At 61.5% G+C, this 57,671-nt stretch carries 46 protein-coding genes, 1 other RNA gene and 1 riboswitch (1 of these 48 only partly in view); of the genes, 18 read left to right on the top strand and 29 right to left on the bottom strand.

Annotated features, from left to right (window positions below; genetic code table 11):
• From hisN to ACNQOP_RS11010, 4 genes are all read left to right on the top strand, one after another.
• On the top strand, positions 1 to 382 hold the 3' end of the coding sequence (gene hisN, locus ACNQOP_RS11025) for a histidinol-phosphatase (protein WP_211711505.1). The gene continues 431 nt to the left of window position 1, outside the view; only the last 382 of its 813 coding nucleotides appear in the window; its start codon lies off the left edge, out of view; the stop codon is at positions 380 to 382.
• A gap of 183 nt (positions 383 to 565) precedes the next feature.
• A riboswitch (SAM riboswitch) is annotated at positions 566 to 679 on the top strand.
• 33 nt (positions 680 to 712) lie between these two features.
• Positions 713 to 2,119 carry an aminotransferase class V-fold PLP-dependent enzyme gene (locus tag ACNQOP_RS11020; protein WP_257369175.1) on the top strand — a complete coding sequence of 469 codons (1,407 nt, stop codon included), beginning with the start codon at positions 713 to 715 and terminating at the stop codon, positions 2,117 to 2,119.
• A 120-nt stretch (positions 2,120 to 2,239) separates the two neighbouring features.
• Positions 2,240 to 3,028, top strand: a complete 789-nt coding sequence (locus ACNQOP_RS11015; RefSeq protein ID WP_416404567.1) for a class I SAM-dependent methyltransferase — start codon at positions 2,240 to 2,242, stop codon at positions 3,026 to 3,028.
• A 9-nt stretch (positions 3,029 to 3,037) separates the two neighbouring features.
• Complete coding sequence (locus tag ACNQOP_RS11010; RefSeq protein WP_257369176.1) at positions 3,038 to 3,751, top strand: metal-dependent transcriptional regulator; 714 nt, start codon at positions 3,038 to 3,040, stop codon at positions 3,749 to 3,751.
• A 17-nt stretch (positions 3,752 to 3,768) separates the two neighbouring features.
• On the opposite strand, the gene ACNQOP_RS11005 is transcribed toward ACNQOP_RS11010, so the two are convergent.
• Positions 3,769 to 5,217: an MFS transporter gene (locus ACNQOP_RS11005; protein WP_416404468.1), complete on the bottom strand. Its 1,449-nt coding sequence runs from the start codon at positions 5,215 to 5,217 to the stop codon at positions 3,769 to 3,771.
• A gap of 37 nt (positions 5,218 to 5,254) precedes the next feature.
• Here ACNQOP_RS11005 and ACNQOP_RS11000 point away from each other — a divergent pair, with 37 nt between their 5' ends.
• Positions 5,255 to 5,629, top strand: a complete 375-nt coding sequence (locus ACNQOP_RS11000; protein ID WP_416404467.1) for a hypothetical protein — start codon at positions 5,255 to 5,257, stop codon at positions 5,627 to 5,629.
• Between the two features lie 4 nt (positions 5,630 to 5,633).
• Here ACNQOP_RS11000 and ACNQOP_RS10995 read toward each other — a convergent pair whose 3' ends face one another.
• The 14 genes from ACNQOP_RS10995 to ACNQOP_RS10930 form a co-directional block, all read right to left on the bottom strand.
• Positions 5,634 to 6,620 (bottom strand): S1C family serine protease, encoded by a 987-nt coding sequence (locus ACNQOP_RS10995; RefSeq protein ID WP_416404466.1) that lies wholly within the window; start codon positions 6,618 to 6,620, stop codon positions 5,634 to 5,636.
• A gap of 188 nt (positions 6,621 to 6,808) precedes the next feature.
• Positions 6,809 to 7,177, bottom strand: a transfer-messenger RNA (tmRNA) gene (gene ssrA / locus ACNQOP_RS10990).
• A gap of 100 nt (positions 7,178 to 7,277) precedes the next feature.
• Positions 7,278 to 7,748, bottom strand: a complete 471-nt coding sequence (gene smpB / locus ACNQOP_RS10985; RefSeq protein ID WP_235520576.1) for an SsrA-binding protein SmpB — start codon at positions 7,746 to 7,748, stop codon at positions 7,278 to 7,280.
• A 65-nt stretch (positions 7,749 to 7,813) separates the two neighbouring features.
• Positions 7,814 to 9,229 (bottom strand): M23 family metallopeptidase, encoded by a 1,416-nt coding sequence (locus ACNQOP_RS10980; RefSeq protein WP_235520577.1) that lies wholly within the window; start codon positions 9,227 to 9,229, stop codon positions 7,814 to 7,816.
• A 55-nt stretch (positions 9,230 to 9,284) separates the two neighbouring features.
• Complete coding sequence (gene ftsX, locus ACNQOP_RS10975; RefSeq protein WP_211711497.1) at positions 9,285 to 10,199, bottom strand: permease-like cell division protein FtsX; 915 nt, start codon at positions 10,197 to 10,199, stop codon at positions 9,285 to 9,287.
• On the bottom strand, positions 10,196 to 10,960 hold the full coding sequence (gene ftsE, locus ACNQOP_RS10970; RefSeq protein ID WP_026540084.1) for a cell division ATP-binding protein FtsE: 765 nt from the start codon (positions 10,958 to 10,960) through the stop codon (positions 10,196 to 10,198). Before ftsE ends, ftsX begins: the two co-directional genes overlap by 4 nt.
• A 208-nt stretch (positions 10,961 to 11,168) precedes the next feature.
• Positions 11,169 to 12,287 carry a peptide chain release factor 2 gene (prfB, locus tag ACNQOP_RS10965; protein ID WP_257369179.1) on the bottom strand — a complete coding sequence of 373 codons (1,119 nt, stop codon included), beginning with the start codon at positions 12,285 to 12,287 and terminating at the stop codon, positions 11,169 to 11,171.
• 65 nt (positions 12,288 to 12,352) lie between these two features.
• Entirely contained in the window at positions 12,353 to 12,763 is a 411-nt protein-coding gene (locus ACNQOP_RS10960; protein ID WP_257369181.1) for a pilus assembly protein TadG-related protein, read from the bottom strand.
• Positions 12,764 to 12,804: 41 nt separating this feature from the next.
• The gene (locus tag ACNQOP_RS10955) at positions 12,805 to 13,341 is read right to left on the bottom strand and encodes a hypothetical protein (RefSeq protein ID WP_416404465.1); all 537 of its coding nucleotides are present in this window, start codon (positions 13,339 to 13,341) and stop codon (positions 12,805 to 12,807) included.
• Positions 13,322 to 13,726, bottom strand: a complete 405-nt coding sequence (locus ACNQOP_RS10950) for a TadE/TadG family type IV pilus assembly protein (RefSeq protein ID WP_257369183.1) — start codon at positions 13,724 to 13,726, stop codon at positions 13,322 to 13,324. The genes ACNQOP_RS10955 and ACNQOP_RS10950 overlap by 20 nt, the downstream gene beginning before the upstream one ends.
• Positions 13,727 to 13,751: 25 nt before the next feature.
• Positions 13,752 to 13,991 (bottom strand): hypothetical protein, encoded by a 240-nt coding sequence (locus tag ACNQOP_RS10945; protein WP_257369184.1) that lies wholly within the window; start codon positions 13,989 to 13,991, stop codon positions 13,752 to 13,754.
• Positions 13,992 to 14,070: 79 nt separating this feature from the next.
• On the bottom strand, positions 14,071 to 15,012 hold the full coding sequence (locus ACNQOP_RS10940; protein ID WP_416404464.1) for a type II secretion system F family protein: 942 nt from the start codon (positions 15,010 to 15,012) through the stop codon (positions 14,071 to 14,073).
• On the bottom strand, positions 15,009 to 15,860 hold the full coding sequence (locus tag ACNQOP_RS10935) for a type II secretion system F family protein (RefSeq protein WP_416404463.1): 852 nt from the start codon (positions 15,858 to 15,860) through the stop codon (positions 15,009 to 15,011). Before ACNQOP_RS10935 ends, ACNQOP_RS10940 begins: the two co-directional genes overlap by 4 nt.
• Positions 15,860 to 17,083, bottom strand: a complete 1,224-nt coding sequence (locus tag ACNQOP_RS10930) for a CpaF family protein (RefSeq protein ID WP_416404566.1) — start codon at positions 17,081 to 17,083, stop codon at positions 15,860 to 15,862. Before ACNQOP_RS10930 ends, ACNQOP_RS10935 begins: the two co-directional genes overlap by 1 nt.
• A 283-nt stretch (positions 17,084 to 17,366) precedes the next feature.
• On the opposite strand from ACNQOP_RS10930, the gene ACNQOP_RS10925 reads away from it, so the two are divergent.
• The 8 genes from ACNQOP_RS10925 (at position 17,367) to ACNQOP_RS10890 (ending at position 30,696) form a co-directional block, all read left to right on the top strand.
• Positions 17,367 to 20,105, top strand: a complete 2,739-nt coding sequence (locus ACNQOP_RS10925) for a GH25 family lysozyme (RefSeq protein WP_416404462.1) — start codon at positions 17,367 to 17,369, stop codon at positions 20,103 to 20,105.
• Between the two features lie 236 nt (positions 20,106 to 20,341).
• Positions 20,342 to 21,688 carry a hypothetical protein gene (locus ACNQOP_RS10920; RefSeq protein ID WP_257369188.1) on the top strand — a complete coding sequence of 449 codons (1,347 nt, stop codon included), beginning with the start codon at positions 20,342 to 20,344 and terminating at the stop codon, positions 21,686 to 21,688.
• 128 nt (positions 21,689 to 21,816) lie between these two features.
• A complete protein-coding gene (locus ACNQOP_RS10915; RefSeq protein ID WP_257369189.1) occupies positions 21,817 to 22,617 on the top strand; it encodes a hypothetical protein in 801 nt (266 codons plus the stop codon).
• Between the two features lie 84 nt (positions 22,618 to 22,701).
• Positions 22,702 to 23,229 (top strand): hypothetical protein, encoded by a 528-nt coding sequence (locus tag ACNQOP_RS10910; protein ID WP_416404461.1) that lies wholly within the window; start codon positions 22,702 to 22,704, stop codon positions 23,227 to 23,229.
• The gene (locus ACNQOP_RS10905; RefSeq protein ID WP_257369295.1) at positions 23,229 to 26,321 is read left to right on the top strand and encodes a chitobiase/beta-hexosaminidase C-terminal domain-containing protein; all 3,093 of its coding nucleotides are present in this window, start codon (positions 23,229 to 23,231) and stop codon (positions 26,319 to 26,321) included. Before ACNQOP_RS10910 ends, ACNQOP_RS10905 begins: the two co-directional genes overlap by 1 nt.
• A 237-nt stretch (positions 26,322 to 26,558) precedes the next feature.
• A complete protein-coding gene (locus ACNQOP_RS10900) occupies positions 26,559 to 27,314 on the top strand; it encodes a glycosyltransferase (protein ID WP_257369190.1) in 756 nt (251 codons plus the stop codon).
• The gene (locus ACNQOP_RS10895; protein ID WP_257369191.1) at positions 27,311 to 28,342 is read left to right on the top strand and encodes a flippase-like domain-containing protein; all 1,032 of its coding nucleotides are present in this window, start codon (positions 27,311 to 27,313) and stop codon (positions 28,340 to 28,342) included. Before ACNQOP_RS10900 ends, ACNQOP_RS10895 begins: the two co-directional genes overlap by 4 nt.
• A 110-nt stretch (positions 28,343 to 28,452) precedes the next feature.
• Positions 28,453 to 30,696: a hypothetical protein gene (locus ACNQOP_RS10890; protein ID WP_416404460.1), complete on the top strand. Its 2,244-nt coding sequence runs from the start codon at positions 28,453 to 28,455 to the stop codon at positions 30,694 to 30,696.
• A gap of 194 nt (positions 30,697 to 30,890) precedes the next feature.
• On the opposite strand, the gene ACNQOP_RS10885 is transcribed toward ACNQOP_RS10890, so the two are convergent.
• The 7 genes from ACNQOP_RS10885 to ACNQOP_RS10855 all read right to left on the bottom strand — a co-directional run bounded on the left by ACNQOP_RS10885 (position 30,891) and on the right by ACNQOP_RS10855 (position 38,544).
• Positions 30,891 to 31,619 (bottom strand): ABC transporter ATP-binding protein, encoded by a 729-nt coding sequence (locus tag ACNQOP_RS10885; RefSeq protein WP_257369193.1) that lies wholly within the window; start codon positions 31,617 to 31,619, stop codon positions 30,891 to 30,893.
• Positions 31,620 to 32,477 carry an ABC transporter permease gene (locus ACNQOP_RS10880; protein ID WP_235520592.1) on the bottom strand — a complete coding sequence of 286 codons (858 nt, stop codon included), beginning with the start codon at positions 32,475 to 32,477 and terminating at the stop codon, positions 31,620 to 31,622.
• 2 nt (positions 32,478 to 32,479) lie between these two features.
• Positions 32,480 to 34,486: a glycosyltransferase gene (locus tag ACNQOP_RS10875; protein WP_235520593.1), complete on the bottom strand. Its 2,007-nt coding sequence runs from the start codon at positions 34,484 to 34,486 to the stop codon at positions 32,480 to 32,482.
• Positions 34,483 to 35,667: a UDP-galactopyranose mutase gene (gene glf, locus ACNQOP_RS10870; RefSeq protein ID WP_235520594.1), complete on the bottom strand. Its 1,185-nt coding sequence runs from the start codon at positions 35,665 to 35,667 to the stop codon at positions 34,483 to 34,485. The genes ACNQOP_RS10875 and glf overlap by 4 nt, the downstream gene beginning before the upstream one ends.
• 185 nt (positions 35,668 to 35,852) lie before the next feature.
• The gene (locus ACNQOP_RS10865) at positions 35,853 to 36,839 is read right to left on the bottom strand and encodes a Gfo/Idh/MocA family oxidoreductase (RefSeq protein ID WP_235520595.1); all 987 of its coding nucleotides are present in this window, start codon (positions 36,837 to 36,839) and stop codon (positions 35,853 to 35,855) included.
• Positions 36,839 to 37,930 carry a DegT/DnrJ/EryC1/StrS family aminotransferase gene (locus tag ACNQOP_RS10860; protein WP_235520596.1) on the bottom strand — a complete coding sequence of 364 codons (1,092 nt, stop codon included), beginning with the start codon at positions 37,928 to 37,930 and terminating at the stop codon, positions 36,839 to 36,841. The genes ACNQOP_RS10865 and ACNQOP_RS10860 overlap by 1 nt, the downstream gene beginning before the upstream one ends.
• Positions 37,927 to 38,544: an acyltransferase gene (locus ACNQOP_RS10855; RefSeq protein ID WP_211714185.1), complete on the bottom strand. Its 618-nt coding sequence runs from the start codon at positions 38,542 to 38,544 to the stop codon at positions 37,927 to 37,929. The genes ACNQOP_RS10860 and ACNQOP_RS10855 overlap by 4 nt, the downstream gene beginning before the upstream one ends.
• A gap of 169 nt (positions 38,545 to 38,713) precedes the next feature.
• Between ACNQOP_RS10855 and ACNQOP_RS10850 the strand changes: the two genes are divergently transcribed.
• Complete coding sequence (locus tag ACNQOP_RS10850; RefSeq protein WP_416404459.1) at positions 38,714 to 42,847, top strand: FtsK/SpoIIIE domain-containing protein; 4,134 nt, start codon at positions 38,714 to 38,716, stop codon at positions 42,845 to 42,847.
• A 25-nt stretch (positions 42,848 to 42,872) separates the two neighbouring features.
• On the opposite strand, the gene ACNQOP_RS10845 is transcribed toward ACNQOP_RS10850, so the two are convergent.
• Positions 42,873 to 43,373, bottom strand: coding sequence for a hypothetical protein (locus tag ACNQOP_RS10845; RefSeq protein ID WP_349470304.1), 501 nt, complete (start codon positions 43,371 to 43,373; stop codon positions 42,873 to 42,875).
• 240 nt (positions 43,374 to 43,613) lie between these two features.
• Between ACNQOP_RS10845 and ACNQOP_RS10840 the strand changes: the two genes are divergently transcribed.
• Positions 43,614 to 43,862 carry a WhiB family transcriptional regulator gene (locus tag ACNQOP_RS10840; protein WP_003804966.1) on the top strand — a complete coding sequence of 83 codons (249 nt, stop codon included), beginning with the start codon at positions 43,614 to 43,616 and terminating at the stop codon, positions 43,860 to 43,862.
• A 169-nt stretch (positions 43,863 to 44,031) separates the two neighbouring features.
• On the opposite strand, the gene ACNQOP_RS10835 is transcribed toward ACNQOP_RS10840, so the two are convergent.
• The 4 genes from ACNQOP_RS10835 to ACNQOP_RS10820 are packed head-to-tail and all read right to left on the bottom strand — an operon-like array spanning position 44,032 to position 52,399.
• Positions 44,032 to 45,501, bottom strand: coding sequence for a sensor histidine kinase (locus tag ACNQOP_RS10835; RefSeq protein WP_235520600.1), 1,470 nt, complete (start codon positions 45,499 to 45,501; stop codon positions 44,032 to 44,034).
• A 32-nt stretch (positions 45,502 to 45,533) separates the two neighbouring features.
• Positions 45,534 to 50,390 (bottom strand): NAD-glutamate dehydrogenase, encoded by a 4,857-nt coding sequence (locus ACNQOP_RS10830; RefSeq protein WP_416404458.1) that lies wholly within the window; start codon positions 50,388 to 50,390, stop codon positions 45,534 to 45,536.
• 57 nt (positions 50,391 to 50,447) lie between these two features.
• Complete coding sequence (locus ACNQOP_RS10825) at positions 50,448 to 51,758, bottom strand: AAA family ATPase (RefSeq protein ID WP_349470302.1); 1,311 nt, start codon at positions 51,756 to 51,758, stop codon at positions 50,448 to 50,450.
• Positions 51,755 to 52,399: an SAF domain-containing protein gene (locus ACNQOP_RS10820; protein ID WP_416404457.1), complete on the bottom strand. Its 645-nt coding sequence runs from the start codon at positions 52,397 to 52,399 to the stop codon at positions 51,755 to 51,757. The genes ACNQOP_RS10825 and ACNQOP_RS10820 overlap by 4 nt, the downstream gene beginning before the upstream one ends.
• A 152-nt stretch (positions 52,400 to 52,551) precedes the next feature.
• Between ACNQOP_RS10820 and ACNQOP_RS10815 the strand changes: the two genes are divergently transcribed.
• Positions 52,552 to 52,773 carry a helix-turn-helix domain-containing protein gene (locus ACNQOP_RS10815; RefSeq protein WP_235520604.1) on the top strand — a complete coding sequence of 74 codons (222 nt, stop codon included), beginning with the start codon at positions 52,552 to 52,554 and terminating at the stop codon, positions 52,771 to 52,773.
• Here the strand turns inward: ACNQOP_RS10815 and ACNQOP_RS10810 are convergent.
• A complete protein-coding gene (locus ACNQOP_RS10810) occupies positions 52,770 to 53,342 on the bottom strand; it encodes a hypothetical protein (RefSeq protein ID WP_235520605.1) in 573 nt (190 codons plus the stop codon). The two genes, ACNQOP_RS10815 and ACNQOP_RS10810, sit on opposite strands and share 4 nt — an antisense overlap.
• Positions 53,343 to 53,481: 139 nt before the next feature.
• Here ACNQOP_RS10810 and ACNQOP_RS10805 point away from each other — a divergent pair, with 139 nt between their 5' ends.
• Complete coding sequence (locus ACNQOP_RS10805; protein ID WP_349470300.1) at positions 53,482 to 54,255, top strand: LysM peptidoglycan-binding domain-containing protein; 774 nt, start codon at positions 53,482 to 53,484, stop codon at positions 54,253 to 54,255.
• A 153-nt stretch (positions 54,256 to 54,408) separates the two neighbouring features.
• Complete coding sequence (locus ACNQOP_RS10800; RefSeq protein ID WP_416404456.1) at positions 54,409 to 54,831, top strand: Rv3235 family protein; 423 nt, start codon at positions 54,409 to 54,411, stop codon at positions 54,829 to 54,831.
• Between the two features lie 93 nt (positions 54,832 to 54,924).
• On the opposite strand, the gene secA is transcribed toward ACNQOP_RS10800, so the two are convergent.
• Positions 54,925 to 57,666: a preprotein translocase subunit SecA gene (gene secA / locus ACNQOP_RS10795; RefSeq protein WP_257369203.1), complete on the bottom strand. Its 2,742-nt coding sequence runs from the start codon at positions 57,664 to 57,666 to the stop codon at positions 54,925 to 54,927.
• Between the last annotated feature and the right edge of the window lie 5 nt (positions 57,667 to 57,671).

The following is a 57,671-nucleotide window of genomic DNA, read 5'->3' as shown; positions in this document are numbered from 1 at the left end:
CTCCGCCACACGCCTGAAGGTTTCCAACGTCTCCCGGTTGGCGGACGCGTCGATGTCGTACTCGAGCCTTTCCGGCTGGAAGGAACGCGGCAACCTCGACGAATTCATGGGACTCACAGAGGACATCTGGCGTACTCGCGCCTACGGGGATTTCTGGTCCTATTGCCTGGTCGCCGAAGGCGCCGTGGATATCGCCTGCGAACCTGAGCTGAATCTCTACGACATGGCTGCCTTGGTGCCCATCGTCACGGAAGCCGGCGGACGCTTCACGTCACTGGAGGGCGAAGACGGACCGTTCGGCGGTAACGCGTTGGCCACCAACTCGATATTGCATTCGGAGGTCCTCAAGCGCCTCAACCCTGGGCTGGACGACCTCCTCTAGCTCCGGTTGCGGAACGGCCCGCATCGAACCATCACGAAATTTTCGACGGCGGATGACCCCTTTTGGGGCCGTCCGCCGTTTTATCTTCGCCCAATGACGACTTTTTCGTTCCACGTAACAATGCGCTTAACAATGTCCACCGGCTTTGGAGTGGCTGATGGGTATGCCCTAACCTTTTTTACAGGTCACGAGTGCCAGCGCTAAACCCCGGTTTGCTGGCCGGCAACCCTCCATTCGCGGTGGGGTGCCCCGGGTGACGACCCGGCCGGTCCGGAACGGATACGGCAAGCGCGGATCCCCCATGCGGGGGTCCCTCTTAAGTGAGGTCCCATGAGCACCGTTACGTTCAACGCCAACACCATTCCGTCGTTTGCTGAGGCAAGCGCAGTGCCGGTTGCTGCTGCACGTCCGCTGGCCGCTGTCACGGGCGCGGAGTTGCAGGCGCCCCTGATCCAAGGCGGCCATGTCCGTTATGCCAACCTCGACTACGGCGCATCGGCACCTGCCCTGACCATCGTCTCGGCGCACCTCAACGAGGTTTTGCCTTACTACGCCAGCGTTCACCGCGGTGCGGGTTTTGCTTCGCAGATCAGCACCTCTGTCTACGAAAATTCCCGGAACATCGTGCGTGAATTCGTGGGCGGCCGGGCTGATGACTCCGTGATTTTCACCCGCAACACCACTGACTCCCTGAACTTGCTGGCCGGATGCCTCCCCGTGGTTGATGGCCAGGTCGCTGGCGAGGTCCTGTACCTGGACATCGAACACCACGCCAACCTGCTGCCTTGGCAGGGTGTGCCCCACCGAAGCGTCGTTGCAGCACCAACCCTGGCCGCAACGTTGGATAAACTCCGCGATGAACTCGCCCAAGGCGGCGTGAGCCTGCTGGCGGTCACAGGCGCTTCGAACGTCACCGGTGAAATCCTCCCCATCGCCGAACTGGCTTCCCTTGCCCACGGGTTCGGCGCACGGATCGTGGTGGACGCCGCCCAACTTGCACCCCACCGCCGCATCAACATCGCAGAAGCGGACATCGACTACCTGGTCTTCTCCGGCCACAAGCTCTACGCTCCGTTCGGCGCTGGAGTGGTGGTGGGGCGCCCTGACTGGCTCGACGCCGGCGTCCCCCACCTGGCTGGCGGCGGAGCCGTCCGTGAAGCCCGGTTGGATTCGGTCAGCTGGGCTACCGGCCCGGCCCGCCATGAGGGCGGTTCTCCCAACGTTCTGGGAGCGGCAACCCTGGCCCGCGCCACCCAGGTGTTGGCCGGCCTGGATGAGCAGGAATGGCATGACCATGAAGCGGCCATACGTTCCTATCTTGTTGAAGGCCTGGAAGCGATTGAGGGCGTCTCTGTCCACAAGATCTTCAGCGATTCCGTAGACACCATTGGTGTGGTCAACTTCTCCGTGGAAGGCTTCGACGCCGGTTTGGTCGCCGCCTACCTCGCGGCGGAACACGGTGTCGGCCTTCGGGATGGCCGGTTCTGCGCCCACCCGCTGCTCAAGCGCCTGGGACTGCCGTCAGGTTCGCTGCGGGCAAGCTTCGGCGTTGGCTCCCGGTTGGAGGACGCCACCAGGTTGCTGGCAGGCATCGAGGAACTCAAGCGCAACGGACTTGGCTGGGACTACGTAGTGGACGAAGGCCGCTGGGTACCCGCGAACGACCACCGCAGCTACCCTGAATGGGCACCCAATACTCCGGGCACGGCAGGCGCAGCGCCCTGCACTGTGGACTAGGAATCCGCGCACCAAAGGGTTCCACGGCTGCGGTAAATTCGTAGGGTACCTTTTGGCAACCCTGTGAAGGAGCTCCGCGTGTCCACGCCGTCCCCCGGAGCCGCGAGTCATCCGGCGGTCATTCCCGGACCAGCAGGACCACGCGGTCCCAAGCTCCACGCCACCCGCAGGCACGAACTGGGCCAAAGCTTCCAGGACGGCGGGGAACATTATGACCGCGTGCGCCCCGGATACCCCATGGACTCCCTGGAATGGATCCTGCCCCAAGGGGCCCGGACAGCGGCCGACATCGGGGCGGGCACCGGCAAGTTCACGTCGCTTCTCCTCCAGCGGGACTTGGAGGTTGCCGCCGTCGATCCTTCACCGGACATGCTGGAACAACTGCGCAAAAGCTATCCGCAGGTCAACGCACTGGTGGGAACAGCCGAGGCAACAGGGCTGACGGACTCAGCATTCGACGTCGTCAGCGTTGCGCAGGCATGGCACTGGTGCGACCCCCTCCCCGCCAGCACGGAGATCGCCAGGATCCTCAGGCCCGGAGGAACGATGGGCTTGGTGTGGAACCAGCTGGACACGTCCATTCCCTGGGTCCACAGGCTGTCCCGGATCATGCACGCAGGAGATGTCCACAAGCCGGGATTCCGGCCAGTTATCGGTCCGGAGTTCCATGGCCTGGAACGCCACCTGACCACATGGGAGGATCCCCTGACTCCGGAGGACATCATGGAGTTGGCGAAGTCGCGCAGTTACTACCTCCGTGCCGGCGAGGCCACCCGGGCGAAAGTCATGGATAACCTCCAGTGGTACCTCCACGAACATCTTGGACATGCGGCAGGCGAAACAGTCCCCGTGCCCTACGTGACGCAAACGTGGCGTGCACTCAAGGTCCAGGGTGCGCCGCCACGGTAGGCTTGATGTGTGAAGACCAGTACGCCCTCCTCCTCGATCGAGGACTACGTCAAGGTCATCTACTCCTATACGGAGTGGCAGGACAAGCCGATCACGTCCTCCCAGCTCGCCCAAAGGCTGGGCGTGGCCAACTCCTCCGTCTCGGAAATGGTCCGCAAGCTCAAAGACCAGGGCTTGGTTGACCACCAGCCCTACAGCGCCATTCGACTGACCGCTGAAGGCATGCGGCTGGCCTTGTCCATGGTGCGTCGGCACCGGCTCATCGAAACCTACCTTGTGGAGGAACTGGGCTACAGCTGGGACGAGGTCCACGACGAAGCCGAGATGCTTGAGCATGCGGTGTCCGACACCTTCATCGAACGCATGTCAGCAAAGCTTGGGCACCCCGTCCGTGATCCGCACGGCGATCCCATTCCGTCGGCAGATGGAATGGTGGACTTGCCGCACGCGTACCAAATGATCGAACTGGACCAAGGCCATGCCGGGAAGATTACCCGCATCAGCGACGAAAACCCCGATCTCCTCCGTTACCTGGCTGCCCAGGACATCGCGCTGGACGCGCCTGTTGAAGTTATGGGGCGCAAGCCGTTCGGTGGGGCACTCGTTGTGAGGATCGGCAGCGGACCGGATCGCCGTGAGTTTGACCTGGCCGATGAAGTCGCATCGGCCCTGTGGGTCCAAAGCGCAGGAGTCCACCCCGGGTGCGTGCTCCCGGGGCGCTGAAGCAGCCGCACGTCCGGCTAGCTGCGCTGGCTGGCGGGACCGCCGTCGTCGGACGCCGTATCAGTAACGCTTCCGGCAGAGGCAGCCGCTTCGCGCGGCGGGTTCCGGATCCCGACGGCGGACGCCAGGCCCCCGATGACGAAAAGGGCCGCGGTGACCAGCAAGGCATTATCCAGGCCCTGCCGCGCGAACACCGGTCCAACGATCACCCCGGCGAAGGCAATGGTAATCAAGCCGGCAATGCGAGCCACTGCGTTATTGACCGCCGAGCCTATACCGGCCTCCTCCGTGGGCACTGCACCCAGTATCGCCGCCGTTAGGGGAGCCACCAGAGTAGCCAAACCCACGCCAAAGACAATCTGGCCGGGAAGCACCTGCGTCCAATAGTTGAGGGGCTCCTGGACCGTCAATGACATCAGGAAGCCCACGCCGCACAACAACGGACCTGCCGTCATGAACCAACGAGGGCCATACTTGCCGGCAAGGCCGCCAAAGTACGACGCACACAGCATCAGGATGACGGTACCCGGAAGCAGTGCAATGCCGGCCAATGTCGCACCCATACCGCCCACCTGCTGAAGGTAGATGCCCAGGACGAAGAACCCCAGCGAAATCCCGCCGTAAATAGCCAAGGTAGCCACGTTGCCCCACGCAAAATTGCGGATAGCGAAGAGCCGCAGCGGCAGCATCGGCTGGGCAGTCCGCGCTTCGTGGACAAGGAAGAGTGCCAAAGCTACCGCCCCAACCACCAGCGGTGCCCACACCAGCGGGCTCTCCCAGCCCATCCTGCCCTGCTCGATGAAGGCATATACGGGACCACCCAGGCCGACCATCGCCAGGAACGCACCGAGATAGTCGATCTTCTTGCTCTTGTCCCGTGCGGCGTCACTTGCTCGCAAGCCCGACAGCATAGGCCAGATCAGGGCTGCAGGGACAACGTTGATGAAGAAAATGACCCGCCAGGAAAGCAAATCCACAGAGACACCGCCTATAAGCGGCGCCACAATGGCAGCCGCGCTGGTCCACCCGGACCACTGGCCAATGGCTTTGGACTGGGCAGGGCCGGAGAACGAGGTAACGATCATGGCCAACGAACTCGGGACCAGGAGCGCACCGGCAATTCCCTGCAGGGCACGTGAGACTACAAGGACTTCGCCGGTCCAGGCAAGCCCGCACATCACCGAGGTCACCGCGAACCCGGCCAGGCCCCATTCCAGGATCCTGGCCCTGCCAAAATGGTCGGACAATGAGCCGGCCACCAGGATGAGGGCACCCAACGTCAGCAAGTACGCATCCACCACCCACTGCTGGATGACCAGGCCACCGCCCAGTTCCCGCCCAATGGCCGGAAGTGCGAGATTCACCACAAAACCGTCAAGGATCGCAATGAACGAAGCCACGATTGCCACCACCAGCACGCGTTTTTGGAGCGGGGTGCTCGGTTCCACAACGGCTGCGTCAGTCATGAGCACAGCCTACGCCGAAGGAGTCCCGTATCGTTGAATGGTGATTAGCAGACGTGACGCCGCCCTGGCCCTGGATATTCCGATGGAAATGGCCCAACGCCACGGCATTCCGTCCCGCCTTAGCGAGGCCGAGCTTCGCGACATGCAGGACAATCCCCCGGTCTGGCTCGTGCAGTCCCGTGCCAACCGCACCGGAAAGCGCCCCGTCTGGGTCCACCTCACATGCGCTGTGTGCAGCTACTCTGAGGCTGTCCGGCCCAAGAAATGGTGGCCGGACTTCTCGTTCGTCTATTGCGGCACGCACCGGAACTCCGAGCTGCCCAAGCTGTTCCTCGGCGAAGTCCGCAGCGAATACGAAGGCGTTGGCAGCCGCTTCGTCGGCGTGGTGGACGTTCCGGAGAACCAGGCCTAACCGGCTAACCCGCCTGCTGGCTCATCTCCGAAGGTACTGCGAGAAGCTGGAAGGTCCGGCCCTCCCGCAGCACGGTCAGCGGGAACGGTTCGCCGATCGCCTCCTCAAAGAGCAGCTTCTGGAGGCTTTCCGCGCTGGACACCGCCCTCCCCTGGGCACGCAGCACCAGATCACCTGGCTGGAGTCCGGACCGCTCAGCAGGTGAGCCCGCGATCACCTCGACGACGCGTAAGCCTTCCTTCTGGCCTGTCCGCACCACGGCACTGGCGTCAAGGGGTATCGGGGTGCTGACCAGGCCCAGGTAGGCTCGACGCACCCGGCCATCCCGCAGCAACGAGGCAATGATCCTCTGCGTCGTCCTGTTGATGGGAACAGCCAACCCCAGCCCAAGTCCGGCGACAGCAGTGTTGATGCCGACGATGCGGCCCCTCGTATCAGCCAAAGCCCCACCGGAATTTCCTGGATTCAGCGCAGCATCGGTCTGGATGACATCTTCAATCACCCGCCGGTGTTCTCCTGCCCGGACAGGGATGGAGCGACCCAGGCCACTGACCACGCCGGCAGTCACGGACCCGGCCAGGCCGAGGGGGTTCCCCACGGCGATGACCAACTGCCCTACACGCAAAGAGTCCGCGTTACCCAGCAGCGCCGGAGGCGGCGTGGATCTCAACCCACGGACCACAGCAAGATCTGACAGAGGATCGGCACCCACCAACTCCACGTCGGTGTGCTTACCGTCCGCGAAAACGGCCCGGCCGGACTGAATGCCCGCCACGACGTGGGCGTTCGTCAGCAGGTACCCGTCGGCCGTAAACACGACGGCGGATCCGCTTCCCACACGCACTTGGCCACGGCGCCCTGTGCTTGTCATTTCAATGGCAGCAACATGTGGTGTTACGGACTCCGCCACCCTGATGACGAGCTGCGAATATGCGTCCAGGGCCTCGTCTTCGTCCGGGTGTTGTTGTTCAAACTCAGGCTCGGTACTCATCACTTGCCTCCTGCCAAACGTCGGACCGCGATCCGCACGCCCCGTCCGGCTTCGCGCTTACCCAGTACAACGACCGGCGTCCGGGGGCTAGTCCGGTTTACGGTACGCCGTGGGTGAACGAGGCTTACGGGCAGGTAGTTTTCGGCACGAAGAAAGCCCCCGGATCGCGAGGATCCGAGGGCTTTCCGGGGTGGAGATGGGGGGAATTGAACCCCCGTCCGATGTCGTGTTGTCAGGGCTTCTCCGGGCGCAGTTTGCGTCGGATTTTCTCGGCCCCAGCCGTCCTGCAAACAGGCGGCTGATCCGGGCCCAGTCATCTAAGAGTCCCGTTTACCTCAATGACGAAGGCAAACAGCAGTGGCTATCTAAATGACGCCAGGAACCGGGGCGATAGCAACCCCGGGCTGACGGACTGTCTTACTGCTTAGGCAGCGAGAGCGAAGTCAGTGCGCTTAGATTCGGCACTTATTGGTTTGCAGACAGCGTTTACGAGATAATTCTGCATCCTCGGCCCGCTTCACCTGTCGCGACTAACATCGTCGAAACCGATCATCCCCGTATTTTGTTACCAAACCGTCGGACTGTGGAAGCTCCGCCGGACTACTTAGCATAGCGCATTAATCGGAAGTTTCATTCCCGGACACGCGCCTTGGCCGGCTAACGTCGGTTGCGTTCACGCAGTTCACGCAGGGACTCACGCTTATCCTGCTGCTCGCGGAGGGTCTGCCGCTTGTCGTAATCCTTCTTACCTCGGGCAAGGGCGATCTCGACCTTGGCCCGCCCGTCCAGGAAATACAGCTGAAGCGGAACGACGGTGAAGCCGGACTCGCGGATCTTTTGCGAAATCTTGTCCAGTTCCTCGCGATGCAACAAGAGCTTACGACGCCGGCGCGCGGCATGGTTGGTCCAACTCCCCTGGTTGTACTCAGGGATGTGGATACCCTCCATCCACAGCTCGTCGTTGTAGAAGGTGCAGAAGCCATCCACCATGGACGCATGGCCCTCGCGGAGGGACTTCACCTCGGTTCCCATGAGGGCAATGCCTGCCTCATAGGTATCAAGAATGAGGTAGTTGTGCCGGGCCTTCCGATTGGTGGCCACTACCTTACGGCCACTTTCCTTGGGCACGGTAGAACTCCTTGTTAGATGCGGATTTCAACTAGTGTACGCCAGCCCCGGCGGGCCCCCGCACCTTAGAGAAGGGTCATGGGGTCCACTGCCGAGCCGTTGAGCCAGGTTTCGAAGTGCGCATGGCAACCAGTGGAGTTACCTGTGCTGCCCGAGTAGGCAATGAGCTGCCCTGCCGAGACCTGCTGACCATTGGCAACCACAATGCTGCTGTTGTGATAGTAGATGGTGGTCAGCGAGTTGCCTTGGACAACGCCGTGGGAAATCTTGACCCGCCAGCCACCTCCGTCTGCTGAGTTCCAGCCGGAGTTGAACACCTGGCCCGCGGCGGCCGCGTAGACGGGGGTACCGCAAGCCGCACCGAAGTCGATGCCGGTGTGCATGTAACCACCCGTGCCGTAGAAGTCGATAGTGCCCGGCGGCGTTGCACGCCAACCGAACCCCGATGTGATGGGCACAGCGCTGGCGAACGGGTGCCGCAAACCGAATGCCGAAGGTGATCCCGCAGCGGGCGGAACATAAGGCTGCTCCGGGGGCGCCGGCCTACCCTGTGCTGCCGCAGCCGCGGCTGCAGCAGCAGCGGCTTCCGCAGCGATACGCCGTTGCTCCGCTTCCCACGCTTCCCGCAATTTGCGGTCCCGCTCCACAATCTCAGCTGCAACGCTGTCCTGTTCGGACTTCACCCGAGCGAGGTTGGCTTCGATCCCGGGTTTGGCCGCTTGCAATTGTCCGTTCAAGCGGGTGGTGTCTTCGATCAGCTTGTCGACTTCGGCTTTCTTGCTCGCAGCCTCATCCCGGGCCGCTTTCTCCCGCTCCAGCGCGGCGTCAGCCTTGGCCTTCAGGTCCTGGATTTCTTCCTCGACCGCAACCAGCCGCGCCTGTGAGTTCACGTTCGTGGCGTTTTGCTGCGTCAATTTGGTCATCGCTGCGTTTTGGCTTCGCATCGCCTGGTCAGCCAAATCCATGGACTCGGTCAGGCTTCCTGTTTCGCTGGAGCCGAACAAGAGGGCGATGTTGGTAGGCACGCCACCCGATTTGTACGCCTGGGACGCAATCTGCCCGATCAGCTTTTTGGTGTCAGTGATCTTTTGCTTATCACTTTCCAGCTGCTCGGTAATCTTCGCTTTGTTCTGCTGGGCAAGCTCCACCCGGGCAGCCAACGCTTCGACTTCCTTGACTGCGCCGGCAACCCGGCCCTGAGCTTCAAGCAGCGCCTGCTGGGCTCCCGGAAGACGGCCTTGGTAGATCACCAGGTCACCGGCGGCCTTCGCGATATTCGCATCCACGAATTCCAGGGAGGCCTGCACCCTGGCCGACTCTGCTTCCAGGGCGGCCTGCTGGTCATCCAGGTTGTCTGCCTGCGCGGTTGGGGCACCTGAAAGGAGGCTGACAGCCAGACCCACGGCAAGGGCAGCACCCAGAATCCGAACGTGGCCGGACGCAAGGCGCCGACGCAGGGAGGTCGGGTCCAACGTGGTCATCAGGAGTCCTTTTCGCTTGTCAGCACGGTTGTTCGGTGAAACGGGAGGGTCACGGCTAAACCTTCAGGTAGCGCCGCAAGGTCAATAGTGACGATATACCAGCGAGCCCCGCACCCAGCGCAATGAGGACCGGAGCGATCACCAGGACCTGCGCTGACGAGATGAACGGCGTATTAAGGAACTGCCTGGACAGGTCGCCATTGAGCCAGAAATGAGCCATCAGCCACAGGGTGACCGAAGCCAACAAAGCTCCAACGACGGCGGCTATGACGCCTTCGAGGATGAACGGCAGTTGGATGACCATCTTGGAGGCGCCCACGAGCCGCATAATGCCGGTTTCGCGACGCCGGCTGAAGGCTGAAAGGCGGATGGTTGTCGTAATCAGCAGCACCGCACAGAAAATCATCACCGCAGCAACGCCAATAGCAGCCACGGAGGCGCCGTTCATCCACGAGAAGATGCGTTCAAGGACCTGTCTTTGGTCACTCACGGTCTCGACGCCCGGCTGGGAGGAGAACGTTTCGCTGATGATCTGGTACTTCTCGGGGTTCTTCATGTTGATGCGGAACGAGGCCGGCAGCTGATCCTCGGACACGGAGTCCACGATCGGTGAGTTGGAGAACTGTTCCTTGAAGTGCGTGTAGGCCTCGGCCTGGGATTCGAACTGGAAGTCGTTGATGTACTGCTTAACGGCAGGGGACTCCAGCATCGCCTTCAGGTTGTCCTGCTGCTCCTGCGTGGCCGGACCGGATGCGCAGCCAACCGCCGTCGAACCGTCGTTGCAGAGGAAGACCGCCACCTGGACTTTGTCGTACCAGTAGCCCTTCATCTGGTTGATCTGCATCTGCAGCATCCCCGCAGCGCCGACGAACGTCAGGGAAACAAAAGTCACCAATACTACGGAAATAACCATCGACAGGTTGCGGCGCAAGCCACTGCCGATTTCCCCGAGGATAAACAGGAGCCTCACAGCTGTGCCCCCTGAGCCCGGTCGAGTTCCTCGCCGCTGGCATCGCGCAGACGGCGCGACTCCCCCACCACAGGAATCATCGATGTGTACAGGGCCTTGGCTTCGTCGCGGATGACCTTACCGTTCTTAAGTTCCACCACGCGCCGGCGCATCTCGTTGACGATGTCGTCGTCGTGGGTGGCCATGACCACCGTGGTGCCGTTCTGGTTGATTTTGTCCAGGACTCCCATGATTCCCATCGAAGTGATGGGGTCCAGGTTTCCGGTCGGCTCGTCTGCCAGCAGGATGCCGGGGCGATTGACGACGGCGCGGGCGATCGCCACGCGCTGCTGCTCACCACCGGAGAGCTCATGCGGCATTCGCCGTTCCTTGCCTTCCAGACCCACTGTTTTCAGGACCTCGGGCACTGTCTCGCGGATAATAGAGCGGCTCTTGCCGATGACCTGCATCGCGAAGGCCACATTGGCAAAGACGTTTTTCTGGGGCAGAAGGCGGAAATCCTGGAAGACCACGCCAATTCCGCGCCTGAGCTTGGGGACCCGCCAGCTTGAAATGTTGGCGACGTTCTGGCCCGCGACGTAAACGGACCCGGAGGACGCTTTGTCTTCCTTCAGGATCAGCCGCAGGAACGTGGACTTGCCTGAGCCCGAGGCACCGACGAGGAACGTGAATTCGCCGCGGTTGATCTCAAGGCTGACAGAGTCGAGCGCCGGTCGGGCATTCTGCTCGTAGACCTTGGTGACATTCTCAAATCTGATCATGGCCCTTTAGAACCCCGCCGGACATGACGTAGTCGCCCAGTCCAACAGCCGGAGCGCGGGCTTTCGATGGGGGAAGTGAGAGCACCGGCCACTCGACTATACGCACGGGTAGGGAGCTAAACCGGACCTTTAAGGGGCGTGTCGCCGAATCCGGACCGACTCCTCACAGCCTTTGACAGCCTGCGGGATCTGCTGACTGCTGTACGGCCTAGCTGGCAGCGGCGTTGCGGTTGCCCGTGCGCCAACGGATGCCAGCGTCAATGAAGTCGTCAATATCGCCGTCCAGCACTGCCGATGTGTTGCCCACTTCATGTTCCGTGCGCAGGTCCTTGACCATCTGGTACGGATTGAGCACATAGGAACGCATCTGGTCGCCCCACGACGCTTTGACGTCACCGGCCAGTGCTTTCTTCTCCGCGTCTTCTTGTTCTTTCTTGACCAACAAGAGGCGGGACTGAAGGACCCGCATGGCCGCCGCGCGGTTTTGGAGCTGTGATTTTTCGTTCTGCATGGAGACGACAATTCCAGTGGGAATGTGCGTCAACCGTACTGCGGAGTCGGTGGTGTTGACCGACTGGCCACCCGGTCCCGAGGACCGGAAGACGTCCACCCTGATTTCGTTGTCGGGAATCTCGATCGAGTCCGTCTGTTCAATCAGGGGGATGACCTCCACGGCCGCAAAGGAGGTCTGCCGCCGGCCCTGGTTATCGAAGGGGCTGATGCGGACCAGGCGGTGGGTGCCCGCCTCCACGCTCAGTGTGCCGAACGCATATGGCGCCTTGACCTCGAAAGTGGCGGACTTCAAACCCGCTTCTTCCGCATAGGAGGTGTCCATGACAGTGGTCGGATAACCATGGCGTTCGGCCCAGCGCAAGTACATCCTCATCAGCATCTCGGCGAAATCGGCGGCATCAACGCCCCCTGCCCCCGCCCTGATCGTGACAACTGCTTCCCGCTCGTCGTACTCACCCGAGAGCAGGGTAACGACTTCGAGTTCCTCCAGTGCCTTGCGGATGGAGGCCAATTCCTTCGCGGCTTCGGCCATGGAAGCTTCGTCGCCTTCGTCCTGGCCCAACTCCACCAGCACCTCGAGGTCATCGATGCGGGAAGCAAGCTTCGACAGTCGCTCAACTTCCGACTGCCGATGCGACAGCCGGGACGTGATCACCTGGGCTGCTGCGGGGTCGTCCCAAAGGTCCGGCGCACCGGCTTGCTCGCTCAGTTCAGCGATCTCAGCTTTGAGGGCATCAACATCCGTGACGTTCTCGATGGAGCCGTAAGTTGCGCGAAGGGCGCGGATTTCTGCGGGAAAATCAATGTCAGCCATGGTTATCCCAGCGTACGCTATTCATCGGACTCCCCCGTCGGGGCCGGACACTTTGGCCCGTATCATTACTGCGTTAGCCTCGACCGTGCAGTGGATTTGGCCTCAACAGCGATACCGTCGGGAAGCAGGAAACTGATCACTGGCGGATGGGCGATGGACGCCAGGACCACAACAGCGGTATCCCCCGGGCCACGCCCTGTTTCAGCTTGCACGGTCAAATGGTCATGGCTATCGAAAGCATGGCTTTTGTCCAAGTACGAGCCTGCCGCCGCAAGCACCCTGCTGTCCGCCAACGTGGTCGATGGCGAGCTTCCCCCGCCTATCTCCCCCGCAACGTACGCATCCGCGGCAGCGAGCGCTGCTCCGTCAGCCAGGGAGAGCAGCTTCTTGTGTTCCAGGTACACAGCGGATGCGGCCATCACCGCTGTTGCCAGCAGGAGGGACAACGCCACAAACCCGATGATAAGAACTGTCATTTGGCCGTCCTCCGAGGCTGTCCTGCTGCATCTGCAACCCGTCATCTGTATCGCCCCACAACCTGTGTTGCTGTCGCACTCACCCTGCTTGCCGTCAGTTGGCCGGCGTCCGCAAACGGCATCATGGGCAAGGGAACATCCAAGTGCACAACGACGGAAACCGTGGCACCCGCCGATGAGCAGTCTGATCTGTCGCACGAGACCTCAAAGCTGGCTTGCTCGGGAGTGTAGCCATAATCCTTCAGTGCAACGAGGACAGTTTGCTCAGCCGCCCGTTGGGCGCCCGCCGGGTTTGATTGGGCAACGTAGACCTTCGCGGCTTGGTCCGCCGCCCCCACCACGGCGAAGGAACCGCCCTGCAGTTGGCCGACAGTCACGACGAAATAGACCACCGGGACCATTAAAAGCAAGGCCAGGAAGATGAACTCGACCGCAGCGCTTCCTTCCTGCGCCCCGCTGGGAATCGCATGAGGTACGCGGCCCGCCCCGACTTCTGTCCGCACGCCCAGGGCGTCACCGAGCCTTTGCCGCATAGCCGTCCACAGCAGACTCCTTAGGTCAGCCTGGGAGAACCGCATGTCCTTTCACCTCCATCAGTCCGACGGGCCCGATCAAACCCAGCATCGGAAAAGGCGCCCTGACAGTCACCTCCATGGTGCGAAGGCCGTCGGTCGTAGCCTCGGCCGCAGTAACCTCACGTGGGAAGTCGGCACTCAGGGCAGAGCCGATCAGCTCAGAAGCACGCTCTTTGGCGTCGGTCGGTGTCCTGTCCGCCAATGATCCGTAGCGTGCACCGGAGGCCGCAGCATCGATGAGCGTATTCCGGACATGCAAGACCAAGGTGAACTGGATGATTGACAGGAACAACAGGGTCAGCAATGTCCCGACCAGAACGAAATCGACGACCGCTGACCCCTGCTCGTCGGGAGCTGCCGAGGCCGCCGATCGACGCCAATGACCCAAGGTACGGACCCTTCCGCGCCGGGGCCTACTTGGCAACCTGATGGATTGCCTGGTTAAAGAGGTCCTTTAGGGCCGGCGCAGCGAGGGCCAACAGCCCCGCAACCAGGACGGCTGACATCAGTGTGATCATGACCCAACCCGGTACGTCCCCCCGTTCATGGTCGTCCGTGGCCGGCATTGTCTCCCCCAGTCCGGCCGTGAACCAAGAGCCGCAACCAAGTACCAGGACCCAGGCTGCAATTGTGCTTTGAGCTTTTTTCTTCATGATTTCCCCACTATGTGTCGAGCTGGTGTTGAAGCAGCTTGTTGGTGAACAGGATGATGAGATGGACCTGGCCAGCCTCCTAGAGGCTGATTTCCAGGGCTGCAATGGCTGGGAAGGCGGCAAAAACCACCGTGAGTGGAAGTACACCGAAAACGAGCGGCACCATCATGGCGATCTCTTTCCGGCCGGCTGATTCCATCAGCTCGCGTTTGGCGGCGTCACGGACGTCGGCAGCCTGCGCCCTGAGTACGCCGGCCAGTGGAGTGCCGCGTTCCACAGCAACCACCAGCCCGTCGAAGAACCTGACGAGGGGTGGCAGCTCCGCCCTGGAGGAAAAGCCTCGCAGGGCCTCTGGCAGCGGCTTTCCGGAGCGGGCATCTGCGATGACCCTGGCGAATTCGGCGGAAAGCTCGCCGCTGGAGCTGTGGGTCACCCTGTCCATGGCGCCCATCGCGCTCTCCCCTGCAGCAACGGCCAAGGCCATGAGCTCGGCAAGGCCTGGAAATTCGGACAGCATCCTGGACTCGCGCTGCTTGATGTGTTGGCCAAGAACGTAGTCACGCAGCAGATAACCCGCCAATGCACTTCCGATGACCGCGACCACCAGTAGTGCCGGGCTGAACTGTCCAGTCGCTGCCCGGACAGCAACCACCAGAACAGCAAGCACGAAGCCAGCGCCGGCCCACAGCAATTGCTCGGCCCTGTAATCAAGAGTCGACTTCTGCGAACCCGCCCGCGCCAACCGCTTGGCCAGGGCGGTCGAACCGACATTGAACCGGGAAAGTTGCCGCACTGCGTCACGAATCACTGGACGGAGTATCCGTTCCAGGGGTCCGAATGGCGTCAGGTTCTGCGTGGGAGGGCGCAGAAGGCGCGATTCGAGGTTCCTGGACTTCAGCTGCGGTTCGATTCGTTCGGCCAGAGTGATGCCGCGCAGGAAAGGCAGGCGAACCATCGTCAGCCACACCCCTGCCCCAAGCAGGAGTCCACACAGGACCGCGAGCGCTGTTGTTGAACTCATGCAAGGATCCGTTCGTCCTCAGGCAACGCGCCTATCCGAAGCATGACCGCGTAGCAGATGACGGAGACCAGGAGGCCTCCCAGCAGCACCATGGCGCCAAGGGGTGAGCTGTAGGCCCGCATCGCCTCCGGCCGGCTTGCCATCACCACCAGGATGATCCACGGGGCCGCGACGGCGAGGCGGGCGGCGTTAATCGTCCAGGATTGCCGGGCCTCAAGCTCGCTGCGTGTCCGGGCACTATCCCGCAGGAACTCAGCGAGGGTGCCAAGCATCCGGCCAAGGTCGGATCCGCCCACCTCCCGGGTCATCCGAAGTGCTTCGATAATCCGGTCTGCCACTGGATCAGCCAGTCGCTCCTTCAGCCTGTTCAAGGCAGCATCGAATTGTCCACCGGACCTGTAATCGGCCCCGAAGTCGAGGAAGAGTGCACGCAGTTCATCCGGCCCGTTGTGACCCAGCTGAATCAGTGCCTCCGGCAAGGCAAGGCCTGCCCGGATGGCGGAGCGCAAATGATCCACCACGTCCGGCCAAAGGACGCGGAGCGCCGCGCGGCGCTTCTTCGCCCTCCAGCGAACCACGCCGAAGGGCACCCAGGAACCGAAAATTGCGAAGCACACAGCAATGGGTAGCGAGGCCGTCAGCACAAAGAAGACGAGAAGGGCGAGAAGGCCACATCCAGCGCAGGTCGCAAGGAGCCCGCCAGCCGTTACCTTTTCTATCCCCGCCGATACCAGCAAGAGGTCCAGTCGCCGCGATTTGGCCTTCTTCTTTTCGGCGGGCTGCTCCCATGCTGACCACCACACCAGAAATACGCCAAGGCCACAGAGAATCCCGAGAAGCGGTGCCATCAGTTCAACTCCAGGAGGGCTGCTACATCGAAACCTGCCCGGGCAAACTTCTCAACCGCGGGCATGGAGTTGGCTCTGGGCTGCAACTGGCCGCCAACCATGCCAAAGACGTGAGATGACTCGATGATCCCGTTCTCCACGCGGCGCCCCAGGGAGAGCACCTCGGTCACCTGCCTGCGCCCGGTGGAGTGGCGACCGCAGTGCACCACAAGGTCTATGCATGAAGCGACCGTGGGTAGGACGAAGGCACTGGAAATGTTGGCCCCTGCCAGCAGTGGCAGGGTACAGATCTTCGTTACGGCGTCATGAGCGGAGTTGGCGTGCACGGTACACATACCGGGAAGGCCCGAATTGAGTGCGATCAGCATGTCCAGGCTTTCGGCTTCACGGACTTCTCCCACGATCAGCCGGTCGGGCCGCATTCGCAGGGCTTCCTTCACCAGCCGACGCAGCGGGATTTCGCCCTCGCCCTCCAGGTTGGGCTGCCTGCACTGCAGGCCCACGACATCGCGGAGCGGCAGTTGAAGCTCGAAGATTTCTTCTACCGTTATTACCCTTTCGCGGGAACCGACGTTCGCCGCCAGGCAGTTCAGCATGGTGGTCTTTCCCGCTTGGGTGGCCCCGGACACCAAGATGTTGAGGCCACTGGCCACGGCCGCGCCCAGGAATCTGGCTGCTTGGGGTGTCAGACTTCCCAGCTCGACGAGGTGCTCCAGGCGGCTTGCCCTGGCAATAAATTTCCGGATATTCACAGCCCAGTGCTTCCGGGTGATATCGGGGATGGCTACGTGCAGCCTTGAGCCGTCCGGCAGCGCAGCATCCACGAACGGCGATGACAGGTCCAGCCGCCGGCCCGAGCTCTTAAGCATCCTTTCGACGAGGTCCCAGACCTGCTGCTCGGTGAGGCTCAGGGCAGTCAGTTCAGATTCCCCGTTCCGGGCCACATAGATTTCATGGGGAGCATTGATCCAGATCTCCTCGATGGAGGGGTCATCCAGGAGTGGCTGCAAGGGACCGAAACCGGCGACGGCATCAAAGACGTGGCGGCGCGCCGCCTCGAGGTGTCCCAAAGGTGGAAGGGGCCCGAGGAGCGCCCGCTCGTCATAGTCGCTGACCGCGGCCTCCACAAGTCGCCGCACATCCGCCGTTTGCTCCAAGGGATCCAAACCCCTGCGGCGGATGAGTTCGCGGACCTCGCCCTCGACTATTTTTACAGCGTCCACATCTCCCCCAATGGTCACGAATTGGTCAATCGAGAGGCGCATCTCGAGTGACTCACGCTAGGCGAGCGCCAGGAGCCCCTCAAGTCACTCGGAGGCACATGTGGATAAGTACGAATCAGGAGTCACTGCAGTAACCTCAACCCCACTAGTCACTCCAGTTCCAGAATGTTAGGGTAAGGCCGTTAGGAGCTGGCCTTTGGTCCCATGCGCAGGCGCCCGCCCCGGAGCTTGTCCGCAAGCCACACCATGCGCCGCTGAGCCGCGGCACAGGGCCGGAATGCAAATGAAAAAACCATCCCTCAACGCGCCCCGACGGTTGACGTGGACCAACGCAGGCCTTGCCCTTGCCACCGCCCTCGTGGCGGGCAGTTGCCTCGGAGCTCCTGCGCAAGCCGTGGCAACGGCACCCCAGCCGGCTCCGTCTGCCACGACGCAACCGACACCAACGCAGCAGGGCCCACGTCCCGCTCCGACGGGCACAGGCACTGTCGGGCCCCAGAAGGATGCCCAACCGTATGTCCCTCCGACCGCACCCGCGGAACCCAAGCCGGGAACCGCCGTCGGACCTTCCAGCCCGCCGACACAGTCGCCCGGCCAACCGTCGAACGAGGCGGCGCAGGCACCGGATCCAAAGTCGCTGCCAGGCAGCGGGCAAGACGCGGCGGCAAAGAACGCGGCGATGAGATCAGCTATCCCGGCCGGTGGAGCCGAAATGGGACAGCGGTCTCCGCGGGTCACTGCCGCGGCCCAAGGAAAGGGCTCCCCGGCACCTGCCGACGCCCAAACGCTGGAGCAGGCCCCGGTCCAGCCCTTGGGGGCCGATCCCGGACACTGGCGGCCCAGCATCGGGATTGCGGGCCAGGACGTCAGCGCCCATCAGGGCAACGTCGACTGGCAGAGCCAATGGAACCAGGGCTCGAGGTGGGCATACGTCAAAGCAACTGAAGGCAATTACTACCTCAACGAAAACTACGCCCAGCAATACGACGGCTCACGAAACGCAGGCATGGTGCGCGGGGCCTACCATTTTGCCATCCCCAACTGGTCCTCAGGCGCTGACCAGGCCAGGTATTTTGTGGCCAATGGCGGTGGCTGGACAGCGGACGGATACACGCTTCCCCCCGTCCTCGACATTGAGTACAACCCCTACGCCGGACGGACCATCAACGGCTTTTACTTCGGGGACACGTGCTACAGCATGTCCAAGGCGCAACTTGGCCAGTGGGCGGCAGACTTCGGCAACACCGTCAAGGCACTGACGGGTCGGTTCCCTGTCATCTACAGCACCACGGACTGGTGGAACACGTGCGTGGGGAACTCCACTTTCGGCAGCTATCCCTTGTGGATCGCTTCCTACTGGAACAACCCCACCAACACGCCCGGAACCTTGCCCGTAAGCTGGGGCAACTACTCCATGTGGCAATACAGCAGCACCGGACCGTTCGAGGGTGACTCCAACATCTTCAACGGCAGCTATGACCAGCTGCGGACTTTCGCCCGGGGTGCGGACACCCCCTCCGCCCCCTCCATCAGGTCGGGGGCAGACGTCCTGGCGACCAGCTCATCCGGTCGGCTGGACAACTTCCCGGCAGATGGCCAAGGCAGCATCACGGGTCCGGTCGCCATTGGCTCCGGGTGGGGCAATGCCAAGGCCATCTATGTGGTCGACTGGAACCAGGACGGGGTCCAGGACATCCTCTCCCAATGGCCCGACGGCAGCCTTCAGGTGTACCCGGGAGCCCCCCGCGGCGGCTTCCTTGCCCCCATTCAAGTTGGGTCAGGCTGGCAGGAAATGTCTCTTACAGTTGGTTGGTGGAACTCCAAAGACGCCTACCCGGGGGTCATCGGGCTGGACGGGGACGGCAATCTCTTCCGCTACCAAAACGCCTCCGGTCGGGGCTTGGGCGGAGGCGTCCTCATTGGGACGGGCTTCGGCGGTCACCAGATCAACCAACTCGACTTCGACGACGACGGCAGCCAGGACATCGTTTCCAGGACGTCCGACGGAACCATGCGGCTCTACCGGTCGAACGGGCTCGGATCGTTTGTTCCCGAAGCAAGCAGTGTGATCGGCAACGGCTGGTCAGCCATGACCTCGGTCAGCTCCTCATCCGGGTTCAACGGGTCCGGTTCGCAGGGCCTGCAGGCACGCGCCGCAAACGGTGACTTGTTCTACTACCCCGCGGAATCGGGATCGTGGGGCAACCGCTTCCTGACCGGCCTCGGTTGGAATGATGCCGCGCTGATCAGTGGAGCCCCGGTAGACGTGGCTTCAACACTCGGCGTCGACGCTGCCGACGTCCTGGCCGTACGGACGGACGGCAACCTCTACCGCTACGCTGCAACAGGATCCACGTCGCTTCTCGGCGCGGAACGCATCGGCACGCAGTGGACTGGGCTGAAGGCCGGTTTCCTCACCGATTGGAATGGGGATGGTGCCCTGGACATCCTCGCGCAGTGGTCCGACGGCCGCCTGAATGTCTATCCAGGCCTGAAGGGCAGTGGCTTTGGGTCCCCGATCAGCCTCGGGACGGGTTGGAAGGACTGGACGTTGACAGTCGGTTCATGGAAGAAGTCCGATGCCCTGCCAGGCATCACAGGCTACGACCCTTCGGGCCGCATGTTCTACATCAGCAACCCCAACGGCAACGGACTGGGCCCCCGCGTGCAGATTGGCACGGGTTGGGGAGGCCTTGAGATCCTGCAAATGGACTTCGATAAGGATTCGAACGCCGATCTTCTGGCCAAGGGCAGCAACGGTGACCTGAGGCTCTACCGGTCCAACGGAAGCGGTTCCTTTATCCAGGAGTCGCCGAGTGTCATCGGGGTCGGCTGGGACGCCATCTCCAGTTTTGGAGCCGTTAAGGGATTCGCGGGAACCGGCACCTCGGGAATCATCGCCCGGACCACCACCGGCGATCTCCGCTACTACCCCGTGGGCCAGAACCGGGCATGGGGCCAGCCCAGTACCGTGGGCACCGGCTGGAATGGCTTGACCATTTTTAGGCCGGCTTCCAGATAGAACCATGGCATGAAGGGCCGCACGCTTCTGAATGGAGTGTGCCGGCCCTTTTTGTTTAACCAAATACCCGAAGAGAAAACGATAAATATTTGGTGCATCTGACACGCCGGATTCCGCGCAACGCGTGATCTAATGAAGGTGGTCTCACGTATTGGCTGTTAAGCGCTACCGGGAAACGGGCTTTGTTTGGGGGCAAACGAAGGTCACCATTGCGCACAATCAAGGAGTGATCTTTCATGGCGTTTACCGTTTCGACGGCCCAAGTGAGCATTTCGCCATCGCTTGACGTCAATCCGTATATGGCCGGGTACGGAACGCTCGACGGCGGCCGTGAGGCCACCAGCAGCGACCCCTACGAATCATTGTGGGCCCGGGCCATCGTCCTGTGGGAGAACGGCTCCCCCAACCTGATCATGAGCGTCGACATCCTGGCGCTGCCCAGGTCCATCCATCAAAGGGCCCGCCAACGCATCCTGGCCCTGGCAGACTGGTCCAACAGCGACATCCTGATCCAGTCCACGCACACCCACAACGGCCCAGTGGTGATCGATACGCTCCACCCATTCATGTGTTACGGCTTATCGGACCTTTCGATGGTCGAGACCTACAGCCAGCAACTCGAAGATGATCTGGTGGAGGCAGCCCAGACTGCCCTGAATGCCGCGCAGACGTCAGTGACGCTCGACTACAAGGTCACTACGGCGAGCATCGCGTACAACCGCGCAGGTCTTTCCTATCTTGAGAACACTGTGCCCGTCATTGTGATGCGCAAGGGAAACGGCGTGCCCCGTGCGGTCATCTTCAACTACGCGTGCCATCCTGTCGCAGCGGGCATGCGGACGCTGTTCGACGGCGATTTTCCTGCGGGGGCGTGCAACTACATCGAAAACAACAACCCGGGGTGTTTCGCATTGTTCCTCCAAGGTGCGGCCGGAGATCAAAACCCCATGGGCGTGCCCAGCTGGGAACTGCGGGATGAATACGCCACAACACTCGGCTCAGCGGTTTCGACGGCGATGCAGAGCGCCGGTCGCACAATCGGCAGCCCCCTGCAAACCAGTTACAAGGAAATCCAAATTCCCTTGGACATCACTCCGACCGCAGGAAACATGGCAGCCGTTCGGGCGGCGTACGCCTCACGGCTGCCGAACCTCGACGGAAACCCTGCATGGTACGGACGTCATGCCCAAGTCATGATCGGCCGGATCGACAGTGGCAGCTACGCGACATCCGTGGCCTGCCCGTTCCAGGTGTGGAAGTTTGGCGGCAGCCCCCAATTGAGGATCGGGATCGTCGGGGGTGAGCTCGTCAGCGGTTACGCTGCGTACTTCCGTGGAAGGTACGGCGGAGCGAACGGCGTGATCGTCGGTGGCTACGGAAATGAGTCGTGCTACTACCTGCCCAGTGCGCAGTTCCTCCCGCCCTACTCGGCCGGGGGCAGCTACGAGGGGGGCTGGGATCCCGATTACCCGGGCATCGCAGGTGGGGCCATGACGGTGTACGGGCACATTGCACATTTCAAGGGCGGCACCACCGGCGTTGAGGCCACCATCATCAACACCCTGGACGGCATGTTGGCCTAAAGCCTTGCCCGGGCCCTGCTCCCTTGATCAGGGACCCGGGTTGATTCGTAGTGGTATCGATACTCAGATCGCCCACATATCCGTTGACCAGCGTCTTTTGCCGGGCAACCATGGAGTTGGAGGTCACCATGAGAGCGTTGTACCCACTGGCGGCAGCTTTGCTGCTCCTCGTTTCCGGTTGCTCCACGGCCGCTCCTCCACAGCCCACGGCCAGTTCGACGCCATCAGCAACATCCTCGCCAACACCAACGCCCTCCGGCACGGAAGCGGGCCCCACCACGGACCCGGGCAGCGGCCAAGGAGCGGGCAGCGGCCAAGGAGCGGGCGCACCCGATGACTCCGGCCGATTCTCCTACCTCTGTTCAAGCCTCGACGGCGTACCCGACGTGACGCTGTCCAGCCTCGCCGAAGTCTGGTCTTCCACGGGATATCTTCGGCTGGCTTCCTGCCAGGCACGGTACGAAGGACCGGACCCGTATGAACCGACGGAAGACGAAGCAAGAATCATCTCCATAGCCCAGCCCGGAGTGAACCCCTCCGATGGCCTGGACGCCTACCTTGCCGCTTTGGGGCTGTGCACCCGTGTCAGCGATGATGCCGCGTCCGAACTCTTTGGCCAGAGCCCGCGACCCCTGCTGCGGGCGGCCAGCGAACTGTGCCCTCGCGGTCCGCAGGGAAAGATCATTGCACTCTGGGCGTCAGGGGCAAGGGCAGCCGACGGCACCTACCCGGTGTCGGCTGATGGATTGACGCCGGGCAGGTTCCATCTGCGCAAAGCCCCTCCCGAGGGATGTGCCTGGTCCGTTGCCGGGGTGGACGGCAAAGTGAAGTCGACGGGCGGCGCAGCAGAAGGACAGTCCGGAATCACGCTGGCAGAAAAAGACGTCCTGACTAGTGACAAATGCGGAATTTGGGAGAAGATAGAGTAATGCAGCCGGCAACGGCTGGGGCGAAAATCCAACTGCATGCGGAGCTGGGGAGCATCCGAATGAAGTGGGGATCCCTCGGTGGACATGCCAAGACGCGCTATCGTCCAGCTTGGCCTAGTCGGTCTCGTTCTTACGGGCTGCTCGGTCAAGGTCGTTGAAAATGTTGAGCCATTCAAGCTCGGCGTAACTAATGTCGGCGATGCCGTCAAACCACGCGTTGAAAGACCCGAACCCGTAAAGCGCTATCAATTCGAGTGCCGTTGGCCAAACGGACTTCCGCTGATCATTCTGTCCAGCCTCGAAGAAGTATGGGCAAACACCCAATACAAGAAATTCTCGGATGTCGTGGTGACATTCGTCGGCCCTCAGCCGTGGGTCCTGACCGCAGAAGAAAATGCAGCGGTCAATGTTGCCGTCGCGGCCGGCGCCACGGGGTCGCGCAACGACATCCTCCTGGCAATCATCAAGGCATGCACCCGAAGCAACCCGCCAACCATCAGTACAGCACTTTTTGGCTTGGGCGGCGTACCGATCGTCAAGGGCGCCCTGACCCTGGCACCCATGGCGCCGCAATCGGCAGTCCTGACAAAGTGGCTGAAGGAAGTGGCGTGATGATCAGGCAGATGAAGAACGACGGCGGACTGGGGCGTCGGGCGCACAGGGTCACCACTTTCTGGGCTGCTTCGATCCTGGCCGTAGCCGGAATGACCGCAGTGGTTTCCAGCACTCCCGCCCACGCGGACCAGCAACGGCAGGTCATTGGGACCGGGCTGACCAAGTCCGCGGGGTCCGTACTGGACCCCCTCGGCCACGTCTGGGTGTCGGACAGCGTTGCCGGCTTCTGCCGGATGTCTGAGCCCTCCAACGGCCAGCCGGGCACGATTGATAAGAGCACATGCTTGGGCGGGAGCTCGCAAGGCGGCAGCAAAGGCCCAGTGTTGCCCGGAGTCGCAGTCGTCCTGGATCCGACCCCTTCCTCAGTCGGAAGCGGCGACGAGACCGCGTTCATCCCGGACGCCGCGGCCGGGAGTTCGCGCCTGGTCAGGGCGGTTTGGGATCCGCCGTCGGACCTTTTCGAGTACAGCAGTACCCTGTCCATCCTTGATGGCGATGTTCGCCCAAACGCTGTCAGCGATGGCCCCGACGGCAACATCTACCTGTCATTTGCGAACGCACGATCGATCATCAAGATCGTCGATCCCACCATCATGCACCCCAGCATCGAGACCATCGCATCGGTGACCACAAAGTCCCTGGGCCTGGTAGCCGCGGGACGGGACAGCAACGGCCACGTCAGCGTCTATGTCCTGGAAACCACCGGGATGAAGGCCTTCTCAGCCCCCGATGATGGGGATATGACGAACTATGTGCCCGCGGCTTCCTACAACGTGGGAATTGCGTCGTCCATCCATTACGACTACGACGCCAACGTTATCTATGCCGGTACCGGAACGGCGGCCACGGCTGCTGACGCCGGAAAGGACAAGGTATCGAAACTTGACCTGACAACCGGCGTCGTCGACAACTCGTGGGCCTTGGGCTTCAGCAAAATCGGCGGACTCGGGATGCGGGGCGGCCAGCTCCTGGTCATGGATGACCCCGGTCAGTTGAACGCGGCACCGGCCACCGGCCAGGGACGCGTCAGTATTCTTGGCGGCGTAACAGCAAAGATCACGTCCGGGCCTACCCAGGCGAATGGGACACAAGCGCCCAACCCTGACTTCACGAATGACACCACACCAACATTCGGAGTGAGTTCCGATCCCGCCGGCAGCGCCTTGGAATGCTCCATGGGCGGCGCGTGGACGGACTGCACCAGCGGTACGTACACGGCGGCAACCCTGACCAACGGATCCCAGACCTTCTCTGTCCGGCCCGCCCCCGGAGGAGTTCCGGTGTCACGGACCTTCAAGGTGGACACGGTCGCCCCGGCGCCTCCGGTCTTCACGGCGCCAAACAGCGGGCAAGTGGTCAACGGCAAGCCTGTGCTGGGCGCAACCTTCGAAACTGGCACAACCCTGGCCTGCTCGGTCGATTCAACTGCGGATAGTGCCTTCAAGACCTGCGTACCCGGAGACACCTTCAGCCTGACAACCGAGGGTGCTCACACCTTGCGGATCCGCAGCACAGACCCGGCAGGTAACGTCAGCCCTGCTACATCGATAAATGTCACAGCGGACCTGACGGCACCACAAGTGGCCATCACCGCTCCGGCAAGTGGAGCCACCGTAGGAGCCGGGTACCAATTCATGTTCTCGTCGAACTCCACGGACGTCGCAGGATTCCGCTGCCGTTTGGGCACCAACGCCTTCACGGAGTGCACTTCACCCAAGGTCTACGCTGATATCGCCAACGGTGCCAACCGGTTCGAGGTAGAAGCCAGGGATGCTGCAGGCAATACGACAGTCGCCGGCGTCAACTTCACTGTCTTCATTGCTGATACCACTCCACCCACGGTTTCAGCCGATCCCGCGGCCGGAACATATGGTCCGGGCACCAAGATAACGTTGACGGCCAACGAAGCCGGCGCCAAGATCTACTACACGGAAAACGGCACCACGCCGACAACAGCCAGCACCCTATATGCAGGTCCGATTGCGATGGGTACCAAGACGGTCAGTTTCATCGCCGTTGACGCATCCAACAATGCCTCGGCACCTCAGTCCCGAGCCTACGTACTGGACAGCACTGCTCCTGTTGTCACTCCCAGTCCGCTGGGTGGAAACATTTCGCTCGGACAGAAGATCACGTTGACCACGGAAACCGGGGCCAAGATCTACTACTCGACGGACAATTCCACCCCGACCCTGACAAGCCCGAGCGGTATCACGACTGTGACCCTGACTCCAACCGCAACCACAACAGTGAAGTACTTCGCAGTTGACGCGGCAGGCAACCAATCTGCCGTAGCGTCGCAGACCTACACAGTGCCCGCAGCACCGGCGAACACGTGGAAGGACTTCAACGCGGACAGCAAGAATGACGTCCTTGCCCGGGACAGCGCCGGCACGCTGTGGCTGTACCCCGGAAACGGAACTGGTGGCTGGCTGACCAGGGTCAACACCGGCACAGGCTGGAACAACTACAACCTGCTGGTCCCAACCCGGGACTTCAGCGGAGACGGCCGCAGCGATGTCCTGGCCCGTGACTCCGCAGGCCAGCTCTGGCTCTTCAAAGGCAATGGCCTGGGTGGCTGGCAGCCTGCAGTTGCGGTTGGCTCCGGGTGGACCGGCATGACGTCGATCGTGGCACCTGGCGACTTCAGCGGCGACGGAAAAGCCGATGTCCTCGCCAGGGATGCATCAGGCATTCTGTGGCTCTACAAGGGCGATGGCCTGGGTCAGTTCAGCTCCGGCCGGACCCAAGTGGGTTCAGGGTGGAACACCATGAACGCGATCTTCAGCACTGGAGATTTCAACGGAGACGGGAAGACAGACATACTGGCCCGCGACACTGGGGGCGCCCTGTGGCTATACCCGGGCAACGGCTCCGCTGGCTGGGGTACCCGCTCGCAAATCGGCAGCGGTTGGGGTGGCATGACTGCACTCCTTGGCCCCGGCGACTTCAACGGCAACGGCAAGGCCGATGTCATGGCCCGCGATGCCAGCGGCAACCTTTGGCTCTATCCCGGGAACGGCAGTGGAGGCTGGCTGGCTTGGAGCCAGATAGGCACAGGATGGCAGGGTTTCACTTCCCTCCCATAAAGCCGAAACAGGGGTAGCTTGCCCTTTGGAAGGGTGCACCGGAGAATATCCGGTGCACCCTTTTGGTTTGCGCAGTGGCTGTCCCGGTGTCCTCAATGCGCCAAAAGTGGCCTCCGGTCCACAGAAGGCATACTGCGATGAACTAGACTGAGGGTTTGCAAGGACCTCGTGACGCCAGCGTTGCGGGCTGTGGCTGGCGTATAAGAATCTCGTCGGCACGAACTACCGAGGAGAGTCTTGACTTTCGACCAGGCAGGCCAACCGGACCTCTCCGTTGTGATCCCGGTCTACAACGGAGAACGGATATTGGCGGCAACAATGGCCCGTCTCACCGGCTATTTGACCAGTGGCACCTCCGAGATCATCATCGTGGAAAACGGATCCACGGACAAAACACTTGAGGTTGCACGTCAGCACGCTGTTGACACTCCCCACGTCACCTTCCACGTACTCCAAAGCCAGAAGGGGATGGGCAACGCCCTCAGGACCGGCATCGAAGCCAGTTCGGGCCGCCGGGTGCTTCTCACTGCGGACGACCTCCCTTTCGGAACCGACGACCTCGACGAAGACAAGAAGCTGGACCCGAAGCCCCATATCGTCATCGGTTCCAAGGCGCACAAAGACTCCAACATCCAGCGCAGTCCTCTGCGGGGACTCACCACTTTCGGTTTCAAGACCCTGCGCCAGGTCATCCTTGCGTCCAGGGTTGGCGATTCACAGGGAACGTTGATTGTCGACGGCGACTGGTTGCGGAGCATGGTCGACCGCTTCGACGATCCGGGCTTCCTTTTCAGCACGCAGGTTGTCTACGCAGCGGAGAAACAGGGTTTCACAATCGTCGAGGTGCCCGTCACCCTGGCGCCCGACGACGATCCCAGCGAAACCACCATCCGCATTGCCGACGTCGTCAAGATGTTCAAGGGATTGCTGGCCATGCGCCGCCGTCGTCGTGAATTTGCAGCCGCGCCCAGCACAGGAACCCACGCGTCATGACAGGATCAATTGCCGAGACGCCCTCGAACGATAACGACCTGAACCAGGAACAGCCACCGGCGAAGAGCGCCAAGTCCAAGCTGGTCGACTTCGCCCGGCGGGCCTTGGTCGTCCTCGTATTCGCGGCAGCTGTCTACTTCATCGCCACCCAGTGGCCGCAGGTGCAGGCCACAGTATTCGCCCTGCAGTGGTGGCAGATCCTTCTGTCCCTCCTCGCTCTCATCCCGGGAGTCCTGCTCGGCATGTACATGTGGCGGGTCGTGATGAGCAGTCTCCTGAAGTCCGTGGACATCGAACCCCCGGGACTGGTCCTCAACCAGATCTACCTGGTGGGTCAGATCGGCAAGTACCTTCCTGGATCTGTCTGGGCCTTCGTCCTGCAGATGGAATTGGGCCGTAAGAACGGGATCGCACGAGCCCAGGTCTTTGTGGCCTCACTGGTCAGCACCGGAATCACCATTGGTGCGGCCCTGGTAGTCGGCGCGTCGTCGCTTCCCATCCTTGTCCAGCGGGAACCCAACCTGCAGTGGCTGTACGTGATCCTTCCGGTGGTCATCCTGGCCATGAACCCCAATGTCGTAACCTTCCTCGTCAACACTGTCCTTAGGGTCTTCCGGCGCCCGCCTCTCCCCGAGCGGATTCAAGCCAACACCATGGTGAAGGCTTTCATTCTCGGTGTCCTCATGTACCTCTGCTTCGGGCTCCATCTGTGGATCCTGGTGGGCCATGAGGCCACGCTGGACCTTGCCACGTTCCTTGTACTCACCGGTGCCCTGGCCTTGGGCATGACCCTTGGGGTGCTCGCCTTCCTGCTTCCGGCTGGTGTGGGGGCCAGGGAAGCGATCCTCATCCTGGCACTGGCCGGAATGATGAGCGCAGGCGCGGCTACGGCCATCGCAGCCCTCTCCCGGATCATGTTCACGGTGGCCGACCTGCTGTGTGTGGGCATCGCCTACATCCATTTCCGCTGGCGGCACCCAACTCTTGCCAAGGCCCCTGCCGAGCAAACGGACAACAACGCCAACTAGCGGCCGGTTCCGCAATGGCAACCAGCCCTCAAGGACGCAAGCCCCGCAGACCGCCCAAGGCAGTCAGCCAACTTTCATACACATGCCGTGCTAAGGAGCAAGGTACCACCATGACCGCAGGAACCTCGGGGGCAACTGCCCAGCGCCGACCGCGAACCAGCCGGCGCTACTTTATGCAGCACGATTGGCATTGGGGCATCGTCACCGCCGCGATAGCGGCCGTTGCCTCCATCATTCCCAGGCTCTTCAATCCCACGTTCTACTACTGGGATGACATGATGCAGTCCTTCCTCCCCCTGTGGCGCCACATGGGCGAGGAGATCCGCTCCGGCCGTTTCCCCTTAATGGAACCCGGTGGATGGGTAGGCGGCAACATCGTGGCCGAAGTCGGCTACGGCATCTTCAACCCGGTGAACATCGTCAACTCGGTCATCGTTTCGAACTTCGAAAACCTGTCCCTGGCGAGCTACTTCATCATCATCCAGTTCATCGCACTGCTGGCCTTTGGCACCTACATGCTCGCCCGTGACTACGGCTCGAACCGGCCCTTGGCACTGGCCGCCGGCGTTGCAATCCCCTTCAGTGGATTCACGCTCTTCTATGAGGCTGCCCGCTGGCCCGGAGGCCTGATGGCGTTCGCATGGATCACCGTGTTCTGGTGGTCGGTTCGCCGCTACGCACGCCGCAACACCTCCCCCTTCCTGCCTTTCCTTCTGGGCTTCCTCACCATGACTGCCGGCAACCCCTACGGCGCGATCGGCGTCATCCTGGTCCTCGGTGCCGTGGCCGTCGAGCTGATGCTGATGCGCCACTGGCGCAGGCTCATCCCTATCGTTATCGTGGGCGCCCTGGTAGGACTGACAGCGGTCCTCGTGTACTTCCCGCTGCCTTTGAGCTCCGCTGTTACCGTGCGGCAGCAGAACGAAATCCTGAACGACCTCTTCCTGTCACCGGATATGTCGTCGCTGCTGACCATGAGCACGTCCTCGATGACTCCCCGTATCAACAATTTCTGGGCGCCTATCGACAACGTACCGTCCAGCTACCTGGCCTGGTTTGTCCTTCCGCTGCTTCCATGGCTCGATTTCCGGAGCTTCCGCGGCAGGTCCCGCCAGATCTTCAGCATCTACGTCATCACCGGTATCTACTTCCTGCTGACCTTTGCACCTTCACAGGTGCTGGTCTTCCGCTGGCCGATCCGCCTGATCGAATACGTCTACCTCGGTGTCATCGTCCTTGTTGCAGTGGTCGCCTCTGCCGGACTGAAGACCACTGCCTGGAAAAAGCGGCTTTTCATCACCGTGGCGATCCTCGCTTTCGGCACGTATCGGGCGTGGTCCATGGTTCCCGGTGGTGGCAAGTGGCAGATCTTCACGCTGGCTGTCACGCTGGGCCTGGTCTGCCTGGCCATCTTTGGCTGGCGGCGCTTTGGATACAAGGGCCTGGCGGCCGTATTGGTTATTGGAACCATTGCAACGCTTGGAATGCAGTCCAGGCAGTTTGTCCCCAATAACGCTGTGGCAGGAATTGGATCGCCGGTCGATGCCGAGACGCTTCGGGATGCCACCAGCGACTACAAGGGCAATACCATCCAGATCTTCAACACCATGAAGATCACTGGAAAGGAATTTACCGGGGGCCAGTTGCTTTATGGCAACCAGATCCTCAACGCTGACGTCAACAACAGCATGGGCCGCTACAGCGGAATCAGCTTCACCACGTACGTCAACGCCCTGTGCATGAACTACCGTGGCGAGACGTGCCCGCTCGCCTATACGGAGCTGTTCAAACCGGCCTCCGACAAAATCGACGCCACACTTGCAGACGTCCTGCAAGTGGAAACGGTCGCGGTGCAGAAGACCCTCATAGCACCTGATCAACTTAAGGTTGCACCGGGATGGTCGATCGTTTCCTCTGACGACTCCCGGACCATCCTGCGACGGGACAAGCCCCTCCCCTACCCTGGAACGGTTTCCTGGGCATCTGAGGGCGTATCCGTGCAGGACTCCGTCCGGAATGGGACTGATGAGAAGGTCACCCTGTCCGGCTCTGGCAGCGCCGGTCAACTCACGCTCGCCCGACTCGCGTGGCCCGGCTACTCAGTCAAGGTTGACGGCCAGCCGCAGACGCTGACCCAGGGACCCGCAGGCGTCATACTGGTCGACGTTCCAGCCGGAGCCAAGTCAGTCGACATCACATTCACGACGCCGGGACTCACCATAGGACTCGCCGCGCAGGCTCTCGCCTGGTTCGGGATTCTGCTCTTTACCGTCATCCATTATGTTCGCCGACGCCGGAACACCACAGCAGCTGAGACCACAGCACCGAAGACCGCACAGAAGGTGACTGTCTAGGACCCAAAGCACGACGGTTCCAGTCAGCCCAGGAGCGTCCGTCCCGTCACGGGATGGACGCTCCTTTTCTCGCTGGTGACGGCTCACTTGGGTATCCCGCATGTCCCGGAACACGGAGAAGGCCCCCCTTCTCCGTGGAGATGGGTGGCCTTCCTGTCCAGTACCCGGTAACGGGCTACATCACATTCGATACGTCAGCGGTCACGCAGCCAGGCTACGGCTTCCTGGGCTGGACCCTCGAACTGCACGGTTCCGTCCGAAAGGACCACCCCGCGATCGCAGATGCGGGCAATCATGTCCAGGTCGTGGCTAACCACAACCAGGGTACGGCCTTCATCAGAGAGTTGCTTGATTTTGGCCAGGCACTTCTTCTGGAAGGGTTCGTCGCCGACCGCCAGGATTTCGTCCACCAGGAAGATGTCAGGCTGGGTATGGACAGCCACTGCGAAGGCCAGCCGAAGGAACATACCCGATGAATAGAACTTCACTTCGGTGTCAATGAACTGCTCAATCTCGGAGAAAGCCACGATGTCATCGAACTTATCGTTGATCTCCTGCTCCGTCATACCCAGGATTGCAGCATTGAGAAATACATTTTCACGCCCGGACAAGTCCGGGTGGAATCCCGCGCCAACCTCGATGAGACCGGCAACCCGGCCCTTGGTCCGGACCGTTCCCTTATCGGGAAGGATAACGCCCGAGATGAGCTTCAACAGCGTGGACTTGCCTGAACCGTTGAAGCCCAGCAAAGCGACGGTCTCCCCCGGCTGGATTTCGAAGCTGACATCGTGCAGGGCATCGAACTTCCTGGTCAGGTCTCCCTTGCGGCCCTTCACGAGCCAAACAAGGGTCTCTTTCAGCGAGTGCGAGTGCCGAAGATTGAAGGTTTTCTTCAACCCTTTGACGATTACTGCGGCGCCCAACTAAACCTCCTGCGCAAAATGGCCCTCGAGCCGACGGAACACGAGCTGGCCGATGACCAGGAACAGTGCTGCCATGCCCAAACCAACGAACCCCGTGATCAGAAGATGCGGTGGCAATTCCACCGGCCGGTCCACGGTGGGGTACCAGAACGCCCAGTGGAACAGTTCCACAGCCACCGTAATCGGGTTCAACTGATAGACGAACAGGACCCACGGTGCTGCCAATCGGCGGATCATGGTCCAGTCATAAAGCACCGGCGAAGTCCAGGTAATGACCATCATCAGCATGTCAACGATGTTCTCCGCATCGCGGAAGAAGACGTTGATGGCTCCAGCCAGCAGACCCAGTCCAGTGGCCGTGACCGCAACAATGACGAATCCCAGGAGGGCACCGAAAAGCTGCATAACGTCAGGATGCCATCCGTTCAGCAATGCAGCAGCAAGCAGCACCACCAGTTGCGGCAGGAAGTGGACTGCGGCCACCCACACGGACGCCACGGGGAAGAGCTCGCGTGGAAGGTATATCTTCTTGACCAGTGCTGCATTCGACACAATCGAACGCGTTGCGTTGGAGAAGGCTTCGGTGAAGAAGTTGATGACAATAACGCCCGAGAACATGTAGAGCGCATAGTTGGGGATCTGGTCCCCGACCCTCAACACAATTCCCAAAGCGAAGAACAGCACGACGTACTGGACCAATGGCTTGACGTAGGACCAAGCCAAGCCAAGGACGGACCCGCGGTACCGGACCCGAAGTTCCTTGCGGACGATCAGCTTCAGAAGGAAACGCCGGCGGTAGACATCCAGAAGCCCGGCGCCTACCCCCGGAACAGCATATGTATCAGTGGAATTGGCCATCGCTACTTGCTGGGCTCCGACGCTTCAAAGGTTTCCCGCCATGATTCCATGGAAGTGATCTCCGGAAGGGCTTCGCGGTATTGAGCCCGGAGCGTTTCCCAGTTCGAGAAAAGCTGTGCGTGCAACTTGGCGGATTCGACCACAAGTTGGCGGGCCAATTTCGGATCGCGAAGGTGCCATGATGCACCGGTACCGTCGGCGTTGGAGACGACTGCACTGTCCAAGTGCGCCAAGCTCCACCATTTGCCATCCTGGTGGGCAACCTGGGCTTCGGGGTTTTCCTTCGCGGACTCTCGGACGGGAGCCAGGGTCTGCTTCAGGACCGTCTTCACGGCCCAAGGAAGCAAGCCAAGGGCACCGGGCTGCTTGTAGGACTGCGGCTTCTTCGGCGGACGCTTGCGGAACACCTCGGGGAACGCACCCGGGTCAGTCTTGACCTGTGAGTCCGGGAACTCCTCGCGCATGGCACGCAGCTTAGGCATTGTGGTCGGCAACTGCTGATGCAGGTTGCCGGGCCCCGCCAGGACATCCTTGAGCGCCATGATGCGAGCCTGCTCAGGGTAGTACTGCATCGAGACCAAGTGCTTAACGTCGGCATTCAGGCTTTCGCGAAGAATGCGACCACCCTTCGGGAACGGCGAATGCAGCAACGTGGCAATGAGGCGGTTGCGCTCGTGATAGTAGGCCTGCCAGTCGACGGAGTCGTCCTTGTCGGCCCAAGAGACATGCCAAACGGCAGCACCCGGCAAGGTCACGGTCGGGAACCCGGCAGCGCGACCACGAAGGGAGTATTCGGCGTCGTCCCACTTGATGAAGACCGGCAGCGACAGGCCGATTGTCTCCACAACGGTCTTGGGGATCAAGCACATCCACCAACCGTTGTAGTCCGCGTCCCAACGCCGGTGGAGCTGGGGTGTGGACCGCAACCCGGCGGCGGAGAAGTCGTGGTTGCCCAGTCCTTCCACGGGACCCCAGAGGAAACGGTAGAAGTTCACGACTTCGGAGTAGGCGTGCAGCACGGACTTGTTGTACATGTCGAACATGTGGCCACCCACGATCGTGGGCTTCCGGCAAAGGTCGGCGAAGGCCACCGCGCGCATAACGCCTTCGGTTTCCAGCTCAATGTCGTCATCGAGCAGCATGACGTAATCGCTCTTGTCTGAGACGACCATCTCGTACATGTTGCGGGCGAAGCCACCTGAACCACCGAGGTTTCCCTGGTTGATGATCCGCAGCTGTTCGCCCATGGACTCTGCAACGGCGTCGAATCCGGCTTCGTCGGCAACCTTCTTGTTGCCTTGGTCCACAATGATCAGTTCAGCGAGGATTTCACGCAGGCCCGCATCGGCGTCGATCGACTTGATGGTTTCAAGGCAGTAGTCGGCGCGGTTGAAGGTGGTCACGCCGAGCGTGACCCGGCCCTGCGGGCGGCCTTCATCCGGCACGGCCCAGTGCGCGGTCTTCAGCGTCATGCCGTCCCCACCGGCAATCAGGTCGAACCAGTACCAGCCGCCGTCTCCGAAGGGTGCCAGCGTCAATTCGAAATCGTTGCTGGCCGAACCCTCAACAAGCACCGAGTCCACGCGCTGAGAGGCTCCGCGGGCGTTGGAGCGGTAAACGATGACCGTTCCTTCGCCCTCGGTCTCGAGGTGAAGGACGGTCTTCGTGGCAATGGTCCATTTCCTCCAGTAGCTGGCAGGAAAGGCGTTGAAGTAGGAACCGAAGGACAGACGCTCGCCACGGCGCACCTGCACCGAGCCACGATCCAGGATGTCTTCCGGGTGCAGCTTTCGGGCCATTCCGACCGCCTGCACGACGGCGCTGCTGCCGCCGTCGTCCTTCTGCACCTTGCTGGTGTCCGGGTCGACATAAAGGGGCAGCGTGTCGAGGTCGCGGTTGGCCGGGAAAATCACCCGCTGAACGATGCGCAGGCTCTCCTGCGTTGAGGCTTCCGAGGCATTTTCAGCCGTCATGGCAGTCTCCTGGCTTTCGTTGGTAGTAGCGGTCATGCGTCCACTCCTCCGCTTTCAAGCTTGGCGCCACCCGTGAAGTGCGGCTTGATCTTGTTATCGAACATGGACAGTGCCGAGCCGATGGCCATATGCATGTCGAGGTACTTGTAGGTTCCGAGCCGGCCACCAAACAGGACCGACTTCTCGCCCCGGGCCAGGTCGCGGTAGGCCAGGAGCTTCTGGCGGTCATCGGAGGTGTTCACCGGGTAGTACGGCTCGTCGCCCTTTTCTGCAAAGCGGGAGAATTCGCGCATGATGACAGTGGCATCCTTGGTGTAGTCCCGCTCCGGGTGGAAATGCCGGAACTCATGGATGCGGGTGAAGGCGGCATCGGCGTCGGGGTAGTTCATGACAGCGCAACCCTGGAAGTCCTCGATCGGGAGCACTTCTTCTTCAAGGTCGATGGTGCGCCACGACAGGTCGCCTTCTGCGTAGTCAAAGTAGCGGTCAACCGGGCCGGTGTAGATAACCGGAACCTGGCCCAGCACCGCAGACCGGCCGTACTCGCCGTCGTCGAAGAAGTCCGCGTTCAGGATGACTTCAATATTGGGGTGGTCCGCCATGCGTTCGATCCAAGCGGTGTAGCCGTCAACCGGGAGGCCCTCATACGTGTCGTTGAAGTACCGGTTGTCGTAGTTGTAGCGCACGGGAAGCCGCGAGATGATCTCTGCCGGCAGGTCCTTGGGATCCGTCTGCCACTGCTTGCCGGTGTAGTGCTTGATGAAAGCTTCATACAGGGGACGGCCGATCAGCTGGATGCCCTTGTCGTTCAGGTTCTGGGGATCCGTGCCCGCGAGTTCGCCGGCCTGCTCTGCGATCAGCGCCTTCGCCTCCGAGGGGCTCAACGCGGAACGGAAGAACTGGTTGATGGTGCCCAGGTTGATGGGCATCGGGTACACCTCACCCTTGTGGTTGGTGTAAACCTTGTGCTGGTAGCTGGTGAACTTCGTAAAGCGGTTCACATACTCCCAGACGCGTTCGTTCGAAGTGTGGAAGAGGTGCGCGCCGTAGCGGTGAACCTCGATTCCAGTCTTCTCTTCGTTTTCGCTGTAGGCGTTTCCTCCAATATGGTGGCGGCGATCAAGAACCGCGACCTTCAGCCCCAACTCGGTAGCGGCGCGTTCTGCAATGGTCAGGCCAAAGAAACCCGAGCCGACGACGACGAGATCAGCGTTCACAAACTCTCCTGTGTATTGGCGTGCGGGCACAGAAATGCCCACGTCTACTGGTCAAGGCTACCCGACGTTCCGATTGTTCCCCGATTCGGGGGCCGGCCGCGCAAGCCCTTCCCATGGGTCGAAAAAGCAAACGGGAGGCCTGGCACTGGGCCAGCCTCCCGTCCATCCTTGCGTGAAACTTGGTACTAAAGCGCGATCACGGAGCCTGAATCGGCCGATTCAAGTACGGCCTCTGCAACCCGGAGCGTCTCAAGGCCTTCGGCCATTGTGACAATGTTCATCGACTTTCCGAGGACAGCGTCCCGGAAAGCCTCGTGCTCCATCTTCAACGGCTCACGCTTGGCCAATGCGAAACGCGTGGATGAACCTTCCGAGACCCCACGGAATGCCGCGACAGAGTCCCAGTCCGTCTGGAACGTTCCGTTCTCGATGAATGTCAGGTCGGCAGAAATCGTGTCGGCGATATAAGCACCACGCTCACCCAGGACAACCGTGGTCCGTTCCTTCATGGGAGACAGCCAGTTCACGATGTGGTTGGTGACAACCCCGCTCTTCAGGTGGCCAATGGCCGTGACCATGTCCTCGTGCTGCCGACCGCTCCTGGACGTGGTGTGCGCCATGACGTTGACGAAGTTGCTTTGCGCAAGCCATGCCGTGAGGTCGATGTCATGCGTGGCCAGGTCCTTAACCACCCCCACATCTGCAATGCGCGAGGGGAACGGCCCCTGGCGCCGAGTGGAAATCTGGTAAACCTCGCCGAGGTCTCCGTTGCCCAACCTGTCGCGAAGGCTTTGCAGTGACGGGTTGAACCGCTCGATGTGACCAACCGCGCCAATCAAGCCACGGGAGTCGAAGGCTTCGGCGATCCTGCGGCCGGAAACGGAGTCATTCGCGATGGGCTTTTCGACGAGGCAGTGCACGCCGGCCTCGGCGAGCTTCAGTGCCACTTCCTCGTGAAGAACCGTTGGCACAGCAGCGACAGCCATGTCAATGCCCTGCTCAATCAGTTCATCCACGGAGCCGCAGACGGTCAATCCATTGGCAACGTTGTGCGGGTCCCCGAAGGAATCCGCTACGGCCACCAGGTCCACGCCTTCGAGTTCACGGATGACGCGGGCGTGGTGGCGCCCCATCATTCCCAATCCGATGAGGCCTGCGCGGAGATTCGCCACTAGCTGCCTGCCTTTGCAACGGCGTTGACCGCGGCAACGATCCGGTCAAGGTCGTCCTGGCTCAACGACGGGTGAACCGGGAGCGAAAGCACGCTTGCCGCCGCTTCCTCGGTAACCGGCAGGTCATCGGAGGTCTGGAACGGAGCGAGCCGGTGGTTGGGGATGGGGTAATAGACGCCACAGCCCACGTTGTACTCCTCGCGGAGTGCCTTCGCGAAGCCGTCGCGGTCCTCTGCGATGCGGATGGTGTACTGGTGGTAGACGTGCTCGTAGCCGTCCGCAACCTTGGGAGTGACGACGCCCTCAATGTTGGCGTCGAAGAAGGCTGCATTTTCCTGGCGTGTCTTCGTCCAGGCTTCGACTTTGGTCAACTGCACGCGACCAATTGCAGCGTGGATGTTGGTCATCCGGCAGTTGAAGCCGACCAGTTCGTTCTCGTACTGCCGTTCCATGCCCTGGTTACGCAGCAGCCGAAGCCGGCGCTCGACGTCGGCCAGGCCCGTGCTCACCATGCCGCCTTCGCCGGACGTCATGTTCTTGGTGGGGTAAAGGCTGAACATTGCGAAGTCGCCGAACGTACCGACCTTGCGTCCGTTGACGGCCGCGCCGTGGGCCTGTGCAGCGTCCTCGAAGACCTTGACGCCGTGCTTTGCCGCGAGTGCGCCAATGCCGTCAACATCGAAAGGGTGTCCGTAGAGGTGGACAGGCATGATGGCAGCCGTACGATCCGTGATCTTCGACTCGACGGAAGCGGGGTCCAGCGTGTAGTAGTCCGGGTCGACGTCGGCGAAGACCGGCGTTGCGCCGGTCAATGCAACGGAGTTCGCGGTGGCAGCAAAAGTGAAGGACGGAACGATGACTTCGTCCCCGGCACCGATACCGGCAGCCAGGAGGCCAAGGTGCAAACCGGAGGTGCCGGAGTTAACCGCCACCGCTGCCCTGCCGTCGAGGAGGACCTGCGAGAATTCCTGCTCGAAGGTAGCCACCTCCGACCCCTGGGCGAGCTGGCCGGAAGCCAGCACGGCGTCTACGGCCTTCCGCTCGTCTTCGCCAATGATGGGCTTTGCGGGGGGAATGAATTCGGGGCTCATGCCTCTACCTCTCGAAGAATCTCGTTCTGTTCAACATACGTTGCGCCGGTTTCGGGGCACACCCAGTTCTCTCCGCTGCGCTTCAGCGGGAATCCGGCCTTGCCAACCCAACCATGGCGCTTGGCCGGAACTCCGACCATCAACGCAAAGTCCGGGACGTCTTTGGCGACTACTGCTCCGGCAGCCACGGTGGCCCATCGTCCAATGGTCACCGGGGCGACGCACACGGCGCGGGCGCCAATGGACGCACCTTCGCGAATCGTGACGCCCACAGGTTCCCAGTCATGGGCACTCTTCTGGCTCCCATCCGGGCCAACGGCACGGGGGTAGGTGTCGTTCGTCAACACCACGGCCGGGCCGATGAAAACTCCGGCTTCCAGTTCCGCGGGCTCATAGACAAGTGCATAGTTTTGAACTTTGCAGTTGTCCCCCATCTTGACCCCGGTGCCAATGTAAGCACCCCGTCCTACGATGCAATTGACGCCAAGTTCGGCCTGCTCGCGGACTTGGGCCAGATGCCAAATCTTTGATCCATCACCAATTACAGCCTTGTCTGAAACATCGGCGCTCTCCGCAACCACTATCACCGGTGAAGGTCCTTCCTCATTGAGCACACGCGACAACGAAACTCATCTTAGCTGAGACACCATGCCACGGCGTCAAGTCACCGGCATGGGGAACAGGCTTGGCCCTGTTGTCCACATAGGCCATGAGGGGTCCTGAACTCCCATCGCCGAATCCCTATCGTCGGTGGTGAAGCAGTTTATTGCGAAAGGAAACACGATGCCCCTGGAGTGCACACTGGTCCGCAGCCCCGGTGCGGAGCGGAATGCCGAGCCCACGGAATTGTCCATCGCAGTGCCTGCTGGAACATCGGGTGTCGACGTTCAATCCCTCATTGCTGAAGCCCATGGCACTGCTCTTCTTACTGTTCAGGGACAGGAATTAACTGCTCTCACCGTGGGAATTCCCCCGTTGGTTTCCGGCGCCATCCTGGTGGACGGCCCTCCGCTGCAGCCCCGGAGTCGGGAGGGCGGATCGGTCCCGTTGGTACTTCTGGCCCACTCCGGCCCGGCCGCCGGCTCGGTTTTCCGGCTCCGCCGCGGGCGGTTCATGATCGGACGCGGCCAGGTCGATATCCAGATCCCGGATTCGGCGATGTCACGGGAGCACGCCGTATTGGAGGTTAGCGGCACGGCCGTAGTGGTGAGCCAGATGGAAGGAGCTGCACCCCTGTATGTCTGCGGGAAGGCAACGCGGCGAAGCCCCATCAACTCGGAATCCTCGATCCGCTGCGGCAACTCGACTTTCAGCATCTCCTCTGACATAGGTGCCGTATCGCAGTTATCTACTTTCGCTGGATGCTCGGTTGAAGAGCCCCTGGACGTGGTGCACGCATCACCCACAACCCGCCGCCTGCCCTTGGCGTTGGCAGCAGGACTGCCGCTGATAGCCGGCGTAGCCCTGGTCGCTGTCACTGGCACATGGATGTATCTCGGATTTACTGCACTTTCCGCAGTCAGCCTGCTGGTCCCGCTTCTCACAGGCCGAAAAGAGCGGAAGGACCGGCTTCAGGCCCTTTCCCGCGCCGTGCAGGAAGATATTGCCCGACGCCGGCGGTGCTCTCCCTCGGCCGCCGATATCGTCATGGCAAAGTACCGTCCACCCCTGGCCATGGGAGCGGACAGCCAGGAACTTCAGTACCCGGCTGGGCCTTGCCAGCCAGAAAAGAGTCCGACGGCGGACGGGGAGCCGACGTCGGGCGACGGCACCTGGGTGCGGCTCGGCACCATGATGAATTCCACGGCGAATGTTCGCATGGTGCCTCACGATCCCCGTTTCCGTCCGCCTGCCATCGGGACGGCCGCTGTGACATTGGATCCGAAGATCCCGCTGGTGAGGCTTCGTGGACACCAGGACCATGTGGACGCCCTGCTCCGATTTGTGCTGATGCAGTTAGGCAGTTTCCAAGGCTCGTCCCAGACACCCATCATCCTGCTGGGACCGATCAGAAGACTTCCCTGGCCCGCCCGTTTCCTCAGCACCGTGACCCTTGCAGCCAGTAACCTGACAGCCATCACTGCCCTGAACCGCCATGGCATTCCGCCTGGCAGGCTTTTTGTCATCGATGATCCCGGCGGAAGCGGTACTGAATCCATAGCATCGGTGCTGACAGCCGCACGCCGGGTTGGCTGGCAGGTCATTGACTGCTCCGGCTCGGCGCCGCAACTGCTGCCAACTGTTGAATTGGGGTCATCCGGTACCGCTGGCGTCCTTCGGGTGGAAGGCTCCCACCAGGACTTCATCCCCGACCTCATCCCCGTGGACGTCTTTGACGCTTTTTGCCGGTTCTTGGCGTTGGAGACATGGAACAAGGGGGCCGGTGACGGCGACGCCATTCCCGACAGCTGCTCGTTCACTGATTTGCATCAAGGCGGCCCGCGCAGGCTGCTGCGACGCTGGGCCGACCCCATAAGCCAAACCGGTCTTACTGCCGTGCTGGGCCAGGGCGGCGTTGGCCCCATGACCTTCGATTTCAAGATCGACGGCCCACACCTTCTGGTTGCCGGGACCACGGGCTCCGGGAAGTCGGAACTGCTGCGAACCTTGGTAGCATCCATAGCCATAAACCACTCCCCGGACTACGCAACGTTCTTGTTCATCGATTTCAAGGGTGGTTCGGGTTTGGGTCCGCTCGCGAGCCTCCCGCATTGTGTAGGGATGCTGACCGACCTCGCCAAGCATCATCTCGACCGCGCACTCGTCTCACTCCGTGCCGAAATCAGCCGCAGGGAACAAGCGCTTGCAGAGGCGGGAGTGTCAGACCTGAGTCAGTACCACCGTTCAGATCGGCAGCCCTCCCCTATACCGCACCTGCTTCTGGTCATTGATGAGTTCCGCATGCTCGTGGACCAAGCGCCCGGCGCTCTTCAAGAACTCATGCGCATTGCAGCCATCGGGCGTTCCTTGGGAATTCATTTGGTGATGGCAACGCAAAGACCCCAAGGAGCCCTCACCGCCGACATCCGGGCCAACGTCACCTCCAGCATTGCGCTGAGGGTGCAATCCGACGCAGAGTCTTTGGACATCATTAACAACAAGGCTGCGGCTTCCATTCATGTCAGGAGTCCGGGACGCGCGTTTCTGGCCAGGGCCTCAGGTGACGCCGAAGAATTCCAGACAGCATCACTGGACGTGCCTTCCGCAACGGCGTCTTCCGGATCCGGGTCCGCCTACGGGCAGGTCCTCGTCAAGCCCGCTGCCCAGGCCATATTGCAACGCGCTATCGCCGACGCCGGGCCCGATGAGCGCGGTGGCCAGGCGAGCGCCGGGACGACCACCATAGCGTCCACTCTCCCTGAACTCTGGCAGGCCATGGGCGGACTGCATCCGCGCTCTCCAATAGCCGACCCGCTGCCCGACTCCATAGCCTGGAACCACAGTCTCCCCGCCCCCGGACAGGCCCAAGGCGAAGACTCCACAACAGTCTCATCATGGCGCATTGGACCCTTCGCACTGGTGGATGTGCCGGCCCAGCAAGTCGTCGAACCCTTGATATGGATTCCTGCCCAACATGGACATCTGGCTATGATCGGCAGCACATCCAGTGGCGTGATGACCTCCTTCAGGGCAGTGGCCGCCATGCTGGCCACAGCCCATCCACAACCTCACCTCTACGTCCTTGACGCCATCGGTCTGTTGGAAGACGTGGCCCAACAGCAACTCCTCGGGGGCCGGGCGGGGCTGCATCAATTGTCCCTCGCGGCGCGAATCGTTAAGCGCCTTGCAGCGGAGTTGGATGTTCGACGCGACCCCCTGAATGCCTCACGACCCGGCACTCCATTGGTACTGATCGTGACGGGGTGGTGCTCGTGGTCCAGCGCCCTGCGGAACGGGACTTTTGGATGGGTAGAGGCGGCATTGCACGACATCGTCCGCGACGGCACGCCCCTCGGCATCTCTGTGCTGATCTCAGGTGAGAGAGAGCTCGTCAGTTCGCGCTTCTTCGCCGCAGTCCCCAATCGGGCGTACTTTCCCAGCGGGTCCACGGAGGAAGCGCGTTTCCATTGGCCGCGGCTTCCCGAGATCGAAGACGTCGCTGGTCGGGCTGTGGTCACCGGTAATTTCATTGACGGCCACTCCAACGTTGCACAGTTCCGGGAAGCTCCAGGGTCCGGCGCATGGCCCTTCAAGGACCTGGAGAATTCCGAACCACCTTTTCGGATCAGGCCACTTCCTGACACGCTCAGCGCCGAGGAGTTCTTTCGGTGCCTGGAAGAAGTGCGGCAAAGAGCTGTTGTGCCCGCAGCCTGCACCACGGCTCCGCTCCCCCGGGCCTCGGATCAGTTCTCCCCAGATGGAGATGCACGAGCCCCCCTGTGGTTGGGCGTTGGGGGCGATGAGGCCATTCCCGTTGCCCTCCCTCTTCCGGAACGGGGCGTCAGCGCCATTTTGGGTGGGCGCTGCTCCGGCAAGAGCTCCGCGCTGGCGGGCCTCCGGCAACTTAACCCACTGGCGCCGTGGGTATACCCTGACGGAGCCGGCGATACAGGTTCGTTTTGGGCTTCCATCGCCGACCAGGCAGAAGCCGGCGCCTTGGATCCCAACAGCATCCTGCTGGTGGACGACGCGGACGCCATGAATGCCGAGGGCCGCCATGCGCTCACCGCACTGACAGGTAGAGTCCGGGGAATCGTGCTTACAGCCACGACGGGACCGGCACTCGTGCATCACTTGCCTCTGGCCGGCGACGTGCGGTCCTTTGGCACCGGAGTGGTCTTGGCCCCGTCAACACCGCATGACGGTGAACTCTTTGGAGTAAGGCTCGACGATGTTGGCGCCGCACGCCCAGGCAGGGGTTTCGTTATCCAAGGAAAAGAGGTGACTCCATATCAAGGAGCCCTGGCAGCCCTTTGACGTCTGATGACGAGGACGGAGCGGCCTATAGTGCCGCTGAAGTGCCGCCGGTCCTTGATGCGTAAGCGATGACGTCCTTTTGGAACAAGAACACTATCGCCGCGAGCGCGGGGATGATCATCGCCAAACCTGGCAGCACCAAACCGCCGGTCATGGTGGGGAATCCGATGGTGAGGACGAACAACTGTGCCACCAACGCGGCCGCACGGGTCCACCGGTAACCCCGGAACAGGAAGTGGCCTACGGCAAACAGCCACGCAGAAAAAGCCAAGAGCAACCCCAGGGTAAAAATCGCACCCCAGAACGTCAGCACAGGCGCACCGGTAAGCAGCTCGAAAGCGTACCAGGCAGCGGCGCCCAGGAGAGCCAGTGCTTCCAGTACGACAACCAAGGAAATGACTGCGACGCCGAGCGGTCGCGGAGTGCGTCCGGGTGCCCCGGTCGTGCCGGGCGTCGGTGTCCCGGGCCCGTCTTTTCCGTCGGGTTCGGGCGTGGATTGGCTGGGGTTAACTGGAGGTCTTGACACACTGGCACACTACCGGACATAGTCATCTTGCAGTGAGGGCACCGGCCGCTGATGTGATGCATCGCTCACGGATTCCGGGCATTTGGTCCGCTAACACCCCTTGTTTACAAGGCGTTAACATGAAACGCTTGACTCAGACGACCAAGGGGGCCCATGCGGGCCCCTTTCCTTTGGAGCCTCTCGTGAATGTTTTCACAAAAGGGGCCCTACTAGTTCTCACGAATGGAGTGACTGATCAGCATGGATTGGCGTAATCGCGCAGCCTGCCTCGACAAGGACCCGGAGCTCTTCTTCCCAGTCGGCAATACCGGACCAGCACTTCTCCAGATAGAAGAAGCCAAAAGCGTTTGCCGTCGTTGCCCGGTGGTTGATACCTGCCTGCAGTGGGCCTTGGAATCCGGACAGGACGCCGGCGTCTGGGGCGGCATGAGCGAAGACGAGCGCCGCGCACTCAAGCGCCGGGCAGCTCGCGCACGTCGCGCTTCCTAGGCATAGAACCCAGCAAGAAGGCCGCGGACCCCCGGGGTCCGCGGCCTTCTGTTTTAACGCGCTGCGACTTTAAAGCGCTGCGACGCTTTCAGCCCAGCTGGGCCGCTACGTCTCCCCCGGGTCCGGGTTACTCAAGCCCGGGTTTACTCGGGTTGGTGCCCTCCGGACCCTAGGACCGGGCAAGGTTCAGGACGATTTCGACGGCGGTCCCGCCGCCGTCACGCGGCCTCCACTGGATCGATCCCCCGAGCTCACTGGTCACCAGCGTGCGGACAATCTGAAGGCCCAGGCCTTCTGTGTACTGCCCGTCCGGCAATCCAACGCCATCATCTGCGATAGTGACCGTCAGGAATTCGTCGTTCCCGTCCCCGTCAGCCCTGTCCGCCAACAACCATACGGTTCCAGTCCGCCCCTCGAGCCCGTGCTCCACGGCATTGGTGACGAGTTCGTTGATGACCAAAGCCAACGGAGTGGCGAAGTCGCTGGGCAATTCACCGAACAGCCCGGAACGCTCTGTGCGTACCTGCTGGGAGGGGGAGGCAACCTCGGCCGACAACCGGAACTGCCGTCCAATGAGCTCATCGAAGTCGACGCTCTGCGTCAAACCCTGCGAAAGTGTCTCGTGGACCAGTGCAATGGTGGCTACGCGCCGCATGGCCTGTTCCAGGCCCTGCTTGGCTTCGTCACTGACCATACGGCGGGACTGCATGCGAAGCAGCGCAGCCACAGTCTGCAGGTTGTTCTTCACCCGGTGGTGTATCTCCCGGATGGTGGCATCCTTGGTAACGAGTTCCATCTCCCGCCGGCGAAGTTCGGAAACGTCACGGCAGAGAACGAGGGCACCGAATCGATGCTGCTCGTCGCGCAAGGGAATGGCCCGAAGAGACAGGCTCACGCCCCGGGACTCGATTTCACTGCGCCAGGGCATCCTGCCCGTAACCACCAATGGCAGGGTTTCGTCCACCATGCGGCGATCTTTCAGCAGACCGGCAGTCACTTCGGCGAGCGAGCGTCCCTCCAGCGATTCGACTTCGCCGAGACGGCGGAAGGCGGACACTCCGTTGGGACTGGCATACTGCACGACTCCGTCGGCATCGAGACGGATAAGCCCGTCACCAACACGGGGCGCCCCTCGGCGGGATCCCGTCGGTGAGGCAAAGTCGGGCCATAACCCGAGCGTTCCCATCCGTAGGAGGTCGTACGCGCACTGGCGATAAGTCAGTTCCAGCCGGGACGGCATCCGCGAACTGGACAGGTCCATGTGCGAAGTGACAACGGCCAGTGTGCGGCCGTTGCGCACCATGGGAACGGCTTCCACGCGCAAAGCCATCTCGCTGCTCCAGCTGGTTTCACTGGACCGTTCGATCGATCGGCTGTTCCACGCCTTGTCCACCAATGGGCGGAGGTCGGAGCGGATGCCCTCACCCACGAAGTCCGCATGGAACACCGTATGCGATGTCGACGGACGCACGTGGGCGAGGGCGATATAGCCGAGCTCCGGGTGCGGGAACCACAACGCAAGGTCCGCGAAAGCCAGGTCGGCGACCATCTGCCAGTCACCGACGAGGAGGTGCAGCCATTCGGCATCTCCAGGCCCGAAATCAGCGTGTTCCCTGATGGGGTCTGTAAAGATTGCCACTGCACCTCCATTTGCGACGCCGGGACTTGCTCCTAGCGTCGAACGATTGACCTCAAGAGCCTTAATGCTACCGACAGTGACGCCATGTCGTCGGCTTCGAGTGCGTTGACCTCATCGAACATGGTCTTGGCCCGGCCGAGCTGCTCGGCATTCTGCCCCTCCCATGCCCTCAGGCGATCCTCCGCCGAGGTGCCGGACTCCGTCGACTCAAGTACCGACGTCGTCATGTCTGCCACCGTCGAATAAAGGTCATCCCTCAGTGCAGCACGGGCCAACGCCTGCCAGCGGTCGTCACGTGGAAGCGAACTGATTCGCTCCAGCAATGAATCGACGTGGAAGCGGTTGAACACCGTGTAGTAGACGTGGGCGACGTCCTCGACCGTGTCGTTTCCGGTCCGGGCGATCCGGGCAATATCCAGAAGGGCATAGCTTTCAAACAGCTCCGCCCACCTGTGTGCCAGATGATCCGGCAGTTCCCAACTGCGTGCCTTCTCCAACCAGCCGGTGATGCGGACCTTATCCTCGCCCCGCAGGTAGTCCAGCAGCTTTGCACGCAGCGGAGCCAGCATCGGCTTGAACGATTCAACGACCTCGGAAATCGGCTGGGACGCCATGCCCTGACCCAACACCCACCGCACTGCGCGGTCGAGCAACCTGCGGATGTCCAGGTGTACTTCGCTCCAGTGTTCTGTAGGGAAGGACGCCGGAAGCGCATTCAGTTCATCGACCATGGGGTCGAGGTCGTAGATTTCGCGCAGGGCGACGAAAGCCTTGGCGACTGCGACTTCATTGGCCGACGTCTCTTCCATGGCCCGGAACGCGAAGGTGATGCCGCCGAGGTTGATGATGTCATTGGCGACCACAGTGGCGATAATCTCGCGCCGCAGCGGATGGGTGTCCAATTCGGCGTCGAACTTCTCGCGCAATTGCTTGGGGAAGTAGTTGCGGATGGTGTCCGCAAACCACGGATCATCGGCAAGGTTGCTGTCGCGGAGCGCTGCGCCGAGCTCGATCTTCGCGTAGGCCGCCAGGACAGCCAGTTCCGGAGACGTCAGGCCCTGGCCCTGTTCCAACCTCGCACGCAGGGTGTCAGTAGTCGGCAGAGCTTCAAGGTCGCGCTTGAGGTCTGCGGACTTCTCCAGCCAATCCATCAGGCGCTCGTAGCTCGGGCTCCAATCGGCAACCCGGGTCCTGTCGTTGAGGAGCAGGATGTTCTGGTCGATGTTGTCCTGCAGGACCAGCCGTCCCACTTCGTCAGTCATATCGGCCAGGAACGACGCCCGGTCCGCGGCTTCCAGCTTGCCTGCCGCAACCATCCTGTCAACGAAGATCTTGATGTTGACCTCGTGGTCGGAGCAGTCCACGCCGGCCGAGTTGTCGATCGCATCCGTATTAAGGATGACCCCCTGCAGGGCAGCCTCGATGCGTCCACGCTGGGTCAGGCCCAGGTTTCCACCCTCGCCCACCACCTTGACCCGCAGGTCGCGGCCATCGACGCGAATGGCATCGTTTGCCTTGTCCCCCACCGCGGCATGCGTCTCGGTACTGGCCTTGACGTAGGTACCAATGCCGCCGTTGTAGAGAAGGTCGGCCGGCGCCAGCAGGATCGCGCGGAGGAGTTCCGGCGGGCTGAGCTGGGTTGTGCCGTCGGGCAGTCCCAGCGCCTTGCGGACCTGGTCCGAGACCGGAATGGTCTTTGCCTGGCGCGCGTACACGCCACCGCCTTCGCTGATGACTGAGCGGTCATAGTCATCCCAGGAAGACCTGGGCAGTTCGAACAACCGCTGCCTTTCGGCGAAGGACGCCGCCGCATCGGGAGTCGGATCCAGGAAGATGTGGCGGTGGTCAAAGGCTGCCAGCAGCCTGATGTGCCGGGAAAGCAGCATGCCATTGCCGAAGACATCGCCTGACATGTCGCCCACGCCGACAACCGTGAATTCTTCGGATTGGGTGTCGAGATCCAACTCGCTGAAATGCCTCTTGACGGATTCCCAGGCTCCGCGTGCCGTGATGCCCATGGCCTTGTGGTCGTAACCGACCGAACCGCCTGAGGCAAAGGCGTCGCCGAGCCAGAACCCGTATTCGGCAGCCAGCCCGTTGGCGGTATCCGAGAACGTTGCGGTGCCCTTGTCAGCTGCCACTACCAAGTAGGAGTCGTCGCCGTCGTGCCGGACAACGTCCGACGGCGGCACCAGCCTCTCGCCGTCCGCTGAGGTGACGAGGTTGTCGGTGATGTCCAGCAATCCCCGGATAAAGGTCTTGTAGCTCTCAATTCCTTCGGCCATCCAGGCGGCCCGGTCGACGGCAGGGTTAGGCAGCTTTTTGGCAAAGAAGCCGCCCTTGGCTCCCGTGGGAACGATCACCGCGTTCTTTACCGTCTGGGCCTTAACAAGGCCCAGGATCTCAGTGCGGAAATCCTCCCGCCGATCCGACCAGCGAAGACCCCCTCTGGCCACCTTTCCAAAGCGGAGGTGTACACCTTCCACCCTCGGGGAGTAAACCCAGATCTCGAACATGGGGCGCGGGAAAGGAAGCCCATCAATCGAGGTCGGATCCAGCTTGAAGCTGACGTAGTCCTTGTTTTGGAAGTAGTTGGTCCGCAGCGTCGACTCGATGAGGTTCACGAAAGTCCGCAGCACCCGGTCGGCATCCAACGTGGCTACTTGCTCAATGGATTCCGCGAGTGCATCCCTGGCAGCAGCCTGTCGGTCAGCCCGAAGGTCCTCGGGCACCGCGGGATCGAAGCGCGCCGAGAAGAGTTCGTTGAGACCTCGGGCAACGTCGGGGTTCCCGAGGAGTGTGTCAGCTATGAAACCGAAGGAGTTGGTGTTGCCCATTTGCCGCATGTACTTGGCGTACGCGCGCAGCACCACAACCTGCCGCCAGTGCATGCCTTCACGGAGGACCAATTTGTCGAAGTTGTCCGACTCCACAGCCCCGGTCACCGCTGCCCCAAACGAATCGCCCAGCAGGTCACCCGTGGTCAGGGGATCAACCCCGGCAGGGTACTTAAGCCCGAGGTCGTAGAGGAAGAAGTCCCGGTTGTCTGCGGTTTCAATCTCAAAGGGGCGCTCGTCCAGGACTTCGAGGCCGAGGTTATGGAAGTAGGGAAGGATCTGGCTGAGGCTCTTGGGTTCCATCAGGTAGAGCTTGACGCGTGCGTCCTCTTCCAACGCCTCACCCGCGCCCTCCGGAAGGTATACATGCACTCCCGGCTTGACCTGCTGGGTGGATGCCCCCGCCCTTTCCGCTTCCGCACCGTACTTCTCGAAGCGCTCGATATCTTCCAGGGCATCTTCGACTTCGTAATCCACGCGGTAACCGGCCGGGAATGCCTCAGCCCACAGAGCCGACAGGACATCGGCTTCGGCTGTTGGACGGTTCTCCCGCAGGACTTCGGCGATACCTTCGCTCCACGACCTCGATGCCCGCATCAGGCGGTGTTCGAGCTCTTCTACATTAACCTCGGCAAGTTCCGCGGCCCGGGGCAACCGGATCCGGAAGAAGACACGGGCCAAAGCCGACTCGGTAATCCGGGCCTCGTAGTCAATACTCTCGGCCTGGAAGGTCTCACGGAGTTCCTGCTCGATCCGGAGCCGGACGCTGGTGGTGTAGCGATCGCGGGGCAAGTAGACCACAGCGGACATGAATCGGCCGTAAATGTCGGGCCTCAGGAACAGCTTGGTGCGCCGGCGTTCCTGCAGACGCTGAATACCCGTGGCCGTGGCAGCCAGGTCAGCTACCTCGATCTGGAACAGCTCATCGCGGGGATACGTCTCGAGGATGCCGAGCAGGTCCTTGCCGGAGTGGGAGTCGATCGGGAATCCGGCATTACGCAGGACTGCATCCACTTTGTCCCGCACAATCGGTATGCTGCGCACGGATCCGGTGTAGGCACTGGTGGCGAAAAGCCCGATGAAGCGCCGTTCACCGTTGACATTGCCCATGGCATCAAAGCTTTTGACACCGATGTAGTCGAGGTAGGCAGGCCGGTGCACGGTAGAGCGCGAGTTGGCCTTGGTAATGACCAGGGCACGCTTCTCCCTGGCACGCTTTCGACCGGCATCCGTCAGGTGCTGGACCTGGCGGGTGGAGTCTCCGGCACGGAGCAAGCCGAGGCCGCTGTCTTCCCGCAGTTGCAGGACGTCTTCGCCCTCTTCATTGACGAGGTCGTACTCCCGGTACCCCAGGAAAGTGAAGTTTCCGTTATCCAACCATCGCAGGAGGTCTTGGGCCTGCCGAAGTTCGGCAACCTGTTCCGGGTGGGAGACGCCTCCCAGCGCTTCAGCCAGTTCGAGTGCCTTGCTGCGCATTTTCGGCCAGTCTTCAACGGCTGCCCTGACGTCGCCCAGCACGCGTTGCAGGCCGGCGACGAGCTCTTCGCGGACTTCATCGCTCACGCGGTCGATCTCGACAGCAATCCACGATTCCATGTGTGACGCGTTGTCACCGTCACCGAGGAGATGAGCCACGCTTGGCAGTGCTGCTGTATCACCGCTGGAGATACCCACATTGGACGGCACCCTGGAGATCTTGGCCAGTTCCCCGGACGTCCGATCGCGCGACACCACGAACAAAGGGTGCATTACGAGTCGGATGGCGCAGTTCTGGCGAACGAGCTCAGCATTGACCGAGTCAACGAGGAAGGGCATGTCGTCGGTGACGATGTAGACGACGCTTCGGTCGGATTCGGCGGATATTTCCACTACGGCATTGCCCGGTCGGCGGGACTGGGCAACAGTCCTGTGATGGGAAGCCCGCGACATCAACAGCTCAGGCGAGTATGCGCGGGAATCCTCCTCTGCGAGATGCTCATAGTAGTCACCGAAGAACCCTTCACGGACAACTGCTGCATCGGACCGATCCTCCACGCTGGATCCTGACGACATCGACAAACGCCTCCATCACAAGTTGATTGCTGCGACTCTGCAGCCCACATGGTGAGCCTATCGTTTATAAAAGCGAAGGGCTCTGGTTGATCGACCCAAAGAATTGCGGTTTTGCTGGCCAGGCGCACAAACGAGCTGGGCGATGGCATGTCGGAGGGGTGAGTCCGGGGCAGCTTCGAGCAAGACCGCACCAGTCAGCAGGGCCAACTCGCAGGCAGCAGGATCCGAGGGAAGGTACGCGTCGATGCCCCGGCCGGGTCCGAACCGTTCCCACGCCTCCTCCAGTTGCCGCCTGGGCGAATGACCCACGGTGGATCGCTTGACCTTGTTCAGCACCACACGGGGCGATGCCTGCGGAACGACTGATGCAAGATCAGCCAAGCCGCGAATCAGGCGCGGTATCCCTATGGGATCCGCCGCTCCCACAGCAAGCACCAGGTCAGCCATTTCCAGGCTGCGGAGGGTTGCCGCGTTGCGCCTCGGAGTCATGGTGTCAAAGCTGAGTTCCTCATCCGACTCAAGACAGAATCCCGTGTCCACCACCACAAATTCCGCCGCGTGACGGGCGAGCTCAAGAACCGTGGACAGCGCCGCTGCCCGGAGCTCAGTCCAACGGTCCGCACGCGTGGTTCCGGTGAGAACGCGGAAAGCGCCTCCTTTGGTAAATACGAAGGAAGCCGCTGACTCCAAAGCCCTGTCATCGAGCAAGCCCTGATCGGCCAGCCTGCACGCCTGCGCCAGACCTGCCGACTCTTCCAGCAGGCCAAGAACTGCTGAAACGCTGGCACCATAGCTGTCAGCGTCGACCAGGATCACTGATTTGCCGTCTGCCGCAAGTTCCGCCGCGATGTTGACCGCTACCAGGGTCCTGCCGGGTGCACCTGTCGGACCCCAGACGGCGATAATCTCACCTTGTCCGCGCGGCCCTTCCTCCACATCTGCCGGCGCCGGAACCCTTGTCAATTCTGCGGCCGGATCTGAGAATGCGCTGCCGTATCCGGAATGGTCTCCAGCAATTGACGCAACACGTCCTACTGCTTCAGAGATATGGTCGGCGAGGGCGGACGGATTGATTCCGTGTGCGGCGGCGACAACGCCGATGGACTGGAGTCGTCGGGATTCCTCGGGATCGTCAGTGAGGGCTACTACCGAGACCCCCACCGCACCAAGGCGGTCGACGAGGGTTGCGGTCAGCTCCCGGCAGCCTTCGGCAACGACGGCGGCCATAGCCAGCCCGCTTTGGCACGCGGCAATCAGTTCTGCAAGCTCGGAGCAGCGCCGGACAACCGTTACCGGTCCGTGCAGGCGCTCAAGCCCACCCACGACGTCTTCTTCAGCTGTGCCGACGGTTACGACGGGAATACTCACCGGGCCAAGCCCGCCGGGTTCCACACAACGGACACCCTGGCATCATTGGCCTGCGCACCCAACAGCTTGGGCATTTGTTCATCGGTCACCAGCACCAGTACAACTTTTGTCTTCGAAGCCCCCAAGGTAGTGGCACCTTCGGACACCTGTGCGATTTCCGCGCCCGGCAACAGCAATTCAGGTTCTTCGAATGACCTGTCGGTTCCGGGCATGGCAACCCACACATCCACCCGCGCCCCAGGTACGGCCTGCTCGGGCAGTTCTTCATCCACCGATATGGCAACCGGTTTACGATTCAGGAGGTCGGCCGTACCCAGGCTGTCCTGCGGAATCAATTGATTCTTCGCTACCCTCTGTACCGCGACCTTGTCCGAAGGTAAACCGCTTTCGACGGTAACGTAGCTCGATTCGACGGCATCCAAACGCACGTTGACGATGGAAAAGTCGGCTTCGGTAATCCGCTGGCCAACTGCGATATCCTCCCGGGCGGCATATACCTGAGTCGTCTTGTCAGCCGCGCCCACGAGCGCGACAACGCCGGCAATAGAGAGGAGTACCAGAAGAATCCCGACAAGCAGTCGAGGGTCCTTCCACGAGGGCTTCCTCAAGCGCGCGGACGCCGCAGCTGCATTTGGACCCATTTTCCAGCTCCCCCTACGAGTTTGGGCATGTCCTATGGACTTGCCTCCCATTCTTGCCCGGGGCGGGCGGCGGCCCCAAAGCGAACGACCCCAAATGGTCCAAAACTGTGGATAACTACCCCAAACAGCACCACCGATGGCAAAATGGAGCCATGCCCCGATTTCTGACTCTGGCGGATGTCGCCGAACAACTCCAAATAAACTCCCCCCAGGCTTACGCGTTAGTGCGCAGCGGGGAACTGAAGGCCATACAGGTGGGAGGGCGCGGACAATGGCGCATTGAGGAAGCGATGCTGGAGCAGTACATCCAGGACCGATATGCAGAAGCCAGCCGAATGATCGAAGAGTCCAGGTCCAAAACCGCCCAGCGTTAGAGCCCTTGGGCACCGGGAGAGCTAATGGCCGTGAACGCGACAAAGGGAACGGTCACAACCGCCGCAACGCTTCCGGCGCGCCTTTCCTCACCCTGCAGCACGACTGCCAAGTCAAAGTGGTCGCTCCCCACCCTGTCGATAACCCCATCGAGCTTATGGCCGCCGCTATTCCGGACAGCCAGGTGGACCACGAGGGGGATGCGGCCCCTGGACAGGGCCCGCAACGCCGAAGCAATTCCCAATGAACGTTGAACCCGGGATGCTTCTTTGACTGCCAGCCTCCCAAGCCCTTGGTAGGACAGCACGGATCCATGAGGGATCAACCATTGCCGCGCCCCCTCAGTCAGCACAATCCACTCACTGCCGACGTGGCTTAGCCCACCTTGGAGCACGCTGCCATCCATCAGCATGACCTTGATGCCTGAGCCAACCACGCCGCGGAGCCGGTCACTGAGTTCGATGCCACCGAGTTCAACCCTGGCCCGTTCCGTTATCTCCGATTCATCACGGAGCGCGCGTTCGGCCGAAAATTGTGCTTCCAAATCGCTGAAAAGAGAGTCCCATCTCATGTGGCCAGACTAGGCTGCACTAGGAAGGCAGGACAATTCACGGCTTTCTGATGGCCAGGATTGGACAATCGTCGACAAAACCCATCAGAATGGGTCAAAGACGATCAAACGATATCAAACTAGGCTTTGGGGGCTTGGAATGGCGCGAACACTACGCAGGGACCTGGTCCTTGCCGCTTCGTTACTCGGGCTTGGTTTGCTTTTGGCGTTCACCGGCACCGTCCTGATGGGCCAATGGTTGGCGGCCGAACACCATCATCAGCAGTCCTCCCTTGACCACGTTTTGGGAGCCTCCGCCAGCATCGTTGGCAGCTCCATTGCGACGTGGTGGACCGCGTCATGTTTCCTTGCCTTCCTGGCCACCGCAATGCAGCGCAGAGGCCGGACAAAAGCCGCCCGCTCCATTTCCAAGTTCAGCCCCGGTTTTATGCTGCGCCTTGCTGCAGCCGTACTCGGCCTGAACCTGCTGGGCTCCGGCGCCGCGCAAGCAGCAACACAACCCGAACCTGGGTGGCACGCCACGGACACGGTGACCACCGATTCCACCGGTGCATCGTGGACCCCGACATCGCACAGCACGCCGAAGGTCGGCGCTCCAGCGCCTGTCGAAACAGGTTCTTCAAGGGTCGAGGCCTTTAGCCCCGGGTGGAAACCCCAACACCCCGTTGTTGATCCCGGGCTCCTCAGCCGACCCGCGTCCCGGCAGGCCACGTACCCCGGGAAAGCAGATGTCATCGTGCAACCCGGAGACTCGCTGTGGTCCATCGCGGCTTCACGGCTGGGGCCTTTCGCCACTGACGTAGACATCGCCCTGTCCTGGCCCAAATGGTACGACGCGAATCGCTCCACGATTGGTGCCGATCCGACCCTGCTGCAGCCAGGCCAGGTCCTCCAGCCTCCACCCCCCGGCTAGCCCGAAAATCCGCGGTCCCGAAGGTCCGCCTGCGAGCCCGCTCAGGGGCTCCAGTAGCATCCCGACTCCCATCCATCGTCATCCCAGCAGAAGCCACCCAGGCAACGGCGACCCCACGCCCGAGCCCATGTTGTGAATGCATGAGGTATGACCATGACCGTTACGACTCCGAGCAGGCCGGCAAGCCGTCAAGGCGGAAGAGGGACCGGCGTCGTCCGCAGCTCCAACAGCGCGGACGTCGACGTTCGACTCGTTGCGAGGAGCATTGCGCAGGCAGCTTTGGAGGTTCTCGCAGGGACGCGGCCCCTCCAGCAACTCTCACGTTCCCTTGATGCCGAGTGTTACCTCTCCTTGCAGCACCGGGCTGCCCTCACCAGAAAACATGCCGCCAGGGTCCGCGGCAGCCAGCAGCCCCACAGCAGTCCGATGGTCCGATCCGTTCGGACATGCTCCATCTCCGAGTCCATCTGTGAGGCCAGCATCGTGGTGGCGGAAGAGCAACGCTGCCGCGCGATAGCCATGAGGCTGGAACGCCTGGATGGGGTATGGCAGGTTACTGCGCTCGAAATTGGCTGACAGCGAACCCATCGCAAGGCGGGACCAATGAATAAAGGCGAACCCCGGACCTTAGGTCCGGGGTTCGCCCTTTAGACTCGCAGTTACCGAGGGTCAGCGGCGCTTCTTCTTCGCAGATTTGCGTGGCTCCTGGCCAGCCGCCTTGGCGGGATTGCCGGAACGGCCTGACGCGCGGCCCTCCACCCGGGTCTGGGTTGCTCCGTCCTCGCCGGGTGCGGTGTACTGCAACTGCGCCGGCTTCTCCGGTGCCTGCAGGCCTGCCGCCCGGATTTGCGGATCGTGGTGCTCTGTATGCGTGCCAGTGGCAGTATCGTCGGCGACCACTACGTCCTCGGCGGGCGTTACTTCGACTTCCAGGTTGTACAGGAACCCGATGCTCTCTTCGCGAATGGCTTCCATCATGCTTTGGAACATGACGAAGCCTTCCCGTTGGTACTCGACCAGGGGATCGCGCTGGGCCATGGCCCGGAGCCCGATTCCTTCCTTGAGGTAATCCATCTCGTAGAGGTGTTCCTGCCACTTTCGTCCCAGGACCGAAAGGACCACACGGCGTTCAAGCTCGCGCATGCTCTCCGATCCGATGGCTTCTTCGCGGGCCTGGTACACGAGCCGGGCGTCCGAAAGGATCTCATCCTTCAGGAACTCTGCCGTGACGCGTGACTTGCCGCCGGCCTCCTCGATGATGTCTTCAGGAGTAACCGTGGCCGGGTAGAGCGTCTTCAGGTTCGTCCACAACTGGTTGAAGTCCCAATCGTCGCCGGTTCCTTCGGCGGTTGCTGCCTCGATCAGTGCATTGATGGTGTCCTCGAGGAAGTACTGGACCTTTTCGTGAAGGTCGTCGCCTTCGAGGATCCGGCGACGGTCACCATAGATGGCTTCGCGCTGGCGGTTGAGGACATCATCGTATTTGAGGACGTTCTTGCGCTGTTCCGCGTTGCGAGCCTCCACCTGGCCCTGGGCCGAGGCAATTGCGCGGGACACCAGCTTGGACTCGAGCGCTACGTCATCAGGTACTGAACTGTTCATCAGCCGTTCTGCGGCGCCGGAGTTGAACAACCTCATGAGGTCATCAGTCAGCGAAAGGTAGAAACGGGATTCGCCGGGGTCGCCCTGACGGCCTGAACGTCCGCGCAACTGGTTATCGATACGGCGTGATTCGTGGCGTTCGGTACCCAGGACGTACAAGCCACCGAGGTTCAGGACTTCTTCGTGCTCGTCCTTGACGGCCTGCTTGGCTGCGGCCAGCGCTTCGGGCCACGCGGCTTCGTATTCTTCGGAGTTCTCTTCGGGATCGAGACCACGCTTGGCCAGTTCGGCGATGGCGGTAAACTCTGCATTGCCACCGAGCATGATGTCAGTACCACGGCCAGCCATGTTGGTGGCAACGGTTACCGCACCCTTACGGCCCGCTTGGGCCACGATGGAGGCTTCGCGTGCGTGGTTTTTCGCGTTGAGGACTTCGTGGCGGATGCCTTCCTTTGCCAGCAGCTTCGAGAGGTATTCGCTCTTTTCAACGCTGGTGGTACCAACGAGTACCGGCTGTCCGTTTTCGTGGCGTTCGGCAATGTCAGCTACCACTGCATCAAACTTGACGACCTCGTTCTTGTATACGAGGTCTGACTGGTCAATACGTTGCATATCCCGGTTGGTGGGAATGGGAACGACGCCAAGCTTGTAGGTGCTCATGAATTCCGCGGCCTCGGTTTCGGCCGTACCGGTCATGCCGGAAAGCTTGGAATACATGCGGAAGTAGTTCTGCAAGGTCACCGTGGCGAGAGTCTGGTTCTCGGCCTTGATCTCGACATTTTCCTTGGCTTCAATGGCCTGGTGCATGCCTTCGTTGTAACGGCGTCCAGCCAGGATGCGCCCGGTGTGCTCGTCGACAATCAGGACCTCACCGTCGAGGATGACGTAGTCCTTATCCCGCTTGAACAATTCCTTCGCCTTGATGGCATTGTTGAGGAAACCAATGAGGGGCGTGTTGGCAGATTCGTACAGGTTTTGGATTCCGAGATAGTCCTCAACCTTTTCGATGCCGGCTTCCAGCACGCCGACGGTCCGCTTCTTCTCGTCCACTTCGTAGTCGACCTCAGGCTGAAGCCGCGTAACAACCTTCGCGAATTCGCTGTACCACCGGTTGGTGTCGCCCTGCGCCGGTCCCGAGATGATCAAGGGCGTCCTCGCCTCATCAATGAGGATGGAGTCAACCTCATCAACGATCGCGAAGTTGTGGCCGCGCTGCACGAGTTCACTGGCATCCCAGGCCATGTTGTCGCGCAGGTAGTCAAAGCCGAACTCGTTGTTGGTGCCGTAAGTAATGTCGGCAGCGTACTGTTCACGGCGCACGGCCGGGTCCTGGTTGGACAGGATGCAACCACTGGTGAGGCCAAGGAACCTGTAGACGCGGCCCATGAGTTCGGACTGGTATTCGGCAAGGTAATCGTTCACCGTGACCACGTGGACGCCTTTGCCGGTCAGGGCGTTGAGGTAGGCCGGTGCGGTGGCAACAAGGGTTTTACCTTCACCGGTTTTCATTTCGGCGATGTTGCCCAAATGCAAGGCGGCCCCGCCCATCAGCTGTACATCGAAGTGCCGCATTCCCAGGGTCCGTGATGACGCCTCGCGAACGGCGGCAAAGGCTTCGGGCAGCAGTGCCTCAAGGGTCTCGCCGTCTTGGTGGCGGGCGCGGAGGCGATCCGTTTCCTCACGGAGTTCAGCGTCCGTGAAGGACTTGAAAGAGTCTTCCAGGGCATTGATGGAATCGGCATAGTTCCGCAGTTGCTTGAGTGTCTTTTTGTCACCCGTGCGGAGAAGTTTTTCGATTAGTGATGCCACGTGAA

It is taken from the genome of Arthrobacter sp. LFS091 (genome assembly GCF_047977885.1).
GTDB lineage: Bacteria > Actinomycetota > Actinomycetes > Actinomycetales > Micrococcaceae > Arthrobacter.
Note: the sequence above shows the minus strand (reverse complement) of the source record. Positions and strands in the feature narration are given on the sequence as shown.

Coding starts and splice junctions, on each gene's coding strand:
- ACNQOP_RS11020 (WP_257369175.1), top strand. CDS start 713: ATGAGCACCGTTACGTTCAACGCCAACACCATTCCGTCGTTTGCTGAG.
- ACNQOP_RS11005 (WP_416404468.1), bottom strand. CDS start 5,217: ATGACTGACGCAGCCGTTGTGGAACCGAGCACCCCGCTCCAAAAACGC.
- ACNQOP_RS11000 (WP_416404467.1), top strand. CDS start 5,255: ATGGTGATTAGCAGACGTGACGCCGCCCTGGCCCTGGATATTCCGATG.
- ACNQOP_RS10995 (WP_416404466.1), bottom strand. CDS start 6,620: ATGAGTACCGAGCCTGAGTTTGAACAACAACACCCGGACGAAGACGAG.
- ACNQOP_RS10980 (WP_235520577.1), bottom strand. CDS start 9,229: ATGACCACGTTGGACCCGACCTCCCTGCGTCGGCGCCTTGCGTCCGGC.
- ftsE (WP_026540084.1), bottom strand. CDS start 10,960: ATGATCAGATTTGAGAATGTCACCAAGGTCTACGAGCAGAATGCCCGA.
- prfB (WP_257369179.1), bottom strand. CDS start 12,287: ATGGCTGACATTGATTTTCCCGCAGAAATCCGCGCCCTTCGCGCAACT.
- ACNQOP_RS10960 (WP_257369181.1), bottom strand. CDS start 12,763: ATGACAGTTCTTATCATCGGGTTTGTGGCGTTGTCCCTCCTGCTGGCA.
- ACNQOP_RS10955 (WP_416404465.1), bottom strand. CDS start 13,341: ATGCGGTTCTCCCAGGCTGACCTAAGGAGTCTGCTGTGGACGGCTATG.
- ACNQOP_RS10945 (WP_257369184.1), bottom strand. CDS start 13,991: ATGAAGAAAAAAGCTCAAAGCACAATTGCAGCCTGGGTCCTGGTACTT.
- ACNQOP_RS10940 (WP_416404464.1), bottom strand. CDS start 15,012: ATGAGTTCAACAACAGCGCTCGCGGTCCTGTGTGGACTCCTGCTTGGG.
- ACNQOP_RS10935 (WP_416404463.1), bottom strand. CDS start 15,860: ATGGCACCGCTTCTCGGGATTCTCTGTGGCCTTGGCGTATTTCTGGTG.
- ACNQOP_RS10925 (WP_416404462.1), top strand. CDS start 17,367: ATGAAAAAACCATCCCTCAACGCGCCCCGACGGTTGACGTGGACCAAC.
- ACNQOP_RS10920 (WP_257369188.1), top strand. CDS start 20,342: ATGGCGTTTACCGTTTCGACGGCCCAAGTGAGCATTTCGCCATCGCTT.
- ACNQOP_RS10915 (WP_257369189.1), top strand. CDS start 21,817: ATGAGAGCGTTGTACCCACTGGCGGCAGCTTTGCTGCTCCTCGTTTCC.
- ACNQOP_RS10910 (WP_416404461.1), top strand. CDS start 22,702: ATGCCAAGACGCGCTATCGTCCAGCTTGGCCTAGTCGGTCTCGTTCTT.
- ACNQOP_RS10905 (WP_257369295.1), top strand. CDS start 23,229: ATGATCAGGCAGATGAAGAACGACGGCGGACTGGGGCGTCGGGCGCAC.
- ACNQOP_RS10895 (WP_257369191.1), top strand. CDS start 27,311: ATGACAGGATCAATTGCCGAGACGCCCTCGAACGATAACGACCTGAAC.
- ACNQOP_RS10890 (WP_416404460.1), top strand. CDS start 28,453: ATGACCGCAGGAACCTCGGGGGCAACTGCCCAGCGCCGACCGCGAACC.
- ACNQOP_RS10880 (WP_235520592.1), bottom strand. CDS start 32,477: ATGGCCAATTCCACTGATACATATGCTGTTCCGGGGGTAGGCGCCGGG.
- ACNQOP_RS10875 (WP_235520593.1), bottom strand. CDS start 34,486: ATGACCGCTACTACCAACGAAAGCCAGGAGACTGCCATGACGGCTGAA.
- ACNQOP_RS10860 (WP_235520596.1), bottom strand. CDS start 37,930: ATGAGCCCCGAATTCATTCCCCCCGCAAAGCCCATCATTGGCGAAGAC.
- ACNQOP_RS10850 (WP_416404459.1), top strand. CDS start 38,714: ATGCCCCTGGAGTGCACACTGGTCCGCAGCCCCGGTGCGGAGCGGAAT.
- ACNQOP_RS10840 (WP_003804966.1), top strand. CDS start 43,614: ATGGATTGGCGTAATCGCGCAGCCTGCCTCGACAAGGACCCGGAGCTC.
- ACNQOP_RS10830 (WP_416404458.1), bottom strand. CDS start 50,390: ATGTCGTCAGGATCCAGCGTGGAGGATCGGTCCGATGCAGCAGTTGTC.
- ACNQOP_RS10820 (WP_416404457.1), bottom strand. CDS start 52,399: ATGGGTCCAAATGCAGCTGCGGCGTCCGCGCGCTTGAGGAAGCCCTCG.
- ACNQOP_RS10815 (WP_235520604.1), top strand. CDS start 52,552: ATGCCCCGATTTCTGACTCTGGCGGATGTCGCCGAACAACTCCAAATA.
- ACNQOP_RS10810 (WP_235520605.1), bottom strand. CDS start 53,342: ATGAGATGGGACTCTCTTTTCAGCGATTTGGAAGCACAATTTTCGGCC.
- ACNQOP_RS10805 (WP_349470300.1), top strand. CDS start 53,482: ATGGCGCGAACACTACGCAGGGACCTGGTCCTTGCCGCTTCGTTACTC.
- ACNQOP_RS10800 (WP_416404456.1), top strand. CDS start 54,409: ATGACCGTTACGACTCCGAGCAGGCCGGCAAGCCGTCAAGGCGGAAGA.